Source organism: uncultured Acidaminococcus sp., from assembly GCA_900538365.1.
GTDB lineage: Bacteria > Bacillota > Negativicutes > Acidaminococcales > Acidaminococcaceae > Acidaminococcus.
The window spans coordinates 1-55,512 of the sequence record UPXT01000002.1; the positions used below are offsets into that span (position 1 = coordinate 1).

60 protein-coding genes and 3 pseudogenes (1 of these 63 only partly in view) are annotated in these 55,512 nt (G+C 49.1%); 16 read left to right on the forward strand and 47 right to left on the reverse strand.

What is annotated here, in order from left to right:
- Positions 1–96: 96 nt before the first annotated feature.
- The 3 genes from QZQ08_RS00480 to QZQ08_RS00490 are packed head-to-tail and all read right to left on the reverse strand — an operon-like array spanning position 97 to position 1,552.
- Positions 97–534: a hypothetical protein gene (locus QZQ08_RS00480; RefSeq protein WP_296326438.1), complete on the reverse strand. Its 438-nt coding sequence runs from the start codon at positions 532–534 to the stop codon at positions 97–99.
- Entirely contained in the window at positions 531–998 is a 468-nt protein-coding gene (locus QZQ08_RS00485; protein WP_296326441.1) for a dUTP diphosphatase, read from the reverse strand. Before QZQ08_RS00485 ends, QZQ08_RS00480 begins: the two co-directional genes overlap by 4 nt.
- A complete protein-coding gene (locus QZQ08_RS00490; protein WP_296326445.1) occupies positions 995–1,552 on the reverse strand; it encodes a hypothetical protein in 558 nt (185 codons plus the stop codon). The genes QZQ08_RS00485 and QZQ08_RS00490 overlap by 4 nt, the downstream gene beginning before the upstream one ends.
- A 139-nt stretch (positions 1,553–1,691) precedes the next feature.
- Between QZQ08_RS00490 and QZQ08_RS00495 the strand changes: the two genes are divergently transcribed.
- Both QZQ08_RS00495 and fba read left to right on the forward strand, forming a co-directional pair.
- A complete protein-coding gene (locus tag QZQ08_RS00495) occupies positions 1,692–2,582 on the forward strand; it encodes an RluA family pseudouridine synthase (RefSeq protein ID WP_296326448.1) in 891 nt (296 codons plus the stop codon).
- A gap of 50 nt (positions 2,583–2,632) precedes the next feature.
- Positions 2,633–3,562 carry a class II fructose-1,6-bisphosphate aldolase gene (gene fba / locus QZQ08_RS00500; RefSeq protein WP_296326452.1) on the forward strand — a complete coding sequence of 310 codons (930 nt, stop codon included), beginning with the start codon at positions 2,633–2,635 and terminating at the stop codon, positions 3,560–3,562.
- A gap of 37 nt (positions 3,563–3,599) precedes the next feature.
- Here fba and QZQ08_RS00505 read toward each other — a convergent pair whose 3' ends face one another.
- A complete protein-coding gene (locus QZQ08_RS00505; protein WP_296326455.1) occupies positions 3,600–4,970 on the reverse strand; it encodes an MATE family efflux transporter in 1,371 nt (456 codons plus the stop codon).
- Between the two features lie 226 nt (positions 4,971–5,196).
- Between QZQ08_RS00505 and QZQ08_RS00510 the strand changes: the two genes are divergently transcribed.
- From QZQ08_RS00510 to QZQ08_RS00540, 7 genes are all read left to right on the forward strand, one after another.
- On the forward strand, positions 5,197–6,192 hold the full coding sequence (locus QZQ08_RS00510; protein ID WP_296326458.1) for a tripartite tricarboxylate transporter substrate binding protein: 996 nt from the start codon (positions 5,197–5,199) through the stop codon (positions 6,190–6,192).
- Between the two features lie 21 nt (positions 6,193–6,213).
- Positions 6,214–6,672: a tripartite tricarboxylate transporter TctB family protein gene (locus QZQ08_RS00515; protein WP_296326461.1), complete on the forward strand. Its 459-nt coding sequence runs from the start codon at positions 6,214–6,216 to the stop codon at positions 6,670–6,672.
- 15 nt (positions 6,673–6,687) lie between these two features.
- Entirely contained in the window at positions 6,688–8,181 is a 1,494-nt protein-coding gene (locus QZQ08_RS00520) for a tripartite tricarboxylate transporter permease (protein ID WP_296326464.1), read from the forward strand.
- A gap of 124 nt (positions 8,182–8,305) precedes the next feature.
- A complete protein-coding gene (locus tag QZQ08_RS00525; RefSeq protein ID WP_296326467.1) occupies positions 8,306–8,566 on the forward strand; it encodes a TM1266 family iron-only hydrogenase system putative regulator in 261 nt (86 codons plus the stop codon).
- Positions 8,556–9,311 (forward strand): ABC transporter permease, encoded by a 756-nt coding sequence (locus QZQ08_RS00530; protein ID WP_296326468.1) that lies wholly within the window; start codon positions 8,556–8,558, stop codon positions 9,309–9,311. Before QZQ08_RS00525 ends, QZQ08_RS00530 begins: the two co-directional genes overlap by 11 nt.
- On the forward strand, positions 9,311–10,000 hold the full coding sequence (locus tag QZQ08_RS00535; protein WP_296326470.1) for an ABC transporter ATP-binding protein: 690 nt from the start codon (positions 9,311–9,313) through the stop codon (positions 9,998–10,000). The genes QZQ08_RS00530 and QZQ08_RS00535 overlap by 1 nt, the downstream gene beginning before the upstream one ends.
- A 54-nt stretch (positions 10,001–10,054) precedes the next feature.
- Complete coding sequence (locus tag QZQ08_RS00540; RefSeq protein ID WP_296326472.1) at positions 10,055–11,026, forward strand: ABC transporter substrate-binding protein; 972 nt, start codon at positions 10,055–10,057, stop codon at positions 11,024–11,026.
- Positions 11,027–11,078: 52 nt separating this feature from the next.
- On the opposite strand, the gene QZQ08_RS00545 is transcribed toward QZQ08_RS00540, so the two are convergent.
- The 19 genes and pseudogenes from QZQ08_RS00545 to QZQ08_RS09740 form a co-directional block, all read right to left on the reverse strand.
- A complete protein-coding gene (locus tag QZQ08_RS00545) occupies positions 11,079–12,218 on the reverse strand; it encodes a DUF438 domain-containing protein (protein WP_296326474.1) in 1,140 nt (379 codons plus the stop codon).
- 164 nt (positions 12,219–12,382) lie between these two features.
- The gene (locus QZQ08_RS00550) at positions 12,383–12,643 is read right to left on the reverse strand and encodes a stage V sporulation protein S (RefSeq protein WP_016459530.1); all 261 of its coding nucleotides are present in this window, start codon (positions 12,641–12,643) and stop codon (positions 12,383–12,385) included.
- 232 nt (positions 12,644–12,875) lie between these two features.
- Complete coding sequence (locus QZQ08_RS00555; protein ID WP_296326483.1) at positions 12,876–13,421, reverse strand: NUDIX domain-containing protein; 546 nt, start codon at positions 13,419–13,421, stop codon at positions 12,876–12,878.
- Positions 13,422–13,462: 41 nt separating this feature from the next.
- A complete protein-coding gene (recN, locus tag QZQ08_RS00560; RefSeq protein WP_296326487.1) occupies positions 13,463–15,160 on the reverse strand; it encodes a DNA repair protein RecN in 1,698 nt (565 codons plus the stop codon).
- Between the two features lie 12 nt (positions 15,161–15,172).
- Positions 15,173–15,625, reverse strand: coding sequence for an arginine repressor (gene argR, locus QZQ08_RS00565; RefSeq protein ID WP_296326490.1), 453 nt, complete (start codon positions 15,623–15,625; stop codon positions 15,173–15,175).
- Between the two features lie 11 nt (positions 15,626–15,636).
- Complete coding sequence (locus tag QZQ08_RS00570) at positions 15,637–16,512, reverse strand: NAD(+)/NADH kinase (RefSeq protein ID WP_296326493.1); 876 nt, start codon at positions 16,510–16,512, stop codon at positions 15,637–15,639.
- 14 nt (positions 16,513–16,526) lie between these two features.
- Positions 16,527–17,327, reverse strand: coding sequence for a TlyA family RNA methyltransferase (locus QZQ08_RS00575; protein ID WP_296326495.1), 801 nt, complete (start codon positions 17,325–17,327; stop codon positions 16,527–16,529).
- Positions 17,324–19,225, reverse strand: a complete 1,902-nt coding sequence (gene dxs / locus QZQ08_RS00580; RefSeq protein ID WP_296326498.1) for a 1-deoxy-D-xylulose-5-phosphate synthase — start codon at positions 19,223–19,225, stop codon at positions 17,324–17,326. The genes QZQ08_RS00575 and dxs overlap by 4 nt, the downstream gene beginning before the upstream one ends.
- Positions 19,226–19,266: 41 nt before the next feature.
- Positions 19,267–20,145 (reverse strand): polyprenyl synthetase family protein, encoded by an 879-nt coding sequence (locus QZQ08_RS00585; protein ID WP_296326501.1) that lies wholly within the window; start codon positions 20,143–20,145, stop codon positions 19,267–19,269.
- The gene (xseB, locus tag QZQ08_RS00590) at positions 20,142–20,378 is read right to left on the reverse strand and encodes an exodeoxyribonuclease VII small subunit (protein WP_296326504.1); all 237 of its coding nucleotides are present in this window, start codon (positions 20,376–20,378) and stop codon (positions 20,142–20,144) included. Before xseB ends, QZQ08_RS00585 begins: the two co-directional genes overlap by 4 nt.
- A gap of 1 nt (position 20,379) precedes the next feature.
- A complete protein-coding gene (xseA, locus tag QZQ08_RS00595) occupies positions 20,380–21,723 on the reverse strand; it encodes an exodeoxyribonuclease VII large subunit (RefSeq protein WP_296326507.1) in 1,344 nt (447 codons plus the stop codon).
- Complete coding sequence (locus QZQ08_RS00600) at positions 21,710–22,678, reverse strand: O-sialoglycoprotein endopeptidase (RefSeq protein ID WP_296326510.1); 969 nt, start codon at positions 22,676–22,678, stop codon at positions 21,710–21,712. Before QZQ08_RS00600 ends, xseA begins: the two co-directional genes overlap by 14 nt.
- On the reverse strand, positions 22,665–23,087 hold the full coding sequence (gene nusB / locus QZQ08_RS00605; protein ID WP_296326513.1) for a transcription antitermination factor NusB: 423 nt from the start codon (positions 23,085–23,087) through the stop codon (positions 22,665–22,667). Before nusB ends, QZQ08_RS00600 begins: the two co-directional genes overlap by 14 nt.
- Before the next feature lie 58 nt (positions 23,088–23,145).
- Entirely contained in the window at positions 23,146–23,370 is a 225-nt protein-coding gene (locus QZQ08_RS00610; protein ID WP_296326517.1) for a DUF2273 domain-containing protein, read from the reverse strand.
- A 12-nt stretch (positions 23,371–23,382) separates the two neighbouring features.
- Positions 23,383–23,901, reverse strand: a complete 519-nt coding sequence (gene amaP / locus QZQ08_RS00615; protein ID WP_296326519.1) for an alkaline shock response membrane anchor protein AmaP — start codon at positions 23,899–23,901, stop codon at positions 23,383–23,385.
- Positions 23,898–24,473, reverse strand: coding sequence for an Asp23/Gls24 family envelope stress response protein (locus tag QZQ08_RS00620; RefSeq protein WP_296326521.1), 576 nt, complete (start codon positions 24,471–24,473; stop codon positions 23,898–23,900). The genes amaP and QZQ08_RS00620 overlap by 4 nt, the downstream gene beginning before the upstream one ends.
- A 211-nt stretch (positions 24,474–24,684) precedes the next feature.
- Positions 24,685–25,905, reverse strand: coding sequence for a sodium/glutamate symporter (locus QZQ08_RS00625; protein ID WP_296326524.1), 1,221 nt, complete (start codon positions 25,903–25,905; stop codon positions 24,685–24,687).
- Positions 25,906–26,242: 337 nt separating this feature from the next.
- A pseudogene (locus QZQ08_RS09735) lies at positions 26,243–26,575 on the reverse strand (cupin domain-containing protein); the annotation flags it as partial.
- 75 nt (positions 26,576–26,650) lie between these two features.
- A pseudogene (locus tag QZQ08_RS09740) lies at positions 26,651–27,130 on the reverse strand (cupin domain-containing protein); the annotation flags it as partial.
- Positions 27,131–27,349: 219 nt separating this feature from the next.
- Here QZQ08_RS09740 and QZQ08_RS00635 point away from each other — a divergent pair.
- Complete coding sequence (locus QZQ08_RS00635; RefSeq protein WP_296326528.1) at positions 27,350–27,709, forward strand: TIGR04076 family protein; 360 nt, start codon at positions 27,350–27,352, stop codon at positions 27,707–27,709.
- A 116-nt stretch (positions 27,710–27,825) separates the two neighbouring features.
- Here the strand turns inward: QZQ08_RS00635 and QZQ08_RS00640 are convergent, their stop codons facing one another.
- From QZQ08_RS00640 to trpS, 14 genes are all read right to left on the reverse strand, one after another.
- Positions 27,826–29,088 carry a cell wall metabolism sensor histidine kinase WalK gene (locus QZQ08_RS00640; protein WP_296326530.1) on the reverse strand — a complete coding sequence of 421 codons (1,263 nt, stop codon included), beginning with the start codon at positions 29,086–29,088 and terminating at the stop codon, positions 27,826–27,828.
- Positions 29,081–29,761 carry a response regulator transcription factor gene (locus QZQ08_RS00645; RefSeq protein WP_296326532.1) on the reverse strand — a complete coding sequence of 227 codons (681 nt, stop codon included), beginning with the start codon at positions 29,759–29,761 and terminating at the stop codon, positions 29,081–29,083. The genes QZQ08_RS00640 and QZQ08_RS00645 overlap by 8 nt, the downstream gene beginning before the upstream one ends.
- Before the next feature lie 3 nt (positions 29,762–29,764).
- Positions 29,765–30,400, reverse strand: coding sequence for a GTP pyrophosphokinase family protein (locus QZQ08_RS00650; protein ID WP_296326534.1), 636 nt, complete (start codon positions 30,398–30,400; stop codon positions 29,765–29,767).
- A 147-nt stretch (positions 30,401–30,547) separates the two neighbouring features.
- A complete protein-coding gene (locus QZQ08_RS00655) occupies positions 30,548–30,748 on the reverse strand; it encodes a DUF2905 domain-containing protein (protein ID WP_296326536.1) in 201 nt (66 codons plus the stop codon).
- Positions 30,749–30,766: 18 nt separating this feature from the next.
- Positions 30,767–31,096 carry a hypothetical protein gene (locus tag QZQ08_RS00660; protein ID WP_296326538.1) on the reverse strand — a complete coding sequence of 110 codons (330 nt, stop codon included), beginning with the start codon at positions 31,094–31,096 and terminating at the stop codon, positions 30,767–30,769.
- A gap of 129 nt (positions 31,097–31,225) precedes the next feature.
- Complete coding sequence (locus tag QZQ08_RS00665; RefSeq protein WP_296326541.1) at positions 31,226–32,737, reverse strand: IMP dehydrogenase; 1,512 nt, start codon at positions 32,735–32,737, stop codon at positions 31,226–31,228.
- 142 nt (positions 32,738–32,879) lie between these two features.
- Positions 32,880–34,154: a phosphoribosylamine--glycine ligase gene (gene purD, locus QZQ08_RS00670; protein WP_296326543.1), complete on the reverse strand. Its 1,275-nt coding sequence runs from the start codon at positions 34,152–34,154 to the stop codon at positions 32,880–32,882.
- 15 nt (positions 34,155–34,169) lie between these two features.
- Positions 34,170–34,760: an IMP cyclohydrolase gene (locus tag QZQ08_RS00675; RefSeq protein WP_296326544.1), complete on the reverse strand. Its 591-nt coding sequence runs from the start codon at positions 34,758–34,760 to the stop codon at positions 34,170–34,172.
- 10 nt (positions 34,761–34,770) lie between these two features.
- Entirely contained in the window at positions 34,771–35,385 is a 615-nt protein-coding gene (gene purN, locus QZQ08_RS00680; RefSeq protein WP_296326547.1) for a phosphoribosylglycinamide formyltransferase, read from the reverse strand.
- A complete protein-coding gene (gene purM, locus QZQ08_RS00685; RefSeq protein WP_296326549.1) occupies positions 35,378–36,433 on the reverse strand; it encodes a phosphoribosylformylglycinamidine cyclo-ligase in 1,056 nt (351 codons plus the stop codon). The genes purN and purM overlap by 8 nt, the downstream gene beginning before the upstream one ends.
- Positions 36,434–36,446: 13 nt before the next feature.
- On the reverse strand, positions 36,447–37,889 hold the full coding sequence (purF, locus tag QZQ08_RS00690) for an amidophosphoribosyltransferase (RefSeq protein WP_296326550.1): 1,443 nt from the start codon (positions 37,887–37,889) through the stop codon (positions 36,447–36,449).
- A gap of 24 nt (positions 37,890–37,913) precedes the next feature.
- Positions 37,914–38,408, reverse strand: coding sequence for a 5-(carboxyamino)imidazole ribonucleotide mutase (purE, locus tag QZQ08_RS00695; RefSeq protein ID WP_296326552.1), 495 nt, complete (start codon positions 38,406–38,408; stop codon positions 37,914–37,916).
- Between the two features lie 272 nt (positions 38,409–38,680).
- Complete coding sequence (locus tag QZQ08_RS00700) at positions 38,681–40,027, reverse strand: MATE family efflux transporter (protein ID WP_296326554.1); 1,347 nt, start codon at positions 40,025–40,027, stop codon at positions 38,681–38,683.
- A 96-nt stretch (positions 40,028–40,123) separates the two neighbouring features.
- On the reverse strand, positions 40,124–41,185 hold the full coding sequence (gene trpS, locus QZQ08_RS00705) for a tryptophan--tRNA ligase (RefSeq protein WP_296326556.1): 1,062 nt from the start codon (positions 41,183–41,185) through the stop codon (positions 40,124–40,126).
- Positions 41,186–41,478: 293 nt separating this feature from the next.
- On the opposite strand from trpS, the gene QZQ08_RS00710 reads away from it, so the two are divergent.
- The 4 genes from QZQ08_RS00710 to QZQ08_RS00725 all read left to right on the forward strand — a co-directional run bounded on the left by QZQ08_RS00710 (position 41,479) and on the right by QZQ08_RS00725 (position 44,542).
- Positions 41,479–41,856 (forward strand): endonuclease domain-containing protein, encoded by a 378-nt coding sequence (locus QZQ08_RS00710; RefSeq protein ID WP_296326558.1) that lies wholly within the window; start codon positions 41,479–41,481, stop codon positions 41,854–41,856.
- Between the two features lie 323 nt (positions 41,857–42,179).
- Positions 42,180–43,430: a serine/threonine transporter SstT gene (gene sstT / locus QZQ08_RS00715; RefSeq protein ID WP_296326560.1), complete on the forward strand. Its 1,251-nt coding sequence runs from the start codon at positions 42,180–42,182 to the stop codon at positions 43,428–43,430.
- A gap of 66 nt (positions 43,431–43,496) precedes the next feature.
- Entirely contained in the window at positions 43,497–44,225 is a 729-nt protein-coding gene (locus tag QZQ08_RS00720; protein WP_302889274.1) for an AzlC family ABC transporter permease, read from the forward strand.
- Positions 44,222–44,542 (forward strand): branched-chain amino acid transporter permease, encoded by a 321-nt coding sequence (locus QZQ08_RS00725; RefSeq protein ID WP_296326564.1) that lies wholly within the window; start codon positions 44,222–44,224, stop codon positions 44,540–44,542. The genes QZQ08_RS00720 and QZQ08_RS00725 overlap by 4 nt, the downstream gene beginning before the upstream one ends.
- Positions 44,543–44,698: 156 nt before the next feature.
- On the opposite strand, the gene phoU is transcribed toward QZQ08_RS00725, so the two are convergent.
- The 5 genes from phoU to QZQ08_RS00750 are packed head-to-tail and all read right to left on the reverse strand — an operon-like array spanning position 44,699 to position 48,947.
- The gene (gene phoU, locus QZQ08_RS00730; protein ID WP_296326566.1) at positions 44,699–45,370 is read right to left on the reverse strand and encodes a phosphate signaling complex protein PhoU; all 672 of its coding nucleotides are present in this window, start codon (positions 45,368–45,370) and stop codon (positions 44,699–44,701) included.
- A gap of 14 nt (positions 45,371–45,384) precedes the next feature.
- Positions 45,385–46,161 (reverse strand): phosphate ABC transporter ATP-binding protein PstB, encoded by a 777-nt coding sequence (gene pstB, locus QZQ08_RS00735; protein WP_296326568.1) that lies wholly within the window; start codon positions 46,159–46,161, stop codon positions 45,385–45,387.
- Between the two features lie 3 nt (positions 46,162–46,164).
- Positions 46,165–47,085: a PstA family ABC transporter permease gene (locus tag QZQ08_RS00740; RefSeq protein WP_296326570.1), complete on the reverse strand. Its 921-nt coding sequence runs from the start codon at positions 47,083–47,085 to the stop codon at positions 46,165–46,167.
- Positions 47,085–48,008: a phosphate ABC transporter permease subunit PstC gene (gene pstC / locus QZQ08_RS00745; protein WP_296326572.1), complete on the reverse strand. Its 924-nt coding sequence runs from the start codon at positions 48,006–48,008 to the stop codon at positions 47,085–47,087. Before pstC ends, QZQ08_RS00740 begins: the two co-directional genes overlap by 1 nt.
- A gap of 36 nt (positions 48,009–48,044) precedes the next feature.
- The gene (locus tag QZQ08_RS00750; protein ID WP_296326574.1) at positions 48,045–48,947 is read right to left on the reverse strand and encodes a phosphate ABC transporter substrate-binding protein; all 903 of its coding nucleotides are present in this window, start codon (positions 48,945–48,947) and stop codon (positions 48,045–48,047) included.
- 327 nt (positions 48,948–49,274) lie between these two features.
- Here QZQ08_RS00750 and QZQ08_RS00755 point away from each other — a divergent pair.
- Positions 49,275–49,858, forward strand: a pseudogene (locus tag QZQ08_RS00755) (iron-containing alcohol dehydrogenase); the annotation flags it as partial.
- A 213-nt stretch (positions 49,859–50,071) separates the two neighbouring features.
- Here QZQ08_RS00755 and QZQ08_RS00760 read toward each other — a convergent pair.
- Positions 50,072–50,923 carry an aldo/keto reductase gene (locus QZQ08_RS00760; RefSeq protein WP_296326576.1) on the reverse strand — a complete coding sequence of 284 codons (852 nt, stop codon included), beginning with the start codon at positions 50,921–50,923 and terminating at the stop codon, positions 50,072–50,074.
- 151 nt (positions 50,924–51,074) lie between these two features.
- On the opposite strand from QZQ08_RS00760, the gene QZQ08_RS00765 reads away from it, so the two are divergent.
- Positions 51,075–51,920 carry a LysR family transcriptional regulator gene (locus QZQ08_RS00765; RefSeq protein ID WP_296326578.1) on the forward strand — a complete coding sequence of 282 codons (846 nt, stop codon included), beginning with the start codon at positions 51,075–51,077 and terminating at the stop codon, positions 51,918–51,920.
- 42 nt (positions 51,921–51,962) lie between these two features.
- Here QZQ08_RS00765 and QZQ08_RS00770 read toward each other — a convergent pair whose 3' ends face one another.
- The 4 genes from QZQ08_RS00770 to QZQ08_RS00785 form a co-directional block, all read right to left on the reverse strand.
- Positions 51,963–53,162 carry a glycine betaine/L-proline ABC transporter ATP-binding protein gene (locus tag QZQ08_RS00770; protein WP_296326580.1) on the reverse strand — a complete coding sequence of 400 codons (1,200 nt, stop codon included), beginning with the start codon at positions 53,160–53,162 and terminating at the stop codon, positions 51,963–51,965.
- Positions 53,162–54,019, reverse strand: coding sequence for a proline/glycine betaine ABC transporter permease (locus QZQ08_RS00775; protein ID WP_296326582.1), 858 nt, complete (start codon positions 54,017–54,019; stop codon positions 53,162–53,164). The genes QZQ08_RS00770 and QZQ08_RS00775 overlap by 1 nt, the downstream gene beginning before the upstream one ends.
- 17 nt (positions 54,020–54,036) lie before the next feature.
- Positions 54,037–55,020, reverse strand: a complete 984-nt coding sequence (locus QZQ08_RS00780; protein ID WP_296326584.1) for an ABC transporter substrate-binding protein — start codon at positions 55,018–55,020, stop codon at positions 54,037–54,039.
- Between the two features lie 267 nt (positions 55,021–55,287).
- A protein-coding gene (locus QZQ08_RS00785) for an amidohydrolase family protein (RefSeq protein ID WP_296326586.1) crosses the window boundary here: on the reverse strand, positions 55,288–55,512 show its 3' portion. Its footprint extends 882 nt past the window's final position; 225 of the gene's 1,107 nt are visible here — the last part of the coding sequence; the start codon falls outside the window, past its right edge; it ends in the stop codon at positions 55,288–55,290.

Consider the following 55,512-nt stretch of genomic DNA (forward strand, 5'->3'; position numbering starts at 1 on the left):
ACAGATTGCTAAGCTGAAAACGTCCTCATAAACTTTTTGTCTAGTGTCCTATTTGCTATTGCAATCAACCTTTTGTTTTTATTTATCCCAAAAAGCCTACTCCTGAAGAAGCTTACGAAGGCTGGAAGCCGTCCGCGTCACAAGATCGGTCAGTTCCGGCACAAATTGCCGCGAATAGGCCGTGCTCCCAATCCCACTGCGGGTCTCAAAAGTTTTTAAAATGGCGTTGAACTTTTCTCCTTCATAAGCATGCAGGGCCTCCACAAGCCCATCATAGGTGGCATGGCAAAGATTGGCGGGATCCAGTTCAAAGGCAGTGCCAACCTGATCGAAAAAATCATTCCAGACCTCAAGGGAAGGATGAAGACCAACCTGATGCGCGCAGTCCTGGATCATATGGGTCTTAAGGTACATATACTCCCGCAGGGCCCGTTCCCGCTCTTCAGGAAAGAGTTTATACCACTCATAGATCTTATAGCCGCCCCAATCACCTATCGTAGCACAGGCATTGACGAGATCCTTCATTGATTTCATTTGTCTTCCTCCTTGCTGGTCGTGCTGCCAAACCCACCACTGCGAGCCGACTTTTCCTTGCTTTCATCATCATCCGTTGTGAGATAGCGATAAAAAATGCCTTGAGCAACCCGCTCATGAGCTTCAAGGACAATGTCGTCATCGGTATCATTGGCGAGCGCAATCATTAGATGACCCTCATTATCAGGATTATTGTAATAATCGGCATCAACAATCCCTTCATTATTGACAAGCCGCAAATGACGTTTGATGGCCATACTGGAGCGGATATGGATACCCAGGAACTCGTCATCCTGCATATAGGCCTTGATTCCCGTAGGAACCATCTTCTGGGAATGGGCAGAAATCGTCACAGATTCTGGCAAATAGATGTCATAGCCAGCGGAATATTTTGTCTGTCTTGTCGGCATGGGAAATTGCCGATCTGCATAAGCTGCAATCTTTTCAAAACCACGTTTTCTCATTTTTCGTTATGACCTCTCTTTTTTGTGCTTTCCGAAGTCTTCACACTGATTCCTGAGGGAAGGACCGGATTCACACGTCTTAGTTCCACGCCTGCCTGAGCAGAACGTGATAAGGCTTCAATGAATGTCATCTTAGGGATGGGAATGAAGGATTCTTTCAAATGCTTCTTTTCGATGACTCTTCCTTTCTTGGACAGGAGAGCGACCTGATCGACTTTATAGGTGTGATTTTCTATGTTTAATGATACAATAAGTTCGCACGAACCAGGTCGGTCGCTTTTTTCGAGTTTTTTCTTGTAGGTTTCCCCTAAAAGACGGATAAAGTTATGATCCTTCAAGACGGCTTTCGTCTTAACCTTTTCAAGCAGGCCCCCTTTTTCCTTTTGAAGCGCCTTTTCAAGGGACTCTTGCTCCACATAGTACTCACCAGCAGGATTGACTCCCAGGAGCTGGTAGGTTTCCTTTGCGGAGACGGTTTTTCCTGTATAGAACGTCAAAACTGATGCGAGCAGCACCAAGAGCTCCTTTTTCATGACCTTTTCCTCATTTCTCATCTTCTAAGCAGTAAATTATGGATATGATTTCTTTCAACTTTCCTACCCTTCATCTTACTCAATGTGGGTAAGATAGTCAACAGCTTGAAAGGGAGACTTCAAGGTGGAAAGCGTGCCAGTCAATAACAAGGAGGGTTCCATGAACCAGCTGTTTGTCCCGAAGGACCAATCAGGGATTCATTTAAAGACATTTCTCATGCAGTGGGGATTGTCGGCTTCCTACTGGAAAGCTTTAAAAAAAGCTCAGGCTCTTTTTGTCAATGGCGTCGTCACAGTATGGGATATCCCGCTTTCAGCCAATGATCGGGTCAGTTTTCCTTTCTTACCGGAAGAAACGGACCTTGCCCCGGAAGAAGGGCCTCTTACGATTCTTTATGAAGACGAGTTCCTTCTTGCCGTTCATAAGGAGCAAGGACTGCTTGTCCATAACAGCGGTCTCACCCAAGAGTCCTCCCTATCCCGCCGCGTTCTCTTCTATTACAGGGAACATGATATCAAGGCCGCCCTTCATCCGGTTTCCCGTCTTGACCGTGAAACAAGCGGCATCGTTCTATTTGCCAAAAATGCTGCACTCCATCATATGCTCACCAAGACTCCTATGAAAAAACTTTACCTTGCCTTCTCGCAAGGCCATTGGGAAAAATCTTCCGGACTCATCAATCAGCCCATTGCCCGCAGGGAAGGCTCCATCATCGAGCGATGTGTTGCGCCCCAGGGAAAAACTGCCCGTACGCGCTACCGCGTGCTTTGGCAGGATGCAGAAAAAAGTTTGGTTGCCTTCCATCTTTATACCGGACGCACACATCAGATTCGCGTACACGCAGCATACATGGGACACCCGCTTCTGGGCGATACCCTCTACGGGGAGAAAGGTTCCCCAAAACCACATGCTCTGCATGCGGTGCGTCTCCAGTTCCGCCATCCCCTATCGGGAAAGGATGTAAAGATTACGGATTCCTCCCTTCCCTTTTCCTTACCTATCAATAAGGCTTTTATCCCCTGTCGTTCCAAAAAAAGGAACAAAAGATGATGGAGAGTATGGTATAATGAAATCGAATTTTATTGATAGGAGGATGTATTATGCCACTTGTAACAACAAAAGAAATGTTCAAGAAAGCTTATGAAGGTCACTATGCAGTCGGGGCTTTCAACGTCAATAATATGGAAATCGTCCAAGGGATTGTCGATGCCGCCAAAGAAGAAGAATCCCCACTGATTCTTCAGGTTTCCGCTGGTGCCCGGAAATATGCCAAGCACGCCTATTTGATTCACCTCGTCCAGGCTGCCCTCGAAGACACGGACCTGCCCATTGCCCTCCATCTTGACCACGGTGCTGATTTCGAGATCTGCAAGGCCTGCGTTGATGGCGGTTTCACATCTGTCATGATTGATGGTTCCAAATATCCTTTCGAGGAAAATATTGAATTGACAAAACGTGTTGTCGACTATGCCCACAGCAAAGGGGTTGTCGTCGAAGCCGAATTGGGCAAATTGGCTGGTGTAGAAGACGCCGTCAAGGTCAATACGAAGGATGCAACCTACACCGATCCCGATCAGGCTGTTGAGTTTGTAGAAAGAACGGGTGTCGATTCCCTAGCCATTGCCATCGGGACAAGCCATGGTGCCTATAAATTCAAGGGAAAACCGGAACTTGACTTCGCACGCCTTGAAAAGATTTCCAACCTGCTGCCAAACTTCCCCTTGGTCCTCCACGGAGCCTCCACGGTCATTCCGGCCTTTGTAGAAGAATGCAACCGTTATGGCGGCAAGCTTGACGGTGCCCAAGGGGTACCGGAAGACATGCTCCTTAAAGCCGGCAAATACGGGGTCTGCAAGATCAATATCGATACGGACCTGCGTCTTGCCATGACCGCTTCCATCCGTAAGTACCTGGCAGAACATCCGGAAGACTTCGATCCCCGCTCCTACTTAGGCGCTGGCCGTCAGGCCATCAAGGATATGGTCTCCCACAAGATGCGGGACGTCCTCAACTCCTCCCATCGTCTTTAATGAAAAAACAGCTGCTCGCAAGGGCAGCTGTTTTTTCTTAGTTGGGCGTTTGGTCATCTTTTTGGGGAAGGGTCCGGAAGAATTGCCTTGCCAAGTACAAAGAGAGGAAAAAGGCACATAGATCGGATAAGGATTGACACCAGATCAGCCCCGTAAGGCCAAAGATACGAGGCACAATGAGTACAAAAGGGATCAGGAAAAGTCCTGTCCGTCCGATGGAGATAAGAACAGCCCCGATTGTGCGTCTTGTAACCTGCAAAAGCATATTTGCAATGATCACGAAAGCCAGTGTCGTAAATGTAAGACATTGGGCACGGAGCGCCTGGGTCCCGATGGAAATGACGAGGGGATCGTCGCGGAACAAACGGAGAATAGGATCGGCAAAGAAAAAGCCTACAAGACTTGCCGTAAGTCCAACCAGTGTATTCATACGAAGGGAAAAGGCAAATCCGTCGCGCAGCCGTTGATAGGACCGAGCACCATAACTAAAACCGCAGACTGGCTGGAATCCTTGTCCAATACCGATGATGGCAGACGCGCCAATAAAGGCAAGCCGCGTGACAATACTCATGGCTGCGATGGCAGCATCCCCAAATGCCCCGGCTGCCACATTAAGGCTGATTGTTGCAAGACTTGCTGTCCCCTGCCTAAACAAAGAGGGCAGCCCACCTGCCGTAATTTCCTTGAAAAGGACGGCTGATGGATGAAAATCGCGGAATCTGATGGGAATATTGCCGCCTTTGTGGGTCATGACAAGAAGGATGATAAAACTAAAGCATTGGCTGATGACCGTCGCGTACGCAGCCCCTGATACACCAAGACCTAAGGAAAAGATAAAAAGGGGATCAAGGAGCATATTGAGGCATCCTCCGGCCATGATGCCCACCATCCCAAAGGCACTGCTTCCTTGAAACCGCAGATGGTTATTCATAAGGAGGGAACACATCATAACAGGCGCTCCACACATGATGATGGCTAAATAAGAAGCCGCATGAGGCAGGATGGTTGGCGTGGACCCTGTCAGCTGGGCAATGTCCCGCGCATTGAAATGCCCAATAAGCAAAAGCAGGAGGCCGCAAATAAAAGCATAAAAGAAACTCGTACTTGCCATGATACGTGCATTTTGGATACGTTGGGCTCCCAGTTCCCGGGCCATGTAGGTTCCTGATCCCTGGCCAAAGAAAAAACCAAGGGCCTGGATGATGGACATGCTGGCAAAGGTTACACCTACCGCAGCGGTGGAACTGGTGTCCAGCTTGCTCACAAAAAACGTATCCGCCATATTGTAAAAACTAGTGGTCAGCATACTTAGGATAGAAGGAATGGCAAGTTTTAAAATGAGTCGATCCACAGGAGCTTCCAGCATCTCGTGGAATTTTTCGGAACGTTTATCTTGTGGATTATGCATAGGATTCTACCGTTGCTTTCATATAATAGGATCTGGAAATCATCAAGATCCCCCCCTATTTTATCATAGTTCCTGTCATTTTGCAGACGCCACAGGAGCTGCGCTGAAAAGAGATACCCTGTTCTAAGTTGACTGAAAAAATCAAGCAATTCTCTTTTTTCCCTGCACAATATGTTACAATTAATTTACATAGTTTTTACATTTTCCATAAAGGAGGAGTTTTACGATGAAAATGAAAAGATTGCTCGCAGCTTCCGCCCTTTGTGCCATGGCCCTTGCCCTTACGGCCTGCGGCGGCAAAAAGGAAGCGGCCAAATCAAACGGGGCTTGGAAACCAGAAAAGGACATCCATGTCATTGTCGCCTACAAAGCAGGATCCGGTACAGATACTGGGGCTCGTATCCTTTGCAAGGATGCGGAAAAACATATTGGCAAGACCTTGATTGTGGATAATAAACCCGGGGCAGACGGAAAAATTGGCTGGACGGAACTGTCCAAAGCCAAACCAGATGGGTACACCATTGGTTATATCAACCTGCCGACCTATACAACCTTGGCCCTGCAGAAAGGTTCCGCTTTCAATGAAAAGAGTATCGTGCCCATTGCCAATCACTTGAAGGAAACAAGTGTCGTTGTCGTCCGTGCGGACAGCAAATGGAAAACGCTAAAGGATCTGGTAGCAGAGGCCCAACAAAACCCTGGAAAACTTAAGGCTTCCACCAACGGGGTACAGGCTTCCAACCACACGGCTGCCCAGCTTCTTGCAAAATCGGCTAAATTCGAATACAATGCCGTTCCTTACGGCGGCACGGCAGATCAGCTCCTTGCCCTGCGCCAAGGCGAAGTGGACTTTTCCTGCGCCAAGGTCGGCGACGTCGAACCTCTGATTGGCGGGTCTTCCCCTGTGCTTCGCGTGCTCGGCGTTTATTCGGAAAAACGGCTGGACAGCCTGAAGGATGTCCCAACCTTGGGTGAACTAGGCTATTACAACAAGTGGTATGGTACGGCCCGCGCCCTTGTAGCTCCAAAAGGAACGCCGGATAATATCATCAAATATTATGTCGATATCTTCAAGATTGTCATGACTGACGAACAAACCATCCGTGATCATAAGAATGCTGGTCTTACCATGGACTATCTTGACAACAAACAGCTTGGTGAACTGATCAGTCAGCAGCTCGAATTCTGCCGGGATGTTGTTTCCAAGCTTTACACCAAATAATCTTAAGGAGTCCTATCATCTATGAAAAAATCAGAACTTGCCATCGTGGTTTTTATGCTGGCATTTTGCGGATTTTTCTATCATGAGACGCTGCTGCTTCCAGAAAAGGCACAGCATTATCCGCTCTTTGTCATCTCGCTTCTGGCGGTTCTGTCCGTGCTGCAGCTGGTCAAGATGCTGATCGGCTGCCACGGGCATTTTTCCCTCGTCAGTGATGCCGATGTCGTTTGGAAGGATTTCCTGCCTCGTCAGTTTGTGACCTCCTTCCTTGCGTCCATCCTTTTTTTCGTGGGAATGTACTTCATTGGATTCTATCTAACGGCCGTCCTTTATATCGGCTTTATGATGCACTATTTCAAGATTGAAAAGAAATATATAGTTTTGACCACTGCAGTTCTTTTGCTTCTTATCTACGGCGTCTTCAGTGAATCCTTGAATGTACCGCTGCCAGTAGGCGAACTGTTCTATGATATTCTTTAAGGAGGCCGCGACAGAATGGAAAATCAATATGCGTTAATGATGGCGGGCTTCCTCAATGCCCTGACACCAACCAACCTCGTCGTCATGCTCCTATCGGTTACAATGGGCATCATTATTGGCTGCATGCCGGGGCTGTCAGCCGCTATGGGCGTAGCCCTTCTGCTGCCCCTGACTTTTGGTATGGAGCCGTCATCAGGCCTGATCATGCTGGGTGGAATTTACTGCGGCGCCATTTTTGGCGGCTCAATTTCTGCTATTTTGATTCATACCCCTGGAACCCCAGCTTCTGCTGCAACGGCCATTGACGGTTACGCCATGACCCTCAAGGGAAAAGCGGGCAAAGCCTTGGGAACAGCCTGTACGGCTTCATTTTTTGGTGGGCTGTTATCCTGTCTTTCCCTTTATTTCTTTGCTCCCATCTTAGCCGAACTTGCCATGAAATTTGGCAGTCCTGAGTATTTTTGGTTAAGTTTATTTGGTCTCACCATCATTGCGGGCATCAACTCCGACTCCATGATCTTAGGCCTTATGAGCGGAGCCTTTGGCCTTGTCCTATCCACCATCGGTATGGACCCTATGGAAGGCGTGGAACGGTTCATGTTCGGTCAGGATGCCCTTTATAACGGCGTTAACATTACAGGTGCCCTGATTGGTCTCTTCTCCCTATCCCAAGCTTTTATCCTTGCGGAAAAAGCCATTGTCAAACGGGCCCGGGCTGCTCACTTTGATGATTCCATCATCCTGACCAAAAGTGAACTCAAGCAGATTACACCAACGGTCCTGCGCAGTTGGATTATCGGTAACATCATCGGGATCCTTCCCGGTGCCGGAGCTTCCATTGCCTGCTTCATGGGCTACAATGAAGCCAAACGCTTTTCCAAGCATCCAGAAGAGTTTGGTCACGGCTCCATAGAAGGGATTGCCGGTTCTGAGGCGGCTAACAATGCCGTTACGGGCGGGTCCCTCATCCCTACCCTCACCTTGGGTATCCCCGGGGAGAGTGTTACGGCTGTCCTCATGGGAGGGCTCATCATTCAGGGGCTTCAGCCCGGACCTGAACTCTTTACAAAGTATGCTGACATGACGTATACTTTCTTTGGTGGATTTGTCTTCATCCAGTTCTTCATGCTGGCCATCGGCCTTGTTGGGTCTCGGCTCTTTGCCAAGATTGCCCGCATCTCCGATGCCATCCTGATTCCATGTATCTTTGTCCTTTGTGTCGTTGGTTCCTTTGCCATCAACAACAACTTCTTTGATGTCGTTGTTATGTTTTTATTTGGTATTGTGGGCTACATTATGCGTAAGGTCAATATGAACACGGCCGCTGTTGTCCTGGCCCTCATTTTAGGCCCCTTAGGGGAGCGCGGTCTGCGCCGAAGCCTTTCCATTTCAGGCGGCGACATCAGTGTCCTTTTCTCGACGACCATCTGCCAAGTGCTCATTGCGCTGAGCCTGCTGTCTCTTTTATCCCCGCTTTTAATAAAACTCTGCAAGGGCAGCAAAAAATAAAATGAATTTGCCCATCTGACATCAAAATTCAATTGCGATGAAAGAGGCCTGTTACTTTCTAAGCCGCATCGGATGGATGCGGCTTTTTCTCTTTTAGACAAGGTTCAGAAAGGAACGATTTTTTATGGAAACCCGTGTAGCCCTCATTGGCATCCTCATCGATGATTCCGATGCCGTGGAAAAAGTCAATCAGATCCTTCATCTATCTAGCCGCTGGATTGTCGGACGTATGGGCATCCCCTATCACGCCCGTAACGTCAACATCATCAGTGTCGTCGTTGATGCGCCCCAGGACGAGATCAGCAGGATGAGCGGACTTATCGGAAAACTGTCCGGAGTTACCGCAAAGATTGCCTACGCAAAGCTCCCCAGCCATGAAGCGTAATGACCTGCCGCCCCTGATTCCCTTCATTGTCTTGGGGCTTTTATGGAAAAACGCCGCTTCGGCCAAACTTTGGACGCCCTATATTCTGCCCTCGCCGGAACGGGTGTGGGAGACCCTCCTCATCATGATCCAAAATGGACAGCTCGTAGAACACGCTCTTCTTAGCATGATGCGCGTCCTCATGGGATTTTTCTGGTCTTTTCTCCTTGCTGCCTTCCTTGTAACCATAAGCCTTCTCTTTCCGTTTTTCAGGAAAATGAACCATGGACTTCTCGTCTTCATTCAGCATATTCCGCCGCTTAGCCTCATTCCTCTCTTGATCCTCTGGTTTGGCATCGGCGAAACACCTAAACTCCTCGTCATCATCTTAGCCACCTTTTTCCCTATTTATCTTAATATGGAAGATGGGCTGTTAAGAACTGACCCTAAGCTCTTGGAAGTGGGCAAGACCCTTGGATTTTCCCAAGGAGAGACCTTATGGAAGATCCGTCTGCCCCTTGCCCTTCCGACCATCGTTACAGGAATGCGGATTGGCATGGGCTACAGCCTGAGGGCCATCATCGGTGCAGAAATGATTGCGGCCGACAAGGGCCTTGGCTATTTCATCCTGGACGCCCAAACCATGAGCCGAAGCGATAAAGTGATTGTGGGAATCCTGGTAATTGGACTTATGGGGCTTATCTTGGACGGCCTTTTCAGTCTCTTCTCCTACGTCCTTTTCCCTTATGAAAGGAGAAAATCTTGATGGATGCCCTTACCTTGGACCATATCAGAAAATGCTACGGTCCAAACACTATCCTTAACAATCTTACCTATTCCTTTCCGCTTAAGGAAGTCTCGGTCATCCTAGGAAAGAGCGGATGCGGGAAAACTACCCTGCTGCGCCTCATCATGGGTCTTGAAAAAGCTGAAGGAAAGATCACGATGCCCCCTGCCCTTCGTCTGGGCATGATGTTTCAGGAAGCAAGGCTCATGCCTTTTTTGACTCTCCGGGATAACATCACCCTAGGAAAGAAAACCCTCACAGAAGAGGAATTGTCACAGCTGCTCGAACTGGTTCACCTAAAAGAAGCAGCTTCCCGCTATCCCCATGAACTTTCAGGCGGCATGCAGCAGCGGGCGAGTCTAGCAAGGACGCTGGCCCAAGACAATGATTTTATCCTTATGGATGAGCCCTTTGCTGCCTTGGACTATTTCACAAGGAGGCATATTCAAGAAGAACTTCTAGCCATGCGAAAAAAATGTCCCTTTGGGGTCCTCCTTGTGACCCATAATGTTGATGAGGCCCTGCGCTTGGGAGATAGAATCCTCATTCTCGAAGGCGGCAAGTTCATCTTTGAAAAAGTGCTTCCTCAAGAGGCTGCCTTGCGGGATCTTCTTTCAGCGCCTTACATCGCAATCAAGCGGCAGATCCTTGAAGCCCTTGAAATATAATCATTTGGAGAGCAGATTCTCTGTTCCCGCTCCAAGAAAGGAAGTCATTGACCAATGAACAAAACAATCAAACGGATGGCTGGTTTGTTAGGCGTGCTGACACTGAGTCTTACCCTTACCGCTTGCTCCACCAATAAGGATGGCAAGCAAGCTGCGCCGGCAAAGCCCGAAAAAATAAGCATAACCTACGTCCAGGCGCCGCTCAACGTCCCTTCTATCGTTGAAAAAGCCAATCAATCCTTTGCAAAAAAATTCAAGGAAAAGGGAATTCCCGTGACCTATTCCACGATAACGAGTGGTGCTGACCAGACGGCTGCCCTGGCTTCTGGTGATATTCAGTTCCTCAACTGCGTTGGTGGCTCTTCCGTCCTTCTTTCTGCAGCAAATGGGGCTGATATCAAAATCATCAGCCTGTACTCCCAAGCCCCTAAAGCCTTCAAGCTCTTTTCCAAGGACGCAGCCATCAGCTCCCCGCAGGCACTTAAAGGAAAAACCATCGCTGGTCCCAAGGGAACCATCCTCCACGAGCTCCTTGCCGCCTATCTCAAACAGGGCGGCCTTAGCATGGAAGACGTAACATTCGTTTCCATGGGTCTTCCGCAAGCCCGGGCGGCCCTTGAAAACGGCAGTGCCGACTGTGCCCTTCTGGCTGGTCCCTTGGCCTATCAGGAAGAAGAAAAGGGCATGCATGTAGTCACGACCGGGGACGGCCTAGTTTCAGGTCTTACGGTCACTGCAACGAGCGGTCAGTTCTATAAGGAGCACAAAGATTTGGTGGACCTCTTCCTCTCCGTCCAAAAGGAAACCTTAACCTACATGAAAGAGCATCAAAAAGAAGCCTTGGCGGCTGCTGTCAAAACGACCGGACTTGATGAAAAGGCCGTTAACTCCATGTACGGACTCTATGATTTTAGCATGGATATTACACCAGAAGCCATTGAATCCCTGAAAAAGACGCAGGACTTCCTTGTCAGCGCTAAGATGATGGATAAGAAAGTCGATGTTGATGCCCTTTTTGTCAAATAACAGTATAAAAAAAGGCGGGTGCCCATAATGACACCCGTCTTTTTTTGTGCAATCAGGAAAGTTCTTCCACGACTTCAAGGGTTCCCAAATAGGCCCCTTCGCGGTCCCGTACGGCAAGATAGCGGACACGAGCCTTTTTCCCTTTTTTGATGGTTTCAAATCCAAGGGAATCTTTTTCTCCGCTGCGCAGTTTTTCTATGACACCTTTCACCATAGGGATAACCTTTGGTGGATGACAGTCATAGACAGAATGCCCCAGGGCGGTCAAAGGCCGGGGAAAAAGAGGCGTCGATTCTGAAAAATATTGATTCGTATCGGCTGCATCCACAAAAGTGAGTTCAAAAGGCAAAGTCCTGAGGATGCCCTCAAGCTGTGTGACCGTCAGTTTTCCACTGGGAAGGAAAATGGTCTTTCCATTGTCCTTCAGCCCTTGGTTCAGCCTGCTTTTAGGAAGGGACTGAGCGTTCCATATCGGCACATCCGTTATATAAGACCAGCCAAAGCGAGGAAAATCTCCGGCAATAAGGGGCCACTCATTTTGATCAACGAGTTTCTGTACCATAGGGACAAGGATTTCCGTTTCCTTGAAAATCATCTCTCGCATCCTGTTGAGGAGTCCTGAAAGAGCCTGGTGCAGCGCATCGTCGTTACTTTTTTCGGTATGGGGATCCTCTTTTTTTAGTTTATTGATCAAATCCTGGAGACTTTTGCGGATTTCCCCATCCACATTCCACATGACACGGCTGGGTCCCGGCATGCCTTTGCGCCCTAAAATGGGCAGAAGAACTTCATCTTTCTTGTCATAATGGGCTTTAATCGGGAGCAGCCCTTCGAGGGCTGACAGAATATCTGCGGCCGAAAATGGGCCATTCATCACGGCTGAAAGCTTATCAAGATGGCTTTCAATGGCCTCATTTTCTTTTAAAAAAAGCTGCAGCGGATGACCTTCCGGGAACTGTTCCCCTATGGTTTCCATCTTGCCATGAAGAAGGCCGGAATGAAGATCACAAATTCGTCCCATGTTCTCACTGAGGTTTCCTGCTTGAAGCAAGGCTTGCTCAGCTTCCATGATCTCTTCGGTTGAGACTGAGGCAAAATCCTTTTCAAATTCCCGACGAACTGAAACAAGATCTTCACCTTCTTGAAGACGGACCAAATAAGACTGAAGTTTTTTTATTTTTTGAGAGTCCATAATAAACCTCCTACGATCACTAATTTTCTGTTCTGCTAGCAGTTTATCATGACCGCTGTCTTATCTCTGTTGTTACAACAACAAAAAAAGAACGCCCTTTCCCTTAGGAAAAGGCGTTCTTAAGGTGAAAAAGACGATTTACAGGATCAACCGTCCCTTCTACATCAGCGCGGCTCAATGAGCAGTTTGATTGCCGTGCGTTCTTCCCCATCGATAGTAATATCGATGAAGGCAGGAACACAGATGAGGTCCATCCCATGCGGTGCAACAAAACCACGGGCAATCGCAATCGCCTTCACGGCTTGGTTCAGGGCACCTGCACCAATGGCTTGGATTTCCGCCTTGCCATTTTCTCTCAATACACCTGCTAATGCTCCTGCTACAGAGTTTGGATTGGATTTTGTTGATACCTTTAGTACATCCATTTTGAGACCCCCCATTGAGTATAGTACTGTGTGAACAACATTCGATCACTACAATTTAAGTGTATTATAACACAAATTTTGAATTTGGCTAGTAAAGATTGTGCAAATGTTTGAATGGATAGCGAAAATTTTACTTAAAAGTCCCTAAAACGTGTACAAATTTATAAAATGACCAGGAAATAAACAAAATATTTATGCAAAACGATCCCTTGACTGAATAGAAACGGATTTTTCATGCCCGCTTTATGAGATCATAGAGATAGAGACTGCAAAGACTCTTTGCGTCGCAGATTTCACCAGAAAGCACTTTTTCCTTGACCTCTTCTGGAGTCAGAATCACGACATTGAGAAACTCATCCTCGTCAGGATGCTGTTTTCCCGATGTGAGACCTGTTGCTGCATACAGATGGATCTGTTCATCCGTAAAACCCGGTGTTGTAAGGATGGCCGTCAGTTTCTTGAATTCCTTCGCCTCATACCCTGATTCCTCAGAAAGCTCCCGTTTGGCGCAGGATAAAGGGGCCTCATCCCCTTCAATCTTTCCCGCCGGAATTTCATAGAGCACCTTTTTAACAGGATAACGGAACTGACGGACAAAAATCATGCTGCCATCATCTAAAATCGGCAAAATGCCTACGGCACCTTGGTGACGGATGAATTCCCGCTGGGATTCGTGTCCATTAGGGAGTTGGACCCGGTCCCGATAGACTTTCAGCAGTCTTCCATTAAATATGAATTCACTTTCAAGGGTACTTTCCCTTAGTTTCTCATCGTCCATGGACAATTCTCTTCAACTCCTATCCAATATCATCGCTTGCGTCAATTTCCAAAATGCTGCTTTTCCTTTTCCGCCATGGCAAGCAGTTCCTTGGCATTTTCCCGCGCAGATTCTGTTTGTTGGGTTCCGCTCGTCATGCGCATGATTTCTTCAATACGGCCCGCCCGGGAAAGGATCGTCACTTCGCTGGCAGTCATCCCTTGGTCACTGTTTTTAGCAATATACAGATGCTGATCGGCAAAACAGGCAATCTGGGCCAGATGGGTAATGCATAATACCTGCCGCTGTTTGGCAATGAGCGCCATTTTCTCAGCCATCTTCTGGGCAGTGACCCCGCCAACCCCCGTATCAATCTCATCAAAGATCATGGTCGGGACGCCAAATTTGCGAAGCAGGACTGTTTTGGCAGCTAGGGCAAACCGTGAAAGCTCACCGCCGGACGCAATTTTCATCAGCGGTGCCGGTTTCATTCCAGCATTGGCCGAAAAAAGAAAGGTTGCCTCGTCTTGACCATTTTTTCCACAGTGATCCAATTTGGTGAAGTGAATGGAAAGAACGGCATGGGGCATCGCAAGGTCATGAAGATGCGGCAGAATGTCAGCACAGAACCGTTCAGCGGCCGCCTTTCTCTTTTTTGTCAAATCATCTGCTTTTTCCTGAAGGACCGCATCCAGTTTCTTTTGAAGTTTTGTAAGACGATCAATCTCATCCTGCAGGGATTGGAGTTTTTCATACTCCTTCCTTCCCCTACCTGCATAGGACAGGATTTCTTCCAAAGATCCTCCATATTTTTTCTTTAAATGATAAAGCAGGTCCAGTCGAGTCTGGGCTTCTTCCAAGGTTTCCCGGTAATCTTCATCCCCGGAAAGACGATCAGAAAGGGTCTGCCTTACATCTTCAAGCGTCTCCCAGGACGAATCGAGTATTTGGGCAAGGTCATCCAAAGAAGAATCGTAGGCTGCCGCACTTAAAAGCGCATCCTTGGCGTCTGTCAAGGCGTCAAGGACGCCCTGTGTCCCTTCATCCCCGGAGAGGAGTTCGTGGGCGCGGCTAAGGTCTCCTCTGACTTTATCCTGGTTGGAAAGGCGCCGCACGGTTTCACGCAGCGCATCATCTTCGCCCAATTTGATCTGGGCGTCATCAATTTCTTTGAGCTCATCTTCGAGGCGTGCCAGCTCCTCTTCCCGACGTTCATTTTTGCCTTCCCAATAAGACAGGGTTTCCCGTCCCTTTTGAGCGGCCTCAAAGGCCTCTTGATAAGCCTTCAGAGTCAGTGCCAATTCTGGCTCATAGTGATGAAGGATAGTAATGACAGCACCAGGCCGAAGCAGGGTCTGATTTTCATGTTGTCCATGGATGTCCACAAGAAGGGCCCCCAAACGGGCAAGCGTCTTTACCGGAACCTGCGTATCATTGACAAAGGCCTGACTTTTTCCCTGTGCGGAAACGCGGCGGCGCAAAAAGAGGGTGCCGTCTTCTGCGCAAAGCCCCAACTCTGACAAGAGGGTTTCTACGGGACGATTTTCTTTTACATCGAAAACAGCCTGGATCTGATAGGCATCAGCGCCCGTGCGAACTGCATCTGACGGAGCCCGTCCTCCGAGGACAATCCCTAACGCATCAATCAGAATGGATTTACCGGCACCGGTTTCCCCCGTAAAAACGTTGAAACCAGGGGCAAACCCGATTCTCACCTTATCAATCAGGGCAAATTGCTGCACTTCAAGGAATGTCAGCATCGCTGAGCCTCCTTAGCTCTTTTTCTGCATGATGCGGGTTTTGACGGTCTCTACATGTTCCCGCGAATCGATAATTAGCATGACCGTATCATCACCGCCCACAGTACCAAGGACCTCGCTCCAGTTGAGATGGTCGATGGCATAAGCAACCGCCTGTGCCGTACCGGGAAGGGTATGAACCACAATAATGACCTCCGAAGAAACCACGGTCAAGATATAACTGCGGAGCATATCTTCCAAACGATCCGTCGTAATGATTTGGTTATGCTCAGAAGGAAAACTATATTTATACCGACCATCTTCATCAGGGACCTTGATCAGCACCATATCCTTGATATCCCTGGACACAGTAGCCTGCGTCACATTGAACCCCGCTTTCTTCAAGGCTTCTGCAAGATCGCTCTGGGTCTCAATGACTTGGGTCTTGATGATCTGTTTGATTGCTTCCTGTCTGGATAATTTCATGATTTCACTTCCTATACAATGGTCTGTCCTTCATTGCGAAGGAGCCGGTCCTGCCAAGTTTCATAATAACGCAGCGGACTCAAGCGGGCAAACTTCGCATCAAAGGGGCAGCGCTCGACAATCACTTTCTGGTTTTTTTCAAGGCTTGCAATCGTCATCCCATCGGCGGATACAAGAATTTCCTCAAATGGAGGATACGGTTCAATCTCTATCGTATCCTTCATGGGAATAACGAGTGGACGCGCATGAAGGGCATGAGGACAAATGGGGGTAATGAGCATGACCGATAGACTAGGATGAACAACAGGCCCTCCGGCAGAAAGGGAATACGCCGTCGACCCTGTCGCCGACGCAATGATGATGCCATCGGAAGGAAAGTTGGCCGACGGCTGACCGGCAATGCGCATGCGGAGCCGCGTCAGTCGGGAACGATCGGCACTTTCTAGGACCATATCATTAAGGGCATGGCCTTTTTTTATGATCTTGCCAGCTTCCCAAATGGACAGCTGGAGCATGCTGCGTTTTTCGATGGTATAAGCTCCATCGGCCAATTTTGTTAGGACCTTTTCCAAATCAGGAAAACAGGCTTCCGTCAGGAACCCAACCTTGCCCATATTGACCCCGATGAGCGGTACCTGCAGGGGCGTTACATAACGGGCGGCCCTCAAAATGGTGCCATCTCCGCCCAAGGTCATCGCAAAATCAAGGCGGCTGAGGCTTGCCGGATCTTCTTGGTCATAACCCGGCACGTTGAAGGCTGCCGCAATTTCCTTAGGAAAAGCAATCCTGATTTTGGCATGTTCTGCCGCCTTGACGACGGCCGACAGGGCATTTCGAACGTTTTCTTTATTGAGGTTTGGGAAAATGCCAACCATCCATTCTCTCATGTCAATCCCCCCTCTTATAGAAGAAAAAGATGGGATTCAGTCACCACTTTTTGGGGATCCGAATCAGAAACAGCATCGCTGCCCTCTTTTCCAAGATATAATAGATATTCAATATTGCCTTCCGGTCCCTTAATGGGAGAATAGGAAAGGCCTTTGGGAATAAACCCGATTTCCCGGGCAAAGCTGAGCACCTTTTGAATCACTTCCAAATGCACTTTTTGGTCCCTCACAACGCCCTTTTTCCCTACATGTTCCCGCCCTGCTTCAAACTGCGGTTTGATGAGGGCAATGAGAAAGGCATCATCTTTCATGATCTTATAGGCTGCCGGAAGCACCTTATCCAAAGAGATAAAGGCTACGTCAATACTGACGGCATCAACCAGTTCCCCTAAGGAATCCGCTTCCAGAAAGCGGACATTGGTGCGTTCCATATTGACAACGCGCGGATCGTTTCTGAGCTTCCAGGCCAGCTGTCCATAACCGACATCAATGGCAAAGACCTTTTTAGCTCCGTGCTGCAGGGCACAGTCCGTAAAGCCCCCTGTTGAGGCTCCCAGATCGGCCATCGTCTTTCCTTCCAAAGAAATGGGAAATACTTCCAGGGCCTTGTTAAGCTTATAGCCCCCCCGGCTGACAAAAGGCATCTTTTTCCCTAAAAGGGTAATTTGGGCATCCGGTTTGACCATGGTTCCCGGTTTATCGATTTTTTGGTCATCGACAAGGACTTCCCCTGCCATAATGACTGCTTGGGCTTTACTTCTTGATTCAAATAGGCCCTGTTCCACAAGGAAAAGATCGAGCCGTTCTTTTTTCATTGTTTAAGGGCCTCTCTTTCGATTTCTTGATAGGCGGTTAAGATCCGTTCCACAAGGCTGTCCTCATCCAGCCGGATGTCCCGCAGGAGAAACTCCCTCTTCCCATGAGAAACAAATTCATCAGGAATCCCGAGATTAAGGACGCGGCAGTCACCTAAGCGGTTTTCTTGATTTAAATAGGAAATGATGCCTTCCCCATATCCGCCACAAAGCGCGTTTTCTTCGATTGTGACAATGAGCTTGACCTTTTTGGAGGCTTCAAGGAGCGCCGCTTGATCGAGCGGTTTGATGAAGCGTCCATTGACGATTCCCACGGAAATCCCCTTGGCACGCAGGTGTTCGGCTGCCAGCTTAGCCGTTTCGACCATGGTCCCCACGGCCCAAAGATCGATTTGGGTTCCTTCCTGAAGCCGTTCACTACGGCCAATGGGAAGCGTATGGAGGGGTTCTGTCACGGGCACACCGACACCGCTGCCGCGAGGATAACGAATGGCACAGGGGCCTTCATACTGAGTTGCCGTATAGAGCATATGGCGGAGCTCATTTTCATCTTTTGGTGCCATGATAACAAAATGAGGCATGAGTCTTAAATAAGAGCAGTCAAAATTACCATGGTGCGTGGCGCCATCATCCCCCACAAGGCCGGCCCGATCCAGGCAGAGCGTGAAAGGAAGCTCCTGGATGGACACATCATGGAGAAGCTGGTCAAAGGCACGCTGGGCAAAAGTCGAATAAATGGCAACCACAGGATGGTATCCGTTTGCTGCAAGACCTGCCCCCATCGTCACTGCATGCTGCTCAGCAATCCCTACATCAAAATAGCGGTCAGGATGAACCCTTTGAAAAGCGTCAAGGCCCGTCCCTTCCGGCATGGCCGCAGTGATTGCGACAAGTTTGGGGTCCTTGTCGGCCAACTGGATGAGCGTCTTGCTAAAGATGCTGGTATAACTTGGCGGCGCATCTTTTTTCGTGATCTTTTCTCCTGTTGCCACAATAAAAGGCCCTGTTCCATGGAATTTATTGGGGCTTTTTTCGGCAGGGGCGTACCCCTTTCCCTTTGTTGTAAGGACATGAATGAGCACCGGTTCCGTCAGGTTCTTGGCTTTTTGCAGGGTCTCTACAAGAGAAGGGATATCATGTCCGTCCACAGGGCCCAGATATTTAAAGCCTAGATCTTCAAAAAACATCCCCGGCACAAAAAAATACTTCAGGGAATCCTTGAGCCGCCCAATGGTCTTGGCCACTTGGGTGCCAATGGAAGGAATGGCTTTAAGTACGCCTTCTACATCTGCCTTGACGCGGGAATAGGCCGGATCTGTCCGCAGTTCCGTCAAGTAGGAGGACAGGGCTCCCACATTGCGGGAAATAGACATTTCATTGTCATTTAGGATGACGATGAGTTTTTTCTTGAGGTCACCTGCATGATTGAGCCCTTCCATGGCTTCTCCGCCCGTTAGGGCCCCATCCCCGATGACAGCAATGACATTGTAATCATCACCTGACAGGTCACGGGCACAGGCCATACCAAGAGCGGCTGAAATAGACGTGCTGGCATGTCCCGTTCCAAACGCGTCACAAGGATTCTCGCTGCGTTTGGGAAAACCGCAGAGGCCGCCATAGGTACGCAGGGAAGGAAAATCCTTGAGGCGCCCGGTTAGGATCTTGTGGATATAGGATTGATGGCCTACATCCCAGACAATTTTATCACGGGGAACAGAAAAGACACGGTGCAGGGCAATGGTCAGTTCAACGACACCCAGGTTAGGCGCCAGATGGCCCCCGTTTTTAGAAACAACATCAATAATGAGGCTGCGGATTTCAGCACATAGCTGGGGAAGCATGGAAGGATCGATTTTTTTTACATCTTCCGGTGAATGGATTTCTGAAATGAGTGACATGAAACGCCTCCTTTCGCAGGCTACGAAAGTTATGTAAAGATCTATTTCTTTCGATTGTACAAATGCCGAGCAATCTCAAGAAGCGGTTCTGCCCTTTCGCCAAAAGGCTCTAGGGAAAGTTCTGCCTTCTTTAACGTATCAAGGGCCATGGCTTTGGCTCCTTCCAAGGTAAAGAGGGTGACGTACGTGGATTTGTGCATCTTTTCATCCATTCCAGCCTTCTTGCCCATGACCTTACTGTCACCTTCAACATCAAGGATGTCGTCCGTAATTTGGAAGGCAAGACCAAAAAGGGAAGCAAATTTCGTAAGTGCATTGACTTCATCCTTGCTGCCGCCGCCCAAGAGAGCCCCGCTGCGGATGGCAGCGATAAATAAGGCCCCGGTCTTGGCCTCATGGAGCTGCTTCAATTCAGACGGTTCCAAGTGCTTTTCCTCAGCATTGATATCAAGGGCCTGCCCGCCGACCATTCCCTCCGGTCCCGCGTAGCGGGCAATTAGATGAATGATTTCGACCATGAGAGCCGGATCGACACCCTTTTGCTCTGTCATCACCTCAAAAGCCTGGGTCAAAAGCCCATCACCGGCCAAAACGGCCATGGCCTGACCAAAAACCTTGTGATTGGTGAGCCGCCCCCGGCGGTAGTCATCATTATCCATTTCGGGCAGGTCATCATGAATCAGGGAATACGTATGAATCATTTCAAGAGCGGCCGCAAGAGGCAGAAAATCAGTACCGTTGCCACCGACGGCATCGGCGGCAGCCATGAGGAGAATCGGGCGCAGCCTTTTTCCCCCCGCAAGGGCACTGTATGCCATGGCTTCATCAACACGGCTGATGGCGCCTACACCAATTCTTTTTTTGAGAAAGTCATCGACTCGTTCGGACCGTTCCTTAAGGTATTGGGATAAATCCATCATGCATCCTCCTCTGGGAAGAGTTCCAGTTTTACATCGCCCGAAGCAGTTGCCGTCACTTTCTCTACTTCCTGCTCGACTTTCTTAAGGGCCGCTCCACACTGGGCAGAAAGGGTCATCCCTTCCTTGTAGAGCTTTACCGTATCTTCAAGGGGAAGATTGCCGCTTTCGAGTGCTTCTACAATCTCCTCCAACCGTTTCATATTGTCTTCAAACGTTGCCTTCTTGGCAGCCATATCAGGATTCCTCCTTTTTACTCACAATGCTCGTCAGGGCGCCGTCCTTGAAATAGGTTCGAATGACGTCGCCTTCCTTGATGCCCACAAGCGAAGACATGATCTTGCCCTCGGGTCCTTCCGTCATGGTATAGCCACGTTCCAGGACTTTCTGTGGGTCAAGGAGCTGAAGCTTGACTGTCACTTCTTTAAGACGCTGCTGGATTTCAGATAGAGCGCTGCGGAAGTGAAGGTCAAGGTCCTTATTGAGGCGGGTCAAATGGTCTTCATAGCGGGAGACAAAGATGTCGGGATGCCGGAAAAACCAGTGATCCTGCAGTTTCATAAGGCGCATGTTCTCCCGTTCCAAGCGGCGGCTAAAACTTGCTGAAAAGGACTGGACCAACTGATCAAGCCGCTGGGACTGCCCTTGTGTAAGCCGCTCAGGATAGCGAAATACAGGGCGCTGCAAAACACCTCCAAGGCGCTGGCGTTCTGCTGACAAACGGTCTGTGACCGCCTTTTTAAGACGCAGGTCCAATTTTTCATAAGAAGCCATATCCCTCCTGCGATCGGGAACGGCAAATTCAGCCGCCTGAGACGGTGTTGCTGCTCGTTTATCAGCTGCAAAGTCTGATAAGGTAAAATCGATTTCATGACCTACGGCAGAGATGATTGGAATCTTTGAAGCTGCAATGGCCCGGACCACCTTTTCATCATTAAAGGCCCAGAGGTCTTCCATGGATCCGCCGCCGCGGCCGACAATCAGGACATCACAGAGATTATGCCGGTTCATGAAACGGATACCTTCCACAATCTCGGGTGGTGCTTCCTTACCTTGAACCTTGACAGGATAGAGCCGGATCTTGACCGATGAATCGCGCCGACCGGCAACTTGGATAACATCTCGGATGGCGGCGCCATCGGCACTTGTTACGACGCCGACGATACGCGGGGAAACCGGAAGGGGCTTTTTTCGGACTTCGTCGAAAAGGCCTTCTGCAGACAGCTTCTGTTTCAAGGCTTCATAAGCCGCCATTAGGTCTCCTGTCCCTACGGGCATGAGCATATCGACATAGAATTGATAGATTCCATCCCGTTCATAGACGTCAATACGGCCAACGCCCACAACCTGATCCCCATCGCGGGGGAGTTTCTTGAGGCGCTGGGCAGACCCTTTGAACATAACGCACTTGATGAGCCCTTTACCATCCTTGAGATTGAAATAGCAATGGCCCGAAGCATACCGCCTGAAATTGGACACTTCACCTTGGATCTGGAGATTGGCGAAGGTTGAATCCTTATGAATCAATTCCTTCAAGGACAGATTGACTTCAGAAACAGTAAACACCTTACCGAAGATCATGGGCGTTCCCTCTTTCTTTGAGGACTCCAAACCATGCATTGCCAATTGCACCATCGGTACTGCAGATTGGATCAGCCGTAAGAAGGGCAATACCCTTTCCCGACAGGCGGGTCCTCAGTTCTTTTCGAATATAGAGATTAGCGCTGACGCCGCCAACAAAAAGCACTTCCGTAAGCTTGTGCACGCTACAAAGATAACTTATTGTATGATAAAGGCCCTTGGCAATGGCGTGGAGTGTACCCAAAGCAATTTCACTGCCCTTCCCCCCGTTTTCAATCGCCCGGAGAGCAGCGGTGGCAGGACCTGAAAGGCTCATGCGTCCTTCTTCAGACCAGACCTTAAGAGGATAGGGACGGGCTGCTTCCTGCGCCAGTGTCTCCAGCTGGGGACCGCAGGGAAAAGAAAGTCCCAAAGCGACCCCTACGCGGTCAATCATCTGCCCTGCATGAAGGTCGATGCTGGTTCCGCAGGGCGTAAGGATGGTCTCACCATTTTCGCTTCTTTCAGCAAGAAGAAGATCCGTCGTTCCGCCGGAAACATGGACCACGAGACAGCGCGCCGGCGGGCGGCGGCGAAGCCCCCAGAAACCGGCAAACATATGGTTATGCTGATGGGTAGCTGCAACAAGGGGCACGTTCATGAGATGACTTAAACTGCGTGCCATGCCCCAACCCACCAAAAAGGCAGGCATATAAGATTCCTTGAGCGGTCTTGGCCGCTTAGATGCGACAATGGCAGCAAGCCGGCCCTGTGTAAGATCAATGCGTTCCAAAAGATCCGGCAGGGCCCGCGTATGCTGGAAGACCATTTCCGATTGGGACAGACCGCGGCGGCCCTCTTTTACACGAAGAAGGCGCCGCTCATCAAAAAGCAGCGCACCCGTTCCATCCATAAGGGCTGCACTTGTCGTATAGCAGCTCGTATCGATGCCAAGGACAAGGTCAGTCTTTTCCATGATTTCTCACAAGTGTCCCCAAAAGACCGTTGATGAAATGGGGAGAGTCATCCCCGCCATAGATTTTAGCAATCTCCACGGCCTCACTGATGGCAATGGCAGGAGCAATCTTTTCAGGACTGAAATACATCTCAAAAGCAGCCATGCGGAGCAAATTCCGATCGACTCCAGCCATGCGTTTGACTTTCCATTCGTCAGAAAGGGTGTCAAGGACGCTGTCAATAGCCTCAAGATGCTCCCGGGTTCCCGTAACCAGGGCCGCAGCATAGTTTTCATCATCTTTGGGAAGTGCGGGCGTATCCTCATCTTCAAGCAGGGCTTTCACGGTATCAAGAGGAGATACATCCGTTGTAAAATCAAGGGAAAACAAGCTCTTCATTGCAAGTGTACGTGCTTCTCTTCTACTCATAATATCCTCATTTCCATCTAGTTAGGTTTCTGCGTCAAAAGGGCGCGGCGCAATTCAATCATCTACGGTAAGGCGGCAGCAGGTTATCAAGAAGATCGACAAAATCCTCTCCTTCGTCCATCCTGTTGCCGATATAAAAGCCAAGACCTATGCAGATCAGCAGGAATACGGCCCTGAAGAACCCCAGCAAGAGAAAGAGGATTCCCACAAATAGACCCACCCCAGCACCAATGACACGCCACCGGCTGGTTTCCATGATATTTCTAAACATTTCTTGCCACATGGTTCAGGCCCCCTACTCTTTTGCCTTGATGTGTTTAAAATAAAGTTCCACATCGCTGACTTCCACACCAATGACGGTCAAGATATTTTTCTTCACCGTACGGCGGACTTCTTCCGTCGTATCCGGAATATTGATGCCAGGTTCAATAGAGGCGTTGATGCGCACTTCAATCTGCTGGCCATTCATCTTGACCTTGGCCTTGGCCCCATGGACACCATAAACGTCGTTCGTGAAGCTGGCAATGTAATCTTCCATGGCACGCTGGCTTACGTGAATCTGGCCTTCATGTTCCGTATCAATGGTGAGACTGCTGCTGGATCCACGGCTCCAGCCAGCAACAAGAAGACGGATGCTCATGATAAAAAGGACAGCCCCGCCAACCGTGTATTCCCAGCGTCCGGGGATCCGGCTGGCAAATGACACAAATTCATCAAGCGGCACTAAATTCAAGCTGACAATCATGATAAGAACAGCGGCTACACCCAAGCTGCAGGTATAAAGCGTCAAAATGATGCGGTCAATGATACTCATGCGTTTACTCCCGAAGCCTCTTGGCTTGCTGTTTCTTCTCCTTGTTCCTTCGATGAGGAATCTGCATCCTCACCTTCAGGATCCTTCGGTTCCTGCTTCAAGGCGGTTTCTTCCCTTACCGCTTCTTTGTAGCGTTCTTCCAGGGTAGCTACATCCCCCTTTCCCGAGAGGCCTTCCAGCTTATCTTTTCTGACGCCTTCCACATGGATATCCACAGCTGTCACTTCGTACCCTGCCATATTTTCCACTGCGTCCTTGACTTTTTCCTGAAGTTTGATGGCCACATCGGGAATATTGTAACCATAAGTTATGATGACATGAACCTCAACACGGACCGTACGTCCTTCCGTAAACACCTTGATGCCCTTGGAAAAGTTTTGTTTTCCCAGCATTTCATTGATTCCGCCGCGGATCCCGCCGCTCATGCCATACACACCGGGTACTTCGGAAGCCGCGAGTCCTGCAACAATGGATAGGACCTCATCATCGACATGGATGGAGCCCATGTCATCCGTTTCAGAGGAAACCTTTGTTCCATCCTGCAGCATTTCAAGTTCCTTGTTATCGCTCATCAATTTCACCTCAGATGAAAGAATATACGTGAAACCATGTTGGTATCAAATAATTATAACACAGGCTGCTTATCTTTCCAATGACCTAGGAAGGGATTTTACGCCGTGAAAAGGCGCTCGCTGCCTTCCCCTATTATGCCGAAAAAAAGCCCCTTTACCACAAAAAAAAGTACGGACCACCTGGAGCTGATCCGTACTTTTTCTTATGAACTTAGCGAATCCCGGCACAGAAGTTGATGAACCAGGTGATGATGATGGCGTTCGTAATATTGCTCAGAAACCCACCAATGACTGGTACAACAAAGAAGGCCAGTTTGGAATATCTGTACTTGTCGCAGACGGTCTTCATGGTCGTCATGGATACAGGCACAGCACCCGTACCAAATCCCGTATGGCCAACAGCGATGATGGCAGCATCGTAGTTCTTGCCGCAAGCATAGAAGTCGACAACATAGCAGTAGATGAGGATCATGATCACCTGGGCAAGGAGCATGACAACCATCGGGCCAGCAAGACCGGCAAGCTGCCACAGCTTCATGGAGATGATGGACAGGGAAACGAAAAGACCCAAGGAAAATTCACCAACCGTATCAATGCCTTCATACAGTGATTCCGGTGTATCTTTCTTGCTGTCCAGGTACAGACGAACAAGGATACCAGCCAGCATGGTGCAGACATGGATTGGGAAGTTGATCTTCAGGGATTTCAAAATTGCCATGAAAACAGCTCCTAAGCCCAAGCAGAAGCACATCAGGAACATGGCCTTTACGATATCACCCTTGAACATCGGGGTCCCGACTTCTTTCCCTGTTTCCTGTGCTTTTTCTGCCTGTCCGTCAAGGGCAGGATCTTCCAGGTGATGCCGTCTGATGATCCAACGGCCAAAAGGACCACCAATCATGCAGCCTGCAATCAGACCGAAAGTCGCGGAAGCAATCGCAACTTCCATTGCAGCAGAAGCACCTTGCGCTACGGCCAGCGGGGCAAACGCGGCAGCATTGCCATGACCGCCCGTCATCGGCGTGGAACCCGTCATGAGGGCAATCAAGGGATCAACCCCCATGGCGACACCAATTCCCACGGAAAGGACATTCTGCAAAATAGCAAAGACGGCAGCAGAGATTGTAAAGATGATGACAAGTTTCCCACCCTTTTTCAAAAGGGAAAGACTGGCTGCAGCGCCGCTTGCGGCAAAGAAGATGCAGTAAAAGAGGCTGTTTGCGACTTTATAGTCGAAACTCAGTTCAGCTATCCCTGTTTCATAAAGCGCCAGGGAAATCAAGGAAATAATTGTGCCGCCGACGACAGCGCCTGGCAGGCAGTACTTTCTTAAAAACGGAAATTTTTGACGGCACCAGTTACCGAGCCAAATAGCAATAACGGCAAGGGCCAACGATTGGAACATGTCAAGCTTAATGGCTAGACCACCCATAAATAAAACCCCCTCAATTTATTGTGGAAACGGATTCCAGCATTCCATCTCCTTTCCTACAATTTCTATTATAACAATTCGCTTTTTTGATTACAAGTAAAATTCAGAGTATTTCCATATATAATCAGATACTCATACATTTATTAATTTCATCATAAATAAGACAATCAAGATTGTACAAGCAAAGAAAAACCTTTGGAAAAGAAAAGATGGACAGTCATCCTGGATGATTGAAAGGCGGTAAGTACCCTTGGACCAACAAACTGTTCTTTTCCTAAAAAACCTGAAAACGCCCATGTCTGCCATGGGCGTTTCCTAACACATAATCCGAGCTTTCTTATTTTGTCTGTCCCTTAACGGGGGTATTCTTGGCAATGAGATCAATAAAGACGAGGTCTTCATCCTTATCGTTTCTAAGAGCGTGGCTTTCGCCGGGCCCCGCAATCGTAACGGAACGAGGACCGACAACCGTTTCCTTTCCCGCTCCATCCGTGAATACGCCTTCACCAGAAAGGATGATGTAGGTATCATCGTTATCTGCATGTTTGTGCATGCCAATGGAAGCGCCCTTTTTCAGCGTCATCCGGCCAATCTCCTTGATGGCCTGATCCTGTGTGGCAGCCTCCCGACGGAAAGCAAAACGACCGAACAAAATGCCCGTTCCTTTACCCGCGCCCGCTTTTTCTACGTCCTTCTCAAACTGTGCGGAAACAGGGAAGTATTGAGTGGTTCCCTCTTTAGCCATTTTAGAAAGATCGGCACTGTCATTTTTAGCAATGATATCAAGGAAGACCAGATCCTCCTTGCCAAGGTTGGCAAGACCATGGGTCTGACCAGGACGGGCAATGGTCATATCGCCGGCACCGACCACCCAGGCATTGCCGTTTCCGTCCGTAAAAATACCTTTGCCGGAGATGATGAGGTACGCATCTTCATTATCCTTGTGCGTGTGACTGCCAATATAGGAGCCAGGTTTCAGCGTCATCCAGCCGATTTCCTTGATGGCGTCAGATTTCAGGGCCTGTTCCCTGCGGAAAGCAAACTCGCCATGGAGCACGCCTTGTCCGCCGCCAGCTCCAGTGACGTCTTTTACAAAAAGATCTTCATTTACGTAGCACTGGCCATGTTTTTCCGGAACCAGCTGGGCCGGTGCTGGTTTTGCATAAACTGTACCAGCCGTCATCAGAGCTGCAGCAAGACAAAAAGCCATCCAGTTTCGTTTCATAGTTACTCCTCCTATCTTCTGGAAACCCTTTACTAGGTTCATTGTAGTCCTCTATTTTTCAGAATTCAAGAAACTTTCTTATATTATAACGTAAGCTAGGAAAAAGTGAAGAAGGAACCGTGATTTTAGAGCGCCCCCTTGTTTTATTAAACTAACGGCTGTAAAATGCAGACATATCCCATATCCACTGTATGCCGCTATATTACGGAGGTGACCCTTATGCAGCACGAGTGCCGAATTACCGTCCTTGAGACAAAGGTTTTTCCCGAATATCAAAAGGCCTATTTGGCTGACCCAACTTCGGGACCTTGTCCCTGTTTCAAAAAAGGCGATACCTTTCTCCTGAAACGGACACCCAAGCAGGATGATTTCTATCACCTGATGAATGGCCAGTTTTGCGGTGAGGCTTGGGACGCCATCAGCCGTTATGTCTACACGGCCCTTCAAGGCGGTTCGATCATGCATGGCTGGACGAAGGATGAACGTATGATGATTGCCTGCTGCAACGATGGGACGAGGCCCGTGATTTTTAAGATTGAACGTATCGATATCCCCGAAACGGATGAGGAGCGGGCATGACTCAAAAAACAAGACTTTACAAACCACAAAAAAGACGCCTATACTGGATAATGTCCCGCAAAGAAAAAAGACCCGATGAAGCCGTATGACACAGCCACATCGGGTCTTTCTTTACTTTATCGTTCAAAGGTCAGTGCATAGGTAATGATATGGTCCTTATAGGATACGGAAATCTGCCCATCCAGGAGGGCAACCATCTCCTTTGCCATGGATAGGCCAATCCCGTAGCCAGGAATGGTGCTGTCATGGGAACTGTCACCGCGATAAAACCGCTCAAAATAATGGGAGTAGTCCTCCCCTTCCCCTTTGGCATAATCGTTGGAAATGGCAATGATAAAACCTTGTTTGCCCCTGCGGGTCAGCGACGCCGCAATGGTTCCTTTGGCGTCGCAGTATTTGACCGCGTTATCCATAAGGATATTGATCAGCTCCATAAGGGAGCGCTGTTCTGTCATAACAGGAAGGGTATCCGGCGCTGTTATGGATAGTGTCTTTTCATCTGCTTTGACAAGGGGCCTGAACTGTTCCACCGTATCCTTAAAAAGAGGCGTCAAATCCAGCTCTTCTTTCCGCAGGTCTTCTTTGCGTTTTTCGCCCATCTTTGAAAGGGTGATAAGGCTTGAGATAAGGCGGGAAAGGCGCTTGACCTGCGTCAGGATATTGGCTGTCCACTCACTCTTTCCCTGGATGAGTTCTAAGGCCTCCGTATTGGCTGAAATGATGGCAATCGGGGTCTTGAGTTCGTGGCCGGCATTGGTAATGAAACGCTTCTGGTTTTCCATATTATCGACGAAAGGCCGAATGATGAGGTTGCAAAGTCCCGTCAGTACAAGGACGTAAACTAGGATGCAGCCAATACCAAAGCGCAGGGAATAGCGGACAAAGCTTTCCACAGCGGCAACATCCTTTGTGGAGTCCATAATGACAATGCGGTATTGATGATTGTCAAGAGGCGTCACCATATAGCTGTAACTTGCCCGGTTCTTGCGAAAGATTCCCCGCTCCTTGTGGGATTCGATGACGCTCCGGACGACCTGAACCGCCTCGCTTTCACTAAAAGAAGCGATGCGGGAAAGGTTGACATCTTCTACATTGCCAAGGCGGTCAAGGACAATACTGAAATAGCGGATTTGATAAATCGATTCCGGGGAATCATTATACCAATCCGGATCCTCAATCCAGGATGAGGGCCGTTCTCCTTCCCGCCGCGGAAGCTGCCCTCCATTTTCGGAGATACTTGTAAGGAGCGAAAAAACGGAATGCTGCATACGCATATAGGAAATCGTATTGATGAGCCCTAATGCGCCAACCACAATGATGATGACGGCAAGGGTGCCAACGAGAATGAATTTGCGCCGCAGACGCTGGATTTCAGCCATTTGCGGCCTCCTGGGAAACGAGGCGGAAACTGCCATTTTCCTCGCCTTCTATGGTGCAGTTGCTGCCGATGGCCCGAAGTTTCTCCCGCAGATAAGAAATATAGATCCAGACCACGCCAGGCCCTTTATCTTCCTCATACTGCCAGACATGGGAGAGAAGCAGCTCCGTTGAAAGGGCTTTTCCTTCATTGAGCATGAGCAGTTTCATCAGTTCCGTTTCCTTAGCAGAAAGACGAACACTGCTCGTACAGGAAAGTTCTCCTTCACCGACCTTGAGGGTGAGCGTCCCTGTTGTGAGATCTTCCCGGTCCTTCTGGCGGCGCCGCGTCATGGAACGGATTCGGGCAAGGAGTTCGCCCATGGCAAAGGGTTTCGTCAGGTAATCATCGGCCCCTGCATCCAGTCCTGTAATGCGGTCATCGACTTCTGATTTTGCTGTAAGGAAAATTGCCGGTGTCTCATTGCCGCTTTGCCGGATTTCAGAAAGGGCCGTCACGCCATCCTTGATGGGCATCATGATATCAAAGATGAGGCAGTCATAGGGCTTTTGCGCAGCCGCCTCGACGGCTTCCGCCCCATTTTGCACGGTATCCACCGTATAGCCTGAATGGGTCAGGACAGCAGAAATAGCCATGCTCATGGCTTTTTCATCTTCAGCAAGCAAAATATTCATCCCTCAAGACTCCTTTTTATGATTTTTGCGGATAAGATGGCGAATGGTCTGCATGGAAAGGTCACAGGCCGCAAGCTCATCGGCACAGCGCTTCAATTCTTCGACAATAAGGGCGGGATCTTCTATGTCCTGTTTGTATTTCACTTCATGTTCCAGACTTGCCCAGGAATCCATGGCAATGGTCCGCAGCTGCAATTCCGCAAAAAATCGGCCTGGATTCTTTCCATCGATGTCCTCAAACGGGACCGTCACTTCGATGATGATGTGGTAGCTGCGATAGCCATTTGGCTTTACGTGAGTGATATAGTCTTTTTCCTTGATGATTCGGCAGAAAGGAACGCTGCGGATGGCCTCAAGGTTGGAATAGATATCATCGATAAAACGGCAGACAATACGAATACCAATGGCATCATTCAGTTCCCGCAGCGCAGAGCGAGCCGTTACGGGAAGCCCCTTCCGCACACACTTTTCATTCATGCTGTCAATGCTTTTGACACGGTAAATCAAATGCTCATAGGCTGGCTCCCCGGTTTTTTCTTTGCAGGCACGACTATAGTCCTCAATTTTCCCAACAAGATAGTTCATGACGCGCTCAAGGGTTGGCTGCCAATCGGCATAGGACGGATTTGATTGTGTCATAGTGGCATGAACCTCCTTTTACGGTACTTTCTTTATTGTATCATAGCAGGGAGCCCCAAAAAGGAAATAATCTGAAACAAAATGGACACGGTAAAAAAGGGATAAGGGAAACCCTCTCCCTTATCCCCGTTCCCTCGCTTGATCCCATCAGTGAAATAAACGCAGGATCAGGTTAAGCACAATGCTCACAACAATACAGCTTACAATAGGAAAATAAAAGCTGCCATGCTTTCCCGTAAGGGAAATATCTCCCGGCAAATGCCCCAAGGGAAGGAAATGGGAGCCAAACTCCACGAAAAGACCTATTACGACGAATAGGATGCCAATGGTGATCATCAATCGGCCCATGGACGCACCCTTCCCTTCTTAATTTACGCCTGGAAAGGCAGATACATACTGAATGGTGATATCAGGGAAACTATTGACAAATTGGACCGTAAAGTCCTCGCCATATTCAACGAACTGCCACTCTCCAATTTCATCTGGGAAATAGTCAACCACTTTCACTTTAAGGTCAGGGAAAGCATTGACGACCTTGACCTTGATATCGGCATTATATTCAACAATGCGCACTTTCCCACTGAGACGGATCTTTCCAAAATATCCATCCTTGGATACACCAGAAGCCCACCCGGTAAGCGGCAGGGCAAGGGCAAACAGCAACAGGCAAAAAATGGACAGTATGCGTTTTTTCATCGGCCTTCCCTCCTTTCTCTTATTATAACAGAAATATCCACTAAAAAAAGAGGCTAAGGGGTGTTATTCTTCCCACAAAAAGAGGCTGTGAAGAAAGCATTCACGCATTCTTCACAGCTAGTTACAGGCTTATTTAGGATAGTTATTGGACGTACTGTCCTTAAGGACGACGTCATGGGCTCCGCCTTCGACAAGGCTGGTTGCAGAAACAAGGGTCAGTTTTGCTTTTTTCTGCAGCTCGGGAATCGTAAGCGCCCCACAGTTGCACATGGTAGAGGAAATCTTGGCAAGGGTGACACCGACGTTTTCCTTTAGCGGACCAGCGTAGGGAACATAAGAGTCAACGCCTTCAACAAAGGAAAGTTTCTTATCTCCCCCCAGGTCATACCGCTGCCAGTTGCGGGCACGGGCAGAACCTTCACCCCAATATTCCTTCATATACGTGCCGTTGATGTTGACACGCTTGGTCGGCGATTCATCAAAACGGGCAAAATAGCGGCCCAACATGATGAAATCAGCCCCCATGGCAAGGGCAAGGGTCATATGATAGTCATAGACAATCCCGCCGTCCGAGCAAATTGGTACATAGATTCCTGTTTCTTCAAAGTATTCATCACGGGCTTTGGCAACTTCGATGACAGCAGTTGCCTGACCGCGGCCAATCCCTTTTTGTTCACGGGTAATGCAGATGGAGCCGCCGCCAATACCAATTTTAATGAAGTCAGCACCCGCTTCAGCCAGGAAGCGGAACCCTTCCTTATCAACAACGTTGCCGGCACCAACCTTGACCTTGTCCCCATACTTGTCACGGATCCACTTAAGGGTCCGCGCCTGCCATTCGCTGAAGCCTTCGGATGAATCGATGCAAAGGACATCAGCGCCAGCTTCGACAAGAGCCGGAACACGCTGTTCATAATCGCGGGTGTTGATTCCTGCACCAACCATATGGCGCTTCTGACCATCAAGGAGCTCCAAGGGATACTGCTTATGGGTCTGGTAATCCTTCCGGAAAACCATATAAAGCAGGTTTCCATCTTTATCAATAATGGGAAGGGTGTTGAGCTTGTTGTCCCAAATGACGTCATTGGCTTCTTTCAACGTAATGTCCGCATCGCCAACCACCATTTCAGAGACTGGCGTCATGAAGTCCTTGACAAGGTCCGTCATATGCATGCGGCTGACACGGTAGTCACGGCTCGTCACAATGCCTTCAAGATGACCATGGCCAGAACCATCGCTTGTAACAGCGACGGTAGAGTGACCCGTTTTTTCCTTTAAGGCAAGAACATCGGCGAGTGTGCTGTCCGGACGAAGATTGGAATCACTTACGACAAATCCCGCTTTATAGCTTTTTACGCGGGCAACCATAGCGGCTTCGCTTTCTACAGACTGGGATCCATAGATGAAGGATAGGCCCCCTTCACGAGAAAGGGCAACCGCCATCCCATCATCGGATACGGACTGCATAATAGCGGAAACAAGGGGAATGTTCAGGCTAAGGGCCGGCTTATCACCCTTTTTAAACTTTACCAGTGGGGTCTTGAGACTTACGTTCGCAGGAATACATTCGCTGGAAGAGTACCCAGGGACCAACAGATATTCACTAAAAGTATGCGCAGGTTCATCATAAATGAATGCCATTCTCATTCCTCCTTGAAGATATTTTCCCTATTTTATCACCACACTGTCACAAATGCAACAGTTATTTTACAAAATTCCCGTTATCCTTAATAAAAGGCGGGATACGGGAAGGAACGGCCCGAAGGCCGTTCCTTTACCCATATCAGCGATTCAGCGCTCTCCAGGCAATATCTCTACGATATTGGGCCCCTTCGAAATGGATGCGTTCTACAGCACCGTAGGCGCGTTCCTTTGCCTTTGCAATCGTTTCATCGACAGCCGTTACGCCGAGAACACGGCCGCCATTTGTGACAATTTGTCCGTCCACTTCCTTGGTCCCAGCATGAAAAACCACGACATCTTCAAGCTTGGAAGCTTCCTCAAGGCCCGTAATGGCAATCCCCTTCGGATAGGAGCCAGGATAACCGCCGCTTGCCATGACAACGCAGACAGCGGCCCCAGATTTCCATTTTACCATATCAGGGCGAAGGGTTCCTGTTACGCAGGCATACATTACTTCTGCCAGGTCCCCGTCGAAAAGCGGCAGGACGGCCTGGGTTTCCGGATCGCCAAATCGACAGTTGAATTCAACGACCTTGATGGAATCCCCACAGATCATGAGACCTGCATAAAGGCAACCGGAATAAGGCCGGCCTTCCTTTTCCAAAGCCTCAATGACAGGGCGGACAACCACATCCAGTGTCTTTTGTTTAAGGGCATCCGTCATCACGGGTGCTGGGGCATAAGCACCCATGCCGCCCGTATTGGGCCCTTTATCCCCATCAAAGACCCGTTTATGGTCTTGGGCGGGAATCATTGGAACAATGGTCTTGCCATCGGTAAAGCACAAAAGGGAACATTCCTCCCCTTCCATAAATTCCTCGATGACAACACGGCTGCCGGCGCTTCCAAAACGATGCTCCTGCCCCATCATTTCTTCCAATGCTTCCAGCGCTTCGTTTTTCGTCATAGCGACAACGACGCCTTTACCAGCAGCAAGTCCATCGGCCTTTATGACAATCGGGGCTCCTTTTTCGCAAACGTAGGCCTTAGCTTCCTCCAAGGAATCGCATACCTTGAAAAAAGCCGTAGGCACGTGATACTTTTCCATCAGTTCCTTGGAAAAAATCTTGGAGCCTTCAATCTCTGCCGCCTTGGCCTTAGGACCAAAAGCCTTGAGTCCATGAGCTTCAAAGACATCGACAAGACCAGCTACAAGGGGAGCTTCCGGCCCCACCACGGTTAGGTCAATGGCATGTTCTTCGGCCCACCGGGCCAAACCTTCCAAATCGGTCACATCAAGGGAAACGCATTCTGCCAATCCCTTCATCCCCGGGCCGCCAGGAATCGCATAAAGCTTTTTAACCTTGGGACTTTGGGCGAGTTTCCAAACAATTGTATGTTCGCGGCCGCCACCGCCAATGACGAGTACATTCATACCAAAAGGCCTCCTTTATGACAGCAGTTTCTCAAAATAGGCACTAATGGCCGTATCGTAATGGGCCGTGTGGGCAAAAGCCTCCTTGGCCAGCATGCGGCGTGTCTTAAGGTCCACGTCGCCCTTTTCGTCAAGCATCTTCATAAGACTGGCATAGCGATCTGGATTTGTGATGATCACCACATCATGGAAATTCTTTGCCGATGCCCGGACCATACAGGGACCGCCAATGTCAATATTTTCGATGGCTTCTGCTTCTGTCACGTTCGGTTTTGCAATTGTCGCTTCAAAAGGATAGAGGTTGCAGACCACCAGGTCAATCGGTTTGATGCCGTTCTTTTTCATGTCTTCCATGTGTTTGGGATTGCTGCGCACTGCTAGGATGCCGCCGTGGATTTTCGGATTCAGCGTCTTGACGCGGCCATCCATCATCTCAGGCGTACCGGTTACATCACTGACATAGGTTACAGGAATGCCGGCCTCTTTGATGGCTTTCATGGTGCCGCCAGTGGAAATGATTTCAATGCCTTTATCATGAAGGAAGCGGGCCAATTCCACAATTCCCCGTTTATCAGACACACTAAGGAGGGCTCTTTTGATTGCCATAGTGATCACCTTATTCCTTTCTGATCTTGACTCTCCGCCCTTTAACGATCAGGCGGTCTTCACACCATAGTTTCACAGCTTCCGGAAGGATCGTATGTTCCTCTACCAGGATCCTCGCGGCAAGGGTATCGTGCGTATCCTCATCGTAGACGGGAACCGCCTTCTGGAGGATGATTGGACCGGAGTCCATGCCAGCATCAACAAAATGAACTGTACAGCCAGCAATCTTGACTCCATACTGGAGGGCCTGTCCCTGCGCGTCAAGGCCTTTGAAACTGGGCAGAAGCGCCGGATGGATATTGATAATGGCATGGGGCCACTTGGTCACAAATTCAGCGCTCAGGATGCGCATGAACCCAGCAAGGACAACCAGCTCAACCCCGGCTTCCCGCAGGGCGGCATCAAGAGCCGCTTCATAGGAAGCCTTGTTCTTGAAATCCTGACGGAGAATGGCTTGACCCATAATTCCTGCTTTGGCCGCCCGTTCCAGGGCAAAAGCTTCCGGGCTGTCGCTGATGACAAGGCAAATCTCGATGGGAAGGGATTCTGCCGCAATCTTATCGATGATGGCCTGCAGGTTGCTTCCCCGACCGCTGACAAGAACACCGAGCTTTCTCTTATTCACCGAAAACGCCGCCTTTCATGACCGTCTTCTTCGTTCCAGGCACAACATGACCCAGTTCATAGAAGGTTTCCCCATTTTCCTTCAAATGGGCACGGACTGCGTCTGCTTCGTCAGCCCCCACGGCAAGGACCATGCCGACCCCCATATTGAAGGTGCGGTACATTTCCTTCCAAGGTACGTTGCCCCATTCCTGGAGTTTCCTGAAGACCGCCGGCATTTCCCACGCATCAGCATGGACTTCGGCATCACAGCCAGCTGGAAGAATACGGGGAATGTTTTCATAGAAACCGCCGCCCGTGATGTGAACCATACCGTGGAGGTCAAATTTCTTGATGAGCGGCAGACATGTACGGGGATACAGACGAGTCGGTGTAAGGAGTTCTTCGCCGAGGGTCTTGCCAAATTCGGGGATATACGTATCAACCGTCATGCCCATCACGTCAAAGCAAAGCTTACGGACAAGGGAATAGCCATTGGAATGGATGCCCGTGGAAGGCAGGCCCAAGAGCACATCACCGACCTTCACCTTATTACCAGTGATCATCTTGTCCCGTTCGACCACTCCGACGGAAAAGCCAGCAATATCATATTCATCCTTGGCATAAAAGCCCGCCATTTCAGCGGTTTCACCACCAATGAGGGCACAGCCAGATTCTTTGCAGGCACCGGCCACACCGCGAACAATGTCGGCAATCTTTTGGGAATCCACTTTGGCCGTTGCAATGTAATCAAGGAAAAAGAGCGGTTCCGCTCCCTGAACAAGGATATCATTGACACACATGGCGACTGCATCCTGACCGATGGTATCATGACGGTCCATGAGGAAGGCAATCTTGAGCTTTGTACCCACGCCATCTGTGCCGGATACAAGGACAGGATCCTTATAGGAACCCAAGGCGAAAAGCCCCCCAAAACCACCTAGGTCACCAATGACCTCTGGACGATAGGTCGCGCGGACACTATCTTTCATCAGTTCAACGGCTTTGTTGCCGGCATCGATGTCTACCCCAGCATCAGCATAGGTAATACTCTTTTTCTCTTCACTCACGATTGGTACCTCCTTAGCAGCCCATTTCAAATTGATACTTGGAACCGTGTTTCATCTCTTCATCAGCCCGATCAGGATACTTGGCATTGAAGCAGGCATAGCACATATCATCCGGATCAAGGACGGACAGGGATGACCGCAGGCCTTCCATGGAAATATAATGCAGGCTGTCGGCCTTGATATATTCACAGATTTCCTTTTCCGTCTTGGACGCGGCAATCAGTTCCTTGCGTTCTGACGTATCAATGCCATAATAGCAGGAATTCATGACCGGTGGGGAACTGATGCAGACATGGACCTGTTTGGCCCCGGCGTCGCGCAGGAGCTGAACAATCTTGCCGCTCGTTGTACCGCGGACTATCGAGTCATCAACCATGACGACAGACTTACCCGCCACCAAACTACGGTTGGCATTGAGCTTCAGCCGCACCGCGTTGAGGCGCTGTTTCTGCGTCGGCTGGATAAAAGTCCTTCCAATATATTTATTCTTTGTCAGGCCTTCAAGGAAAGGAATTCCCCTTTCAAGGCCATAGCCAATTGCGGCCGGCGTCCCTGAATCAGGAACGGAAATGACGATATCCGCCTTGATATCCTTGGTTTCACGGGCAAGGATGCGTCCCATATTGACCCGGGCCATATAAATGCTTTCCCCATCCATAATGGAATCAGGACGGGCAAAATAGACAAACTCGAAGATGCAGTGGGCGCGGTGAGCCGGTTGATGCTGGGCATACATGATGCTTTTCGGCTCTTTATCGGCATCATCGATGACAATCATCTCGCCCGGTTTGACGTCCCGGACATAATGGGCACCCACCAAATCAAGGGCACAGGTTTCACTTGCCACAACCCAGCCATGATCGAGGCGGCCCAAACAAAGGGGACGGAAGCCATAAGGATCACGGAACGCAATCAGCTTATCGTTGCTCATGATGAGGATGGCAAAGGCGCCCTTGATTGCGTTGGCGGCTTCCGCCACGCGCTCTTCCAAAGTCTTTTTGCGGGAACGGGCAATCAGGGACAGGACGACCTCACTGTCAACCGTAGTCTGGAACACATGTCCTTCCTTGGCAAGCTCCTGCCGCAGGCTGGCCGCATTTGTCAGGTTTCCGTTATGGGACAGGCAGAGATTGCCCCCATCATAGAACACTTTCAAAGGCTGGACATTGTAGGTCATACTGCTGCCCGTCGTGGAATAACGGACATGACCAATGCCGATATACCCGTCAAGACCCTGGAGTCCCGATTTGAAAACATCGGATACAAGGCCCATATTCTTTTTCACATGAACGTTCTGTCCATCGCTGACAACAATCCCCGCACTTTCCTGACCGCGGTGCTGCAGTGCAAAAAGCCCCCAATACGTATTAAGTGCTACATCGTCTTTGTGGGAATAGATACCGAATACACCGCATTCTTCATGCAGCTTATCCGCTTCGTAGAAAAGGTCCCGCATAGTTCCTCCTTACATGGCAATTAGTTAGTGAGAAGCCCGGGCAGCTGCCAGCTTCTCACCTTTGGCTTTGACTTCTTCTTTCATCTTGGCACGGTAAGCTGCAAGCTTCTGGACCAGTTCCGGATACTTAAGGGAAAGGATCTGAACAGCAAAAATGGCTGCGTTCTTGGCCCCGTCAATGGCCATGGTGGCAACTGGAATCCCGCTTGGCATCTGGACCGTGCTCAAAAGGGCATCCATTCCATTAAGGGCCGTCGCATTGATGGGCACCCCAATGACAGGAAGCGTGGTATAGGAAGCCACGACACCGCCCAAGTGAGCAGCAGCGCCGGCAGCAGAGATGATGACTTCAACACCGCGGTCCCGAGCTCCTTCGGCAAAGGCCTTGACGAGTTCCGGCGTACGATGGGCACTGGCAACCGTAACTTCAAGTTCAACGCCAAATTCCTGAAAGACTTGTTCAGCACTCTCCAGTTTAGGCCAATCAGAATTGCTTCCCATGATCATTGCAACTTTCATCTTAAGCACCTCCGAATAAAAAAGACCCAGAGCCTACCATGAATCGATTACCATGAAACTTCTCTAGGGTCAATTGAATAAACACACGAATGCTGATTACATTCTATCAATCTGCAGCCTTCATGTCAATTATAATTCGAACTTTTATATCATATGTTACAAAATCGTTCATGCATAAGCGAGGCTTTTTCGACCCTGACAAGAAAATGTCCTCCCCCTAGCAAAAGAATAGTAAAAGAGCTGCCCGTGGGCAGCTCACAAAAAATCAGACGTTAGGCAAAGCGTTTTTCCCATCCCGATTTTCGGTAGTAGAGATAAAGCAGGAAACTGCACATCATCCACCCTAATGGATAACCAAAAGCCATGAGATGAGGCTCATTTTGAATATGGGAAACAATAAAAAGATAGATTTGCCTAAAAAAGACAAAGGAAAAGAGCATGATAACCATCGGTGCCCTGGCATCGCCAATGCCCCGCAGAACACCCGCGTAGACCTGGTTCAGGCAGGCAAAGAGGGCAAACCAACAGTTCGTTCGTATGAAAAGGGTGCCGTAATGAACAACGTCCGGATCCGTATTGAAAATCCGAACAATCTCCGGGGCAAAACAAAGTGCCGGCAGGGCCAGGATCAGCGTCCCGAGTTCCGCCATCTTCAAAGCGACCTTATGACCTTCCTTGATGCGGGAAAGGTTCCGAGCCCCTGCATTCTGCCCGGTAAAGGTTGTAACAGCTAAAGCAATGGTCATCATAGGCATGAGGATAAAGGCATCAATTCGGAAATAGACACCCCACCCCGTGGTACTCGCCGCTCCAAAAAAATTGATATATGCTTGGACAAAAACATTGGAAAAACTGGTGAGGGCCTGTTGAAACCCTGCCGGCATGCCGACATCGATGATCTGCTTGAAAACAAAGCCATGGATCTTCATGTCCCTGAAACGGATCTGATAGACATCAGGGGATCGATAGAGGACAAAAAGGATAAATAGTGCCGAAACATATTGGCTAATGACGGTTGCAAAGGCTGCGCCGGCAACACTCATCTTGAGGGAAACCACAAAATAAAGGTCCAGCACCACATTAAGAAGGCTCGTAAAGATCAGGAAATAGAGCGGCCGCTTCGAGTCCCCGACGGCCCGTAAGACGGCAGATCCCATGTTATAAAGCATGGTACTTGTGGAGCCCGTCAAAAGAATGCGAAGATACGCCGTAGCAAGGGGCGTAATGGAAGGCGCCGTCCGCATAAAACGGACCATATAGGGAGCTCCTACATAACCAATTGCATCAAAAAGAAGGGAAAGGATAAAAGTCCCCAACAAGGATGTGTGGATTGCTTTCTTCAGCATATCCGGGTCATGGGCGCCAAAGTATTGGGAAATGATGACACTGGCCCCGGTACTGATTCCCATAAAAAGACCGATCAGCGTGTTGACGGCGGGCATCATGCTTGTTACCGCGCCCAGGGCGTCGGCGCCCACAAAATTTCCCACGACAAGACTGTCAACCGTGCTGTAAAGCTGCTGAAAAAAGTTGCCCAGCAGAAGCGGCAGCGAAAAAAGGAAAAGGCTCTTCCAGATACTCCCCTTCGTCATATCCATAGTGGTTGAGGAATGGGTCATAGCGTCAGCTCCTTTGCATGAAGAAAAGGAAGCGCCGCCAGGGGCTCTTCCTTTTCGGATGATTCAGTTCAATGACAGGAAAACACTCCCCGCTTTTTATTTCAGGAGGCTGCGGTCCTCAAAATAATTGATCCGCATGGACCGACGAACCTCGGCGAGGGTTTCCCCTGCCTTTTGGGCCGCTTTCTTGCTTCCCGCTTCAAGGATGTCATACACATCGTCCGGATGTGCTTCCCACGATCTGCGGCGTGTACGGATTGGCTCAAGGAAGGTCTCCATGACCTTATTGAGAAATTTCTTGATTTTTACATCTCCCAAGCCGCCGCGACGATAGTGGTCCTTCAGTTCATCAAGATTCTTATACTCCGGCAGGAACTGCGCAAAATGTTCTGGTCTGGAAAATGCATCAAGATAAGTAAAGACTGTATTGCCTTCCACATGCCCTGGATCGGAAACCTGAATGTGGGTAGGATCCGTATACATGGACATGACTTTCTTTTTCACGTTTTCAGCATCATCAGAAAGATAGATACAGTTGCCCAAGGATTTGCTCATCTTGGCTTTGCCATCAATCCCCGGCAAACGATAACAAGCTTTGTTGGGCGGCAGATAGATATCCGGTTCCGTCAGGGTTTCCCCGTAAACGGAATTGAACTTGCGGACAATCTCCCGGCATTGTTCAAGCATAGGTTCCTGGTCTTCCCCAACGGGAACATGGGTCGCATGGAAAGCCGTAATATCAGCGGCTTGACTTACAGGGTAGCAGAAAAAGCCGAGCGGCACGCTGTTTTCAAAGTTCTTCTGCTGGATTTCCGCTTTGACGGTCGGATTACGCTGTACTCGTGAAACTGTGACAAGATCCATGTAATAAGCGGTCAGTTCATAAAGGGCCGGGACCATGGACTGGATAAAAATCGTGGCCTTTTCAGGATCGATGCCTACAGCCAGATAGTCGAGGGCAACTTGCAGTACATTCTGACGGACTTTTTCGGGATTTTCAGCATTATCCGTGAGTGCCTGGGAATCAGCAATCATAAAATAGATTTCATCAAAATCGCCTGAATTCTGCAGCATCACACGATTTTGCAAGGAACCAACATAATGACCAACATGAAGATGGCCCGTAGGACGATCCCCTGTTAAAATAATTTTTTTCATAAACTGATACTCCTTCTTAGGATATTCTTTCGTATTGACCGGCCATTTCACAAAAAAGGCGACCGGAACGCTTCTTTCCATGTATAACTATACTATGATTCTGTTTATTTTTCAAACAGCTGGCAGATCTTTTGGGATAGTTCCGGAATAGAGCCTTTTGTCCCCAAAATCAGTCCTTTTATCATCAAAAAATTCCCTTTTATCCAATCCCCCTTTTATATCCGTTCTATTTAGGGCATAATAAAGGACATGAACCCATTACACACCAATCCATAATGAAGGAGACACGACACATGATCTATTACCAACAACACGAAGATTGGGAAAACAGAAGCCTTGCCGCCACTATGAGGCGGTCCATGAATGAAGCCGAATGTCATCTTTGGTTTGACTTCATGCGGCCCTATCCCCTCCGTTTTGGCCGCAAGAAATGCATTTTTGGCTTCATTGCCGACTTTTACTGTGCCAAGGCAAAGCTGCTCATCGTCATAGACGGAAATCCCAATAATCCTACAACCCCCATAGATGATACAGCCGAAGGCAAGAAAAAGCTTTGGCGCTATGGCTATGAGATCCTTCACCTGACAAAGGACGATATCATGGATCATTTTGAGGATGTTTGCCTAGAAATTGAAGAACGGATTGAAGAGGCAACGGGCGTTCTCTCCTAGCGTGACGATAATATGAAAAGGCCTGTCCAAGCTTCAGCACTTGTGGCAGGCCTTTTATCAAAAAAATCTGTTCAGGCGTCACCTACCACCGGCCAACTGATTGGCTCCCCCTTTTCCATACCGGGAACGAAAAGCTGATTATATCAGAATAAGCGGATTATAGATTACAAGTTTTAGTTATATTATCGATTTTACCTTTCTATTGTAACGACTTTCTTTTTTCATGAATTTATCAAAAACTATTGTACTTGAAATACGAAACGAGTATACTAAAAGAATCTTATTTTCAATTGTTCCAATCATGAAAGAAAGGGAGTTTGCTCATGAATCCGCTTGTCACCTTTGTAAAGAAAGTCCCCCTCATCGAACAGATTGCCATTGGGCTCGTCATTGGCATCGTGCTCGCCGTCTTTGTACCCTCTGCGGTCCCCTTTGTCAGCATCTTCGGCGATTTATTCGTCAGCGCCCTTAAAGGCGTAGCTCCAGTTCTTGTCTTTATTCTCGTTATGAACGCCATGATGCAGCGCAAAAGTGATGGCGATACCAGCATGAAACCTATCGTCACCCTTTATATCCTGGGTACTTTTGCCGCTTCTCTTGTTGGCGTAACGCTTTCCTTTCTCTTTCCTGTAACCCTGCAGCTATCAATTGGAAACAGTGAAATCAACCCGCCCAGCGGGATTGCTCAAGTCCTTCATACGCTGATCATGAACGTTGTGGATAACCCCGTCAATGCCCTATTGCGGGCCAACTATATTGGGATTCTCGCCTGGGCCGTCATCATTGGCCTTGCCATGCATGCAGTCGCCAAAGAGGAAACGAAAAAAGTCTTTGATGACCTTTCCAAGGGCATCACCATTGTCGTAAGCTGGGTCATCCGTTTTGCCCCGATTGGCATCATGGGGCTTGTGACGCAGTCCATTTCTGCAAGCGGCCTTTCCGCCCTGCTCTCCTACGTAAAGCTGCTTGGGGTCCTTATTGCCTCTTATGCCCTGGTGGCCCTTGTCATGAACCCGCTCATCGTCTTTGCGAAGATTCACCGCAATCCCTATCCCCTTGTCCTTGCCACGATCCGTGAATCCGGCATCTATGCTTTCTTTACTAGAAGTTCAGCTGCCAATATCCCTGTCAATCTGTCCCTTTGCAAACGCCTGGGTCTCAACCCGGATACCTATACCATTTCCATTCCTCTTGGTGCCACAATCAATATGGCAGGAGCTTCGATCACGATTTCCGTCCTTGCCTTGGCCGCAGCCAACACCTTAGGTATCCAAGTTGACCTTTTGACAGCCCTCCTTCTATGCCTCATCTCCACCGTCGGTGCCTGTGGGGCTTCCGGTGTAGCCGGTGGTTCCCTGCTCCTGATTCCTGTAGCCTGTGCTTCCTTTGGAATCTCCAACGACCTTGCCATGCAGGTTGTTGGCGTTGGATTTATCATCTCCGTTTTGGAAGACGCCTGTGAAACAGCCCTTAACAGCAGCAGTGACGTCCTGTTTACAGCAACGGCCGAATTTGCGGAACGGGCCAAGCGCGGTGAATTAAAAGCCGAGGATCTTGTTCCCAGCAAAGATTGATTGTTCAGCACATGAAAGGGACTGCACCACAACGGTGGCAGTCCCTTTTTATAAGGAGTGATAGCGTTGTCTTTTTCCGAATCCCCCGCTCATCCATCCATCCTGAAGGCTTTCAAAGAAGCTTTTACGGCAACCCTTCCCATTGCAGCCGGATTTCTTTTTATCGGGGCAGCCTATGGCTTTTATATGCAGCGCATGGGCTTTTCCTTTTGGTACCCCATGCTGATGGCCATGATCATCTTTGGCGGCTCCTTGGAGTTTGTCACTGTGACCATGCTGCTTTCCCCCTTTGCCCCGCTCCAGGCTTTTCTCATGGCGCTCATGATTCAGGCGCGTCACCTATTTTATGGCATTGCCATGCTGGACCGCTATAAAGGAATGGGCTGGAAAAAACCGTTTCTGATTTACGGCATGTGTGATGAAACCTTCGCCCTGATTTTTGCCAAAAAGCCCGGGTCCAGCGTTGATCCAGGCTGGTACATGCTCTTTGTTACGCTGCTTGATTACACGTACTGGTTTATGAGTGCAGCTCTCGGCGGCATTTTTGGGTCCCTCGTTCCCTTTGACACAAAAGGCATCGACTTTGTCATGACAAGCATGTTCATTGTTATTTTTGTTGAACAGGTCCGTCAGCAAAAAACGCCGATTACTGCGGCCATTGGCCTATGTTCTGCCGTTATCTGCCGGCTCCTATTTGGCCCCGACCATTTCCTGATTCCCACCATGATTGCAATACTCTTTCTCGTAACAGGACTGCGGAAACAAATTTCCCAAAAAGGAGGCTTTCCTTCATGACCTTTTTAGAAGAAGCCATTACGATTGGAGTCTGTGCCGCGGCAACTGTCCTGACCCGCTTTCTTCCTTTTTTGGTCTTTTCATCCAAGCGCCCCACGCCGCCCTTCATGACCTATCTGGGAAAAGCCCTGCCTCCCGCCATTTTTGCTATGCTCTGCGTCTATTGCCTGCGCCATGTAACTTTTCTTGCTTCGCCCTACGGCCTGCCTGAATTATGTGCGTCAGCCGTCACCGTTATCGTGCAGCTAAAAAAGCGCAGCATGATGCTTTCCATGGTTGTTGGAACGGCTTGCTATATGGTGCTGATCAGGCTCTGATGATGTACTCGCCACGCTCATGGCGCCAATCGGGCAACATGTTAAAAAGTATTTTTTAGGAAAGACCTTTCAGAAGCAGGGGATTTCCTTTTTGGCAGGAGAAAAGCAAAAGGACCCGGCCCCCCGAGTCCTTTTGCCCGCATCCGGAACCCCTGCTCACAGAGAGGGCCGACCCGGCAATTGATTATTTTTTTGATAGACAACCCATTCACCGATATTGGTTCCATGGTCTGCCATGCGTTCAATATATTTGATGATGAGTACGTAATCCACATAGGCACCTATGCTTACCCGATCTTCCCGATTCTCGATTTTATTGGAAAGATCAAAAAGCAATTGGTTGAAGCGGGCATCGACAACATCATCTTTATCCTTGATCAGTTCCGCGGTCTTGGAATCCCCCCTTAGCCAGCAGTCAAATGCAGTCGTGACAAGGCCTTCCATATCTTCATACAGATGATCGACCCCTTTCGGCAGCGGAAGGGGATTTTTCATTCCCGCAATACGGAGCACATAGCTGCTGATATCGGAACAATGATCCGCAATCCGCTCCATGTCCCCCAGCATTTTGAAAGTTCCGACAAGGCCCCGCCAATCACCGGCAACTGGCGACTGCAGGATCTGGATATTGAGGTCTTTGTGCATGATATCACGGATCATATTATCAAAGACCTCATCCCCATCACGGATTTCCCTTGCCATATCGACATCCATGGTGAGCATGGCTTCTCCTGTCCGTTTGATGGTATCCTTGAGCGCGCAAATAAGCTTTTCCACGTCTTTGTGCATTTCTTCAAGGGACTCTACATAGGCATCCCGCATGTTCATTCCTCCTTTTGGCATCAGCCGAACCGGCCTGTAATGTAAGATTCCGTACGAGGTTCGTCAGGATTGGTGAAGAGTTTTTCGGTCCCGTTCATTTCCACCAATTCCCCCAAGTAGAAGAACGCTGTCCAGTCGGAAATTCGTTTGGCCTGCTGCATATTATGGGTCACGATGACAATCGTATATTGTTTCTTGAGTTCCAAGGCAAGGTCCTCAATTTTCTGGGTAGAAATCGGATCAAGGGCACTCGTCGGTTCATCCATAAGGATGACAGAAGGCTGCGCAGCAAGTGTCCTTGCAATGCAAAGACGCTGCTGCTGCCCGCCGGAAAGGCCCAGGGCGCTCATGTTGAGTCGATCCTTGAGTTCATCCCAAATGGCGGCTTGCTTCAAGCTGGTTTCCACGAGACCATCAAGGACGGACTGACTCGTAATACCCTGGACGCGCGGCCCATAGGCCACATTATCATAAATGCTCTTCGGAAAGGGAGAAGGCTGCTGAAAAACCATACCCACCCGATAGCGCAGGAGCAAGGGATCGATTTCCGTAAAAATATCATGTCCCTCAAACTTGATAGAGCCTTCAACGCGACAGCCTTCAACAAAGTCATTCATGCGGTTGAGCGTCTTAAGGAGCGTGGATTTCCCGCATCCGCTCGGCCCAATGAGGGCAGTAATCTCATTTTTGCGAACCTGCATAGAAATATCCTTCAAGGCTTGATTCTTTCCATAGAAAAGATTCACGTGCTGAATATCAAATGTCAGGTCCTCCGGTCTTGCATCTTGTTTTTCCATGGATCAAATTCCTCCCATTTTCTTTTCCATGCGCCAGCTGATATAGCGGGCAGCCGCATTGAAAATGACAACAACCAGCATGAGGATAGCGCTCGTGACTCCCGCGATTTCCGCTGCATTGGGATCAAGAGCTTCCGTTCGAAGCGCCCAAATATGAAGAGCCAAAGTTTCCCCCGGTCTAAAGGGATTCAGCGGACAGGAGCGGCTTAAAAGATTCCACTTGAACCAGTCGATGTCCGTACTCATTCCCGCCGTAAACATCAGGGCAGCCGCTTCCCCAAAACCACGGCCGGCTGCAAGAATGAGACCCGTCATGATGCGTGGGAAACAAGCGGGCAGCTGAACGTGGACCAGCGTCTGTATCCGGGACGCCCCAAGACCCAGGCTGCCCAGTTTATAATAGGGCGGCAGTCCTTCAAGGGCGTCTTCCGTAACAGAGGCGAGCATGGGCAAGGTAATGATGGAAACGGACAGGGCCCCGGCCATTAGGTTCCATTGAGAACCGGTCATGACGATAAAGACCAGATAGCCAAATAAGCCAACAACAATCGAGGGAAGGGACGCCAAGGTTTCAATTGCCATCCGGACCCATTGTGTCACTTTTCCATGACCGGCATATTCAGCAAGAAAGATTCCTGCAGGAATCCCCCATAAGGCGCTGAAAAACAGGGCCATGACCACAAGGTAGAGCGTATTGAAAAAGATGTCGGAAAGAGAATCGAGGATATCGGAACTCACTGCTAGGAATCCCTGCCCAATGACGAACCCAACAAAGACAATGAGCAGCAAAGCCGCGCCAAAAGCCCCAGCATAAAAAATACCGGTCATGATGGACGATATTTTTCTTTTTCGCTTGATGCGTTTTAGCCCCTCTTTCTTTGATGGCGCATCATGACAAGGAAGCGAAGAAGTTTCTTTGATCATCAGGCAGCCTCCTTTGAGCGATTTTTTCCTACGTGATGGATGACAAAAATCAGGATAAACGATATAGCAAAAAGCAGAAATGCCAGTGTCCAAAGTGCGGCATTATATTCGCCGCCTTCCATGGCGCTTCCCATATCAGAAGCAATCACTGTTGTCATGGCCGTTGCCGGCATAAAGAGGGAGGTTGGGAAAACCTTCATCTGACCTACCACCATGGCCACGGCAAGGGCTTCGCCCAAGGCACGGGCAAGACCTAAGACGATTCCCGTGAAGATTCCCGTTCGGGCAGAAGGAAAAACAACGGTACGGATTGTCTCCCAGCGTGTCGCACCAAGGCCGTACGCTGCATCACGCAGGCTCTTGGGAACAGCCATCATCGCATCGGAAGCCATCATGGTGATCACAGGAAAAATCATGGCTGCAAGAACCAATGCGGCAGCCAAGACAGAAAAGCCAAAAGGCATCGTGAAAAATTTCCGCAAAAAAGGAATCAATACTGTAAGGCCAATCCAGCCATAGATGACAGAGGGAATCCCTGTAAAAAGTTCTATAAAAGGCTGGACCCGGCGCCGTGCCGAAGCAGATGCGATTTCCGTCATATAAATGGCTGCAGCAAGACTGACAGGCAGGGCAAATAAAAGTGCAAGAAGGCAGATGACAAGGGAGCCAGAGATAAACATGGCAGCCCCTACCTGCCCTCCGCCGGACGCCGTATCAGAAGGGGCCCACTGACCGCTGAAAAGAAATTCCTGTAACGAGTGACCAAAGACCAGAAATGTTTCACTGCCGCGCATGAAAAGGAACAGGCCTATACAAAACGGAAGCAAAGCCGCGGTAAATCCGCATAGCTTTACTCCCGTCGTTGCAAGGAGCTCCCTGTGATGGACGGCTGCTGCATGCTGCAGCATCGCTTCTTCCTTCATAGAAAATCTCCTTTTCTCAAGGTTTTAAAGATGGACTTAATCGTGATTTGGATCCTTTATCTGCATCTTGCTGCTGACGCCGTAACCGAGTTCTTCAATCCGTTTGCCGTAATCAGCAGAACTAATGAATTCGAGGAAAGCTTTCACCGCCGGTTTTGGATCTTTTGCTGTGTAGATATGTTCAAATCCGAAGACGTTATACTTACCGCTGTAGGTATTTTCCAAGGTCGGGGCAACGCCGTCAATGGCTATAGCTGCGACCGTATCGTTCTTTACAAGGTAAGGCAGGGCTACATATCCAATAGCTCCTTTGTTCTGGGCGACACTTTGGAGCAAAAGTCCGGAGTTATCTGTCTCAAGGGACTTATTGGATACTTCTTCCGCTCCGCCCAATGCATATTTCGTAAAGAGGGAACGCGTGCCGGAAGTCTTCGGACGGGTAATCAGGACAATCGGTTCATCCGGTCCGCCCACTTCTTTCCAGTTCTTGATTTTTGCTGTAAAGATATCTTTTAGCTGCTGGCTTGTTAGATTCTTGACAGTTGATGCCACATCCTTATTGACAATGGTCGCTACAGTCATGACACAAATCTTGTGGTCAAGGAGCTTTTCTGCTTTTTCCTTAGGCAGTTTTGCCACAGCCGGAACATCGGAGTTGCCCATATCGACAGAGCCTTCCGAGACCTGTTTAAGACCAGTTCCGCTTCCCCCTGCGTTAAGGCTGATGGATACATCTTTATGGTTTTTCTTGAAGGCTTCTGCGGCATCTTTGACAAGCGGCAGGAGAGCCGATGAACCAGAACCCGTAATGCTTCCAGAAAGGGCCTTTTCGCCCCCCGTCGTTACGGCCTTCTTACCGCCGCAGCCAGCGAGTCCAACAATCATCATGGCAGCTAACCCCATCAGCAATCCTTTTCTTAATACGCTTTTTACTTTCATCAATGATCCATCCTTTCTTACGCAAGCCATTTCACAATAAACTATATTGGTTTTGCTTTATGAATAGCCTATCCTACTTCTGTAAAGATTGACCTTTTCTTCCTGTAAAAGTTTCGTAAAATCCAGCCTCCCAAAATTGCACCTCATCATGGACTGCCTTACCCAGCGCGGCAAAGAGCAAAAGCATTTGGAAAATGGACAAAGCCGCAGGTGATAGGGTCAATTTATTACAGATTCAGGCCTTAAAAATAACCCCTTGTTGTCACCATTTTAGTTGCATCAACACCGTGATATGATGAACCCGTAACCTAAATAGAAGGTCATATCATGCAGCGAGTAACCCTTCCAAGAGATATCTGTAATGGCTATGGTTCCATGGAAATCCTCAAAAACTTAACAGGAAAATGGGCATCATCCGTACCGGCGGAGGTCCCAGCCGGAGGAACGGCTCCTTGGACAAAGCTGAAGCCTACCTCAAGAAGGCAGGTATGGAAGTTACCATCTATGAAGGCATCAAATCCGACCATTTCGTCGAAACTGTCCTTAAAAACGTCAAGGTCATGCAGGAATCTGGTCCTCAATGAATCATCGCCATTGGCGGCAGCTCCCCCATTGATGCCGCAAAAGCCATGTGGCTCAACTATGAATACCCCGCCATCACCTTTAACGAAATGCGCAAAGTCTTTGGGCTTTTTAGGCTAAGACGCAAAGCCCCTTTCATCGCAATTTCATCCACATCGGGCACGGCCATGGAAATCAACAGCTTTTCCATCATCACGGATGATAAAAAGGGAATCAAATACTCGGTTGCGGCCTTTAAGATTACACCGGACATTGCCATCATTGATTCCGAATTGACTCGCGGCCTGCCCCCAAAACTCGTGGCACATACTGGCATGGATGCCTTCACCTTGTCCAATCCCCGTAAGCCGACGGAAAAAAAGATGAAAAAACTGCTCCAGCCCTTGTACTACGATAGGGATATCGATTTTTGAGACCAGAGATAACCCCTTTTAGACACGCCAAAAAGCTCCCGTCCCCCTTCGAAGGAGGCTGGAGCTTTTCTTTTAAGCGTGAGTAATGGATGAAATAGGAAAATCAACCTGGGAGAGCTGGCAAGGCCCTCACTCATGGATTTTCAGCTTGTGAAGGGCCTGAACAAATTGGGGGTCAAAGTGATTCACAATGTCGCTGCGCCCCCGGTCAAGAGCTGCAATGGCGCTGCGGTCTTCTGCTGAAAGGGTAAAATCAAAGACATCGAGATTTTCCTTCATCCGTTCCAGATGTGTCGATTTAGGGATTACGATGACGCCGCGGTCAAGATTCCAGCGCAGAGCCACTTGGGCGGCGGACTTGCCATACTTTTTCCCGATTTCCGTAAGGACCGGGTGGGTAAAAAGGCCATGTTTTCCTTCTGCAAAAGGACCCCAAGCTTCCGGTTTCACGCCATAGTGTTTCATAAGGGCCAAGGCATTTTCCTGCTGAAAGAAGGGATGCAGCTCGACTTGATCGATGGCAGGCATGACGCGAACGGTCTCACAAAAATCAGCAAGGACATGGGGATAGAAATTGCAGACTCCAATAGCCCGAATAAGCCCCTTATCATACGCTTCTTCCATGGCCCGATAGGCACCATAGTAATCCCCCATGGGCTGATGGATCAAGTAAAGGTCCAGATAATCCAGTCCAAGCTTATCCAGGGACACCTTCAGGGCTTCCTTGGCCTTTTCATAAGAAGCATCCTGGACCCATAGTTTCGTCGTTATAAAGAGCTCTTTTCGAGGGATTCCGCTTTCCTTGATTGCCTGTCCTACGGCTTTTTCATTGAAATAAGCGGCAGCCGTATCAATGAGCCGATACCCAGTTTCAAGGGCCATAAGGACACTTTCCCTGCAAATCTTTTCGTCGGGAACCTGAAAGACGCCAAAGCCTAGTTGAGGCATCTTGATTCCCTGATTAAGAGTCACTTCCTGCATAAGGATTCCACCTTTCTACTTTTCTATCATATTATTTCTCAAAATAATGACTGAAGAAGACAATCTTTCTTATACTATAGCGAGAAATCCGTATCTTGTACATTTATATTATGGTATACTTGTATTTATAAATTAAATAGTGGAGGTTCGTATGATTGAATTTGAGCACCTTTTTCAATTCGTTGCCTTTGGCGCGTACGGCACCCTTTCAAAAGCAGCGGAATCCCTACACGTTTCGCAGCCGACATTGACAAGGAACATGAAACTCCTGGAACAGGAATTTGGAGTTATGTTATTTGAGCGTTCAAAAAATCACATCGCCCTCAATGAAAATGGACTGCTTGCCATGAAAGAAGCAAAAAAGGTCCTTTCCGAATTAGATGCCATGACGGACAAGGTCCGCCAGCTTGACCGCTCAAGGCACACCTTGGCGCTGGGAAGCTGTGCTCCCTATCCTGTCATGGACTTTGTACGGCTGGCAACAGAACTCTATCCTGCGCAGTCCCTGACAACGGAACTGCGCGGGACGAGCCCTCTCCTTCAAGGATTGCGGGAAGGGCGATATCAGGTCATCATCCTGCCTTTTACGCCAACCGACACTGCGCTCATCTCCTTTCCCTTCGGCAAGGAATCACTGTACTTTAACCTTCCTAAAGGACATCCCCAGGAAAAATGCCCCTCCCTTTCTTTTTCCGATTTGGACGGAACGACCATGATTGTTTATTCCCATATCGGATTCTGGAAGGATCTGATCAAGGAAACCATGCCCCATTCCCGATTCCTGCTTCAAGAACAGAGGGATGACTTTTTTGAATTGGAAAAGGCTTCTACCCTGCCTTCCTTCATTACGGACCGTGTCCTAAGTGAAGAGACCCTCAAAGATCGGACGTCCGTCCCCATCGCGGACCAATCAGCCCACATCGAGTACTGCCTTGTCATGACAAAAAAGATGAGCCAACGCTATCCCCTCTTTGCAAAAAGGCTGAACCAAAAATAAAGAAAAATCGGATCTTCCTTTGGGAAGACCCGATTTTTTTATTCAGACGGAAAGGGACGACAGGACAGAGGCCTTTGTAACAATGCCGCGGAAGACATCATGTTCATCCACTACAGCAAGGGGATACTGCGTCTTTGCCGCCAAAGGGACAATCGAGGAAACGGGGGCATCAAGATTGCGTACAAAAGGGACCTCCCGAATGATGGCTTCTTCAAAGGTCTTTCTCCCATCCCGCACGGAAAGGGCCCCTTCCAGGGTAATGATCCCGTCAAAATGCATATAGTCACTCACCACATAGGCGCTTGAAACGCCGCTCGTACGCATGCTGTTAAGTGCCACATTGGCTCCGTCAGTCTTTTTTATCACGGACCCGGGAACGGTCATAATATGCTTGACCGTGAGCACCTTCGTTGTATCAACACTGTCAATAAAGCGCCGGACATAATCATTGGCCGGTGCGCTCAGCATTTTTTCCGGTGTATCAAGCTGGATCATGCGTCCGTCACGCAGGATGCCCACGCGGCTGCCCAGCTTAAAGGCTTCATTGATATCATGGGTGATGAAGATGATGGTCTTTCCCGTCTGTTCCTGGATGCGCAGGAGTTCAAACTGGAGATCATTTTTCACAAGGGGATCAAGGGCAGAAAAGGCTTCATCCATGAGCAGGATATCCGGGTCGCTTGCTAGGGCCCGGGCGATACCGACGCGCTGCCGCATCCCGCCGGAAAGACTGTCAAGACGGTCCCGCTCGTGTCCTTCAAGGCCCACCATACGAATCATTTCGAGGGCCTTGGCCTCGCGTTCTTCCTTCTTGACACCGCGGATTTCAAGGCCATAGCCCACATTGCCCATGACATCCCGATGCGCCAACAGTCCGCCATTTTGGAAAACCATGGAAATCTTGGTCCGCCGCAGTTCCTGCAGTTTCGCTTCATCGTATGCAGTGATATCTTCCCCATCAATGAGGACTTCTCCTCGGCTGGGCCGATGCAGCATATTGAGGCAGCGCACAAGGGTCGATTTACCGCTGCCTGATAAGCCAATGAGTACAAAGATTTCACCTTTTTCTACCTGAAAGGACACGTCCGTCACGGCCGCCGTCATCCCGGTTGCTTCAAAAACATCCTGTCTTGTGGCCCCAAGTTCCAGCAGCTTATAGGCCATCTTCTTCTCACCACGAAAGTCCAAAGGCGCAAAGATTTTATAGAGGTGCCGGACCTCGAGGATGGGCGTTTGTGTCATTAGGATTCCTCCTTTCGAATCACGCTTTGGGTCAGACGGTCAAGCAGGATGGCAATGATGACAATACTGAGTCCTGCCGACAGTCCGCGTCCTGATTCCATACGGTTGATGGCAATGAGGACTTCCATGCCAAGGCCGTTGGCACCAATCATGGAACTTGTAACGACCATAGCAACAGCCATCATCATGGTCTGATTGATTCCTGTCATGATGGTAGGCAGAGCCTGAGGAATCTGTACCTTGACGAGGGTCTGGAAGCGTGAAGCCCCAAATGAACGGGATGCTTCTACAACTTCTGGATCGACCTGCTTGATGCCGTGACTCGTCAGCCGAATGACAGGAACGACTGCATATACGACGGTTGCAAGGACGGCCGGCACCTTCCCCGGCCCTAGAAGCATGACCGCAGGAATCATATAGACAAAGGTCGGCATCGTCTGCATGGCATCAAGAAAAGGTCGGATCAAGGGATCTGCCCGCTTGATGGAAGCAAGAAGGACGCCAATGGGGAGGCCAATCAAAAGGGAAAAGAATACGGCCGCAAGGACGATGGAAAGAGTTTCGCACATCATCTGCCAGTAACCCAAAAGACCGATAAAAAAGAGCAGTCCGCCAAAAAAGGCTCCTTTGCGGTAACTATCCATCAGCCTGCCGCCGCCATAGGCCACGGCAAGGATCAAAATCCACCAAGGAATTGCGTCAAGGCCGCTGTTAAGGCCCCCAACAAAGGCACCGATAAGGCGTTTGAAGGAGACAAAAAATGCTCCGTAGTGAATATTGATATAGCGGACAAGGGCATCGACGGGCTCAGCCACATTGATGTGAAGGTTCGGAAACGTTGTAAGGAAGTTGATCATAAAGGCTCCTTTCCCAGTTAAAGTGCTTCTCGCAATTTAGCCGCTTCATCGGGTGCTAGCCAAGTATCGACAAGGTTCCCATGTTTTTTGAGGAACCAGCGGGCCGTCTCCTCATAGGAAGCCTTCGTATCCGCCATATAGGCCAAGGCTTCTGCCGTAAGGGCGCTCGATGTGTGATACCGGCTGAGGAACTTTGAAAAATCAGGTTCCCGTTTGGGGAAACGGGAATTGGCCGCGATAACAACCTTCACGACAGGCGCTTCTGTAAGTCCCTCTTCAAAAGCGGCTTTTTCATAAGGGGCATCTTCCAGCAGGACAAGGTCAAGTTTACCCGAAAGCCAAGTCGGTTCCCACTGATACCCTACAACAGGAAGTCCTTTCTCATAGGCGGTCAAAAAAGCCGTAGACAGCGTAGCTTCGCTGCCGGGCCGAAAATAGACATAGTTCCGATCAAGGCCATAGGCTTTATACTTCTTATAAAGGATGGCATCGATGTTCCATCCTGGGATGGCCCCATATAAGCGTCCTTTTGACGGTTCCTCCTCATCCTTAAAGAGCGCCGCATATCGGCTCAGGTCCTTGACGGATTTGAGGTCCGGCGCCATAGGGGAAATACCGCGTTCAGCATCGCCTTCAATGACGTAGCGCGGAACATAAAAACCTTGGCGGTTATCAGCATAGTTGATGCCCAAATCCACGATCCCACCGGCGGCCTTATCTGCTTCATAGGTAGGAACGTTATCCGTCCACAGCTCCATATTGACATCCGCGTCGCCGCGTACAAGGGCAGCCTGCGTAATGGGCGTTGAACCATAAAGGATTTCTGTCTTGAGGCCATAGACCTTTTCGGCAATGATCTGGGCCACGGCATTATGGAACCGGACGCTGTCCCATCCGGGATCTGCAAAAACGACAGGACGCCTTCCATCAGAGGAACACCCTGAAAGAATCCCCAATAACACGAGGAGGGCGGTCAGGATCATTAACTTGATTACTTTCATGAAACCATCCTTTCTTTAGTATGTTTATGCAAAATATTTGTTCATAATATTAATTTTACATGGTGTGAAATACTCCGTCAAATATTTTACAATTTGTTCATAAAATTAAACATATTCTTATAACGCTAATTTACAATGTTTTAGCGTTATATACTGTACTATTTTATTCTCATCATTGTAATTTTCAGTACGCAAATATTCCTTTTTCCAGCAAAAAACAAAACCTCCCCCATCAACATTGACAGGAGAGGTGCATAAATTGCTTCTTTAAATGGAGACATCAAGAAAATTTCCGTCCATCATGACCGCAAGAGGATCTTGAATCGTGACAAAGGGTTTTTCCTTAAAAAGGACCAGATCGGCATCCTTCCCTATTTCAAGGCTCCCTACCCGGCCTTCAACGCCCATAACACGGGCCGCATTGATGGTAACTGCTTCAAGGGCTTGTTCATAGGCCATGCCTTTACTGATGGCAAGACCGACACAAACGGG

Excerpts from the sequence above, each read along its gene's own strand:
- QZQ08_RS00480 (WP_296326438.1), bottom strand. The coding sequence starts at position 534 with ATGAAATCAATGAAGGATCTCGTCAATGCCTGTGCTACGATAGGTGAT.
- QZQ08_RS00485 (WP_296326441.1), bottom strand. The coding sequence starts at position 998 with ATGAGAAAACGTGGTTTTGAAAAGATTGCAGCTTATGCAGATCGGCAA.
- QZQ08_RS00490 (WP_296326445.1), bottom strand. The coding sequence starts at position 1,552 with ATGAGAAATGAGGAAAAGGTCATGAAAAAGGAGCTCTTGGTGCTGCTC.
- QZQ08_RS00495 (WP_296326448.1), top strand. The coding sequence starts at position 1,692 with ATGAACCAGCTGTTTGTCCCGAAGGACCAATCAGGGATTCATTTAAAG.
- fba (WP_296326452.1), top strand. The coding sequence starts at position 2,633 with ATGCCACTTGTAACAACAAAAGAAATGTTCAAGAAAGCTTATGAAGGT.
- QZQ08_RS00505 (WP_296326455.1), bottom strand. The coding sequence starts at position 4,970 with ATGCATAATCCACAAGATAAACGTTCCGAAAAATTCCACGAGATGCTG.
- QZQ08_RS00510 (WP_296326458.1), top strand. The coding sequence starts at position 5,197 with ATGAAAATGAAAAGATTGCTCGCAGCTTCCGCCCTTTGTGCCATGGCC.
- QZQ08_RS00515 (WP_296326461.1), top strand. The coding sequence starts at position 6,214 with ATGAAAAAATCAGAACTTGCCATCGTGGTTTTTATGCTGGCATTTTGC.
- QZQ08_RS00520 (WP_296326464.1), top strand. The coding sequence starts at position 6,688 with ATGGAAAATCAATATGCGTTAATGATGGCGGGCTTCCTCAATGCCCTG.
- QZQ08_RS00525 (WP_296326467.1), top strand. The coding sequence starts at position 8,306 with ATGGAAACCCGTGTAGCCCTCATTGGCATCCTCATCGATGATTCCGAT.
- QZQ08_RS00530 (WP_296326468.1), top strand. The coding sequence starts at position 8,556 with ATGAAGCGTAATGACCTGCCGCCCCTGATTCCCTTCATTGTCTTGGGG.
- QZQ08_RS00535 (WP_296326470.1), top strand. The coding sequence starts at position 9,311 with ATGGATGCCCTTACCTTGGACCATATCAGAAAATGCTACGGTCCAAAC.
- QZQ08_RS00540 (WP_296326472.1), top strand. The coding sequence starts at position 10,055 with ATGAACAAAACAATCAAACGGATGGCTGGTTTGTTAGGCGTGCTGACA.
- QZQ08_RS00545 (WP_296326474.1), bottom strand. The coding sequence starts at position 12,218 with ATGGACTCTCAAAAAATAAAAAAACTTCAGTCTTATTTGGTCCGTCTT.
- QZQ08_RS00550 (WP_016459530.1), bottom strand. The coding sequence starts at position 12,643 with ATGGATGTACTAAAGGTATCAACAAAATCCAATCCAAACTCTGTAGCA.
- QZQ08_RS00555 (WP_296326483.1), bottom strand. The coding sequence starts at position 13,421 with ATGGACGATGAGAAACTAAGGGAAAGTACCCTTGAAAGTGAATTCATA.
- recN (WP_296326487.1), bottom strand. The coding sequence starts at position 15,160 with ATGCTGACATTCCTTGAAGTGCAGCAATTTGCCCTGATTGATAAGGTG.
- argR (WP_296326490.1), bottom strand. The coding sequence starts at position 15,625 with ATGAAATTATCCAGACAGGAAGCAATCAAACAGATCATCAAGACCCAA.
- QZQ08_RS00570 (WP_296326493.1), bottom strand. The coding sequence starts at position 16,512 with ATGAGAGAATGGATGGTTGGCATTTTCCCAAACCTCAATAAAGAAAAC.
- QZQ08_RS00575 (WP_296326495.1), bottom strand. The coding sequence starts at position 17,327 with ATGAAAAAAGAACGGCTCGATCTTTTCCTTGTGGAACAGGGCCTATTT.
- dxs (WP_296326498.1), bottom strand. The coding sequence starts at position 19,225 with ATGTCACTCATTTCAGAAATCCATTCACCGGAAGATGTAAAAAAAATC.
- QZQ08_RS00585 (WP_296326501.1), bottom strand. The coding sequence starts at position 20,145 with ATGATGGATTTATCCCAATACCTTAAGGAACGGTCCGAACGAGTCGAT.
- xseB (WP_296326504.1), bottom strand. The coding sequence starts at position 20,378 with ATGGCTGCCAAGAAGGCAACGTTTGAAGACAATATGAAACGGTTGGAG.
- xseA (WP_296326507.1), bottom strand. The coding sequence starts at position 21,723 with ATGATCTTCGGTAAGGTGTTTACTGTTTCTGAAGTCAATCTGTCCTTG.
- QZQ08_RS00600 (WP_296326510.1), bottom strand. The coding sequence starts at position 22,678 with ATGGAAAAGACTGACCTTGTCCTTGGCATCGATACGAGCTGCTATACG.
- nusB (WP_296326513.1), bottom strand. The coding sequence starts at position 23,087 with ATGAGTAGAAGAGAAGCACGTACACTTGCAATGAAGAGCTTGTTTTCC.
- QZQ08_RS00610 (WP_296326517.1), bottom strand. The coding sequence starts at position 23,370 with ATGTGGCAAGAAATGTTTAGAAATATCATGGAAACCAGCCGGTGGCGT.
- amaP (WP_296326519.1), bottom strand. The coding sequence starts at position 23,901 with ATGAGTATCATTGACCGCATCATTTTGACGCTTTATACCTGCAGCTTG.
- QZQ08_RS00620 (WP_296326521.1), bottom strand. The coding sequence starts at position 24,473 with ATGAGCGATAACAAGGAACTTGAAATGCTGCAGGATGGAACAAAGGTT.
- QZQ08_RS00625 (WP_296326524.1), bottom strand. The coding sequence starts at position 25,905 with ATGGGTGGTCTAGCCATTAAGCTTGACATGTTCCAATCGTTGGCCCTT.
- QZQ08_RS00635 (WP_296326528.1), top strand. The coding sequence starts at position 27,350 with ATGCAGCACGAGTGCCGAATTACCGTCCTTGAGACAAAGGTTTTTCCC.
- QZQ08_RS00640 (WP_296326530.1), bottom strand. The coding sequence starts at position 29,088 with ATGGCTGAAATCCAGCGTCTGCGGCGCAAATTCATTCTCGTTGGCACC.
- QZQ08_RS00645 (WP_296326532.1), bottom strand. The coding sequence starts at position 29,761 with ATGAATATTTTGCTTGCTGAAGATGAAAAAGCCATGAGCATGGCTATT.
- QZQ08_RS00650 (WP_296326534.1), bottom strand. The coding sequence starts at position 30,400 with ATGACACAATCAAATCCGTCCTATGCCGATTGGCAGCCAACCCTTGAG.
- QZQ08_RS00655 (WP_296326536.1), bottom strand. The coding sequence starts at position 30,748 with ATGGGCCGATTGATGATCACCATTGGCATCCTATTCGTCGTAATAGGT.
- QZQ08_RS00660 (WP_296326538.1), bottom strand. The coding sequence starts at position 31,096 with ATGAAAAAACGCATACTGTCCATTTTTTGCCTGTTGCTGTTTGCCCTT.
- QZQ08_RS00665 (WP_296326541.1), bottom strand. The coding sequence starts at position 32,737 with ATGGCATTCATTTATGATGAACCTGCGCATACTTTTAGTGAATATCTG.
- purD (WP_296326543.1), bottom strand. The coding sequence starts at position 34,154 with ATGAATGTACTCGTCATTGGCGGTGGCGGCCGCGAACATACAATTGTT.
- QZQ08_RS00675 (WP_296326544.1), bottom strand. The coding sequence starts at position 34,760 with ATGGCAATCAAAAGAGCCCTCCTTAGTGTGTCTGATAAACGGGGAATT.
- purF (WP_296326550.1), bottom strand. The coding sequence starts at position 37,889 with ATGCGGGACCTTTTCTACGAAGCGGATAAGCTGCATGAAGAATGCGGT.
- purE (WP_296326552.1), bottom strand. The coding sequence starts at position 38,408 with ATGAAAGTTGCAATGATCATGGGAAGCAATTCTGATTGGCCTAAACTG.
- QZQ08_RS00700 (WP_296326554.1), bottom strand. The coding sequence starts at position 40,027 with ATGACCCATTCCTCAACCACTATGGATATGACGAAGGGGAGTATCTGG.
- trpS (WP_296326556.1), bottom strand. The coding sequence starts at position 41,185 with ATGAAAAAAATTATTTTAACAGGGGATCGTCCTACGGGCCATCTTCAT.
- QZQ08_RS00710 (WP_296326558.1), top strand. The coding sequence starts at position 41,479 with ATGATCTATTACCAACAACACGAAGATTGGGAAAACAGAAGCCTTGCC.
- sstT (WP_296326560.1), top strand. The coding sequence starts at position 42,180 with ATGAATCCGCTTGTCACCTTTGTAAAGAAAGTCCCCCTCATCGAACAG.
- QZQ08_RS00725 (WP_296326564.1), top strand. The coding sequence starts at position 44,222 with ATGACCTTTTTAGAAGAAGCCATTACGATTGGAGTCTGTGCCGCGGCA.
- phoU (WP_296326566.1), bottom strand. The coding sequence starts at position 45,370 with ATGAACATGCGGGATGCCTATGTAGAGTCCCTTGAAGAAATGCACAAA.
- pstB (WP_296326568.1), bottom strand. The coding sequence starts at position 46,161 with ATGGAAAAACAAGATGCAAGACCGGAGGACCTGACATTTGATATTCAG.
- QZQ08_RS00740 (WP_296326570.1), bottom strand. The coding sequence starts at position 47,085 with ATGATCAAAGAAACTTCTTCGCTTCCTTGTCATGATGCGCCATCAAAG.
- pstC (WP_296326572.1), bottom strand. The coding sequence starts at position 48,008 with ATGAAGGAAGAAGCGATGCTGCAGCATGCAGCAGCCGTCCATCACAGG.
- QZQ08_RS00750 (WP_296326574.1), bottom strand. The coding sequence starts at position 48,947 with ATGAAAGTAAAAAGCGTATTAAGAAAAGGATTGCTGATGGGGTTAGCT.
- QZQ08_RS00760 (WP_296326576.1), bottom strand. The coding sequence starts at position 50,923 with ATGCAGGAAGTGACTCTTAATCAGGGAATCAAGATGCCTCAACTAGGC.
- QZQ08_RS00765 (WP_296326578.1), top strand. The coding sequence starts at position 51,075 with ATGATTGAATTTGAGCACCTTTTTCAATTCGTTGCCTTTGGCGCGTAC.
- QZQ08_RS00770 (WP_296326580.1), bottom strand. The coding sequence starts at position 53,162 with ATGACACAAACGCCCATCCTCGAGGTCCGGCACCTCTATAAAATCTTT.
- QZQ08_RS00775 (WP_296326582.1), bottom strand. The coding sequence starts at position 54,019 with ATGATCAACTTCCTTACAACGTTTCCGAACCTTCACATCAATGTGGCT.
- QZQ08_RS00780 (WP_296326584.1), bottom strand. The coding sequence starts at position 55,020 with ATGAAAGTAATCAAGTTAATGATCCTGACCGCCCTCCTCGTGTTATTG.